We start from the raw sequence: 55985 nt of genomic DNA, 5'->3' as shown, positions 1-55985 counted from the left end.
ATGTCGCCAACGGTGAGGCCACCACCGGCCGTCACCTGCAGTGCGTCACCAGAGCGGCGCACGAAAGCTGCCAGCCGATCGACGCCATCGATGGTGCGCGGAGCGCCACCGCTCGTCAGCACGCGGTGCACGCCGAGATCGAGGAGGCTGTCGAAAACGGCGTCAGGGTCGGCCGAAGCGTCAATCGCGCGGTGGAAAACGAACTCCTTCTCCCCCGCCGCCTCCTGCCAACGCTTGATGACCTCGACGTCAGCGAGTCCGTCGCGGGTGAGCGCGCCGATGACGACGCCCCCGACGCCCTGCTGCACGAGGCGTCGGATGTCATCCCAGACGATCGCGGCCTCTTCGGGGTTGTAGACGAAGCCACCCGGGCGCGGACGCACGAGCACGCAAATGCGCGAGCCATCGCCGTTGCATGCGGCAATCGCGGCGTCGACCATGCCAGCCGACGGCGTGAGGCCCCCGGTCGACAGCGCCTGCACCAGTTCGACACGATCGGCACCGTTTTCGAACGCGGCACGCACACCGGCCGCATCTTGCACTGCAATCTCAACCAAAGTCACACTCGACATTGTACGAATCCCACCCGCCCCGCGGTGGCGTGTGTCGTCACATGCCCCCAGTGCTTCATGCGTGGTGCTCCTGGTTCCGCACCCCCGGTTCCGCACCCCTGGTTCCGCTCCCCTGGTTCCGCTTCCCTGGTTCCGCTTCCCTGGTTCCGCTTCCCGGGTTCCGAGCCCCTCATTCCAACGACCGTTCTGCACGACTCAAAACGGTGCGCACGCAAAATGTGCCACACCAGCCCCACCAGTCACATCTGTCACAGGAGTGCGTGCATAACGGTCGTTGCGCGCCGCCGAAGTGACCGTTCTGCAGGATTCGTGCCCATTTGCAGGAAAAATTCGCCCGGAATCATTGGTTTTGGCCGCAAAATCCGACATAACGGCCACGAGGCGCGCGGAACCATGAGAACAAGAGAGCGGAACCGTGGGCGCGGCGGCGGCGCCCCCGAAAGTCCGCAAAAAAGGCGGGAGGCCCGATGCCTGAGCATCGAGCCTCCCGTGAAACGTCAGATTTAGCGTGCTGCCGAACCCTCAACGTAGTCAGCGTCCTGCTGCTTCCATGCGAACAGTGCGCGCAGGTCGCGGCCGGTGGCCTCGATCGGGTGCTGTGCAGCCTTCTCACGAAGTGCCTGGAACTCGACAGCGCCGTTGTCTTGGTCTTCGATGAAGCGCTTCGCGAATGCACCGGTCTGGATGTCGGTGAGAACAGCCTTCATGTTCTCCTTGACACGAGCGTCGATGACGCGCGGGCCCGAGACGTAGTCGCCGTACTCAGCGGTGTCGGAGATCGACCAGCGCTGCTTGGCGATGCCGCCCTCCCACATCAGGTCAACGATGAGCTTGAGCTCGTGAAGAACCTCGAAGTAGGCGATCTGCGGCTGGTAGCCAGCCTCGGTCAGGGTCTCGAAGCCGTACTGAACGAGCTGCGAAACACCACCGCAGAGAACAGCCTGCTCACCGAACAGGTCGGTTTCGGTCTCTTCGGTGAACGTGGTCTTAATGACGCCGGCGCGGGTGCCACCGATGGCCTTGGCGTATGAGAACGCGAGGTCCCAGGCCTTGCCCGATGCGTCCTTCTCGACAGCAACGATGTCGGGGATACCGCGGCCAGCAACGTACTCGCGGCGAACCGTGTGGCCCGGAGCCTTCGGAGCGATGAGGATCACGTCAACGCCCTCCGGCGCCTCGATGTAGCCGAAGCGGATGTTGAAGCCGTGCGCGAAGGCCAGGGCCTTACCCGCAGTCAGGTTCGGCTTGATCGAGTCGTTGTAGATCGAACGCTGGTGCTGGTCCGGAGCGAGGATCATGATGACATCTGCCCACGCGGTGGCGTCAGCAACGTTCTTGACCTCGAAGCCCTCTTCCTGAGCCTTGGCGATCGACTTTGAGCCATCCTTGAGCGCGATGACAACCTCGACGCCCGAGTCGCGAAGGTTCTGAGCGTGAGCGTGGCCCTGCGAGCCGTAACCCACGATGGCAACCTTCTTGCTCTGGATCAGCGACAGGTCTGCGTCAGCGTCATAGATGAGTTCGGTCACTTCTTTACTCCTTGTTTCTTAGGTTTATTTCTCAGCCGCGCAGTACGCGCTCTGTGATGCTCTTGCCGCCGCGGCCCATGGCCAGCAGTCCGGATTGAGCGAGTTCTTTGATGCCAAAAGGTTCTAGTGCGCGCAGTAGTGCGTCGACTTTACCCTTGTCACCCGTGACCTCGACGACCAACGCGTCAGGCGCGTAGTCGACGATCTGAGCACGGAACAGGTTGACGACTTCCAGCACATTAGATCGGGTCTGGTTGTCAGCACGCACCTTGATCAGCATGTGCTCGCGCTGAACGGAAGCGGCGTTTTCCAGCTCCACAATCTTGATCACATTCACCAGCTTGTTGAGCTGCTTCGTGACCTGTTCCAGCGGCAATTCTTCAACGTCTACGACAACCGTGATTCGGGAAAGACCCGGAACCTCGGTGACGCCCACGGCGAGGGATTCGATGTTGAATCCGCGGCGGGCGAAGAGTCCGGCGACACGCGTCAGCAGACCGGGCTTGTTCTCTACAAGGAGACTCAGCACGTGGCTCGACATGATCAGATCTCCTCGTCAAAGCTCGGCGCGTGGTCACGCGCGTACTGGATAAAGCTGTTGCTGACACCCTGCGGAACCATTGGCCACACCATCGCGTCAGCCGACACAACGAAGTCGATCACGACCGGGCGGTCGTTCGTCTCCAGGGCCAGCTTGATGGCGGCGTCGATGTCTTCTTCCTTTTCGACGCGAATACCGAGGCAGCCGTAGGCGTCTGCAAGCTTCACGAAGTCAGGAATGCGAACGCTACCTGCGCCCGTGTTCAGCTCGGTGTTGGAGTAGCGGCTGCCGTAGAACAGCGTCTGCCACTGCTTCACCATACCGAGCGACGAGTTGTTGATGATCGCGACCTTGATCGGAATGTTGTTGATCGCACAGGTCGCCAACTCCTGGTTGGTCATCTGGAAGCAACCGTCGCCGTCAATCGCCCAAACCACGCGGTCGGGCTCAGCCACCTTCGCCCCCATAGCTGCCGGCACGGAGTAACCCATGGTTCCGGCACCACCCGAGTTGAGCCACGAGTTTGGACGCTCGTATTTGATGAACTGTGCGGTCCACATCTGGTGCTGACCAACGCCAGCGGCGTAGACAGCCTCCGGGCCGGTGAGCTCACCGATGCGCTGGATAACCTTCTGCGGCGACATCAGTCCGTCGCTGGGCTCGGTGTATCCGAGGGGGAACTCGTCGCGCAGACCATCGAGGTAGGACCACCAGTCCGAAATGTCGGGCTTGGTGGTGCCCACGGTGCCGCGGAAAGCGGCGTCGAGATCAACGAGAACCTCGGCGAGGTCGCCCACAATCGGCACATCGGCGGTGCGAATCTTGGAGATCTCGGCGGGGTCGATGTCAACGTGCACGACCTGTGCGTTCGGGGCGAACAGCGACGCCTTACCGGTCACGCGGTCGTCGAAGCGAGCTCCGAGAGCGACGATCAGGTCGGACTCCTGCAGCGCGAGCACTGCCGGAACCGTGCCGTGCATGCCGGGCATACCCAGGTGCTGCTCGTGCGAGTCGGGGAAAGCACCGCGAGCCATCAGCGTCGTGACAACCGGCGCACCAGTTGACTCGGCAAGCGTCAGCAACTCGGTCGAAGCCTTGGCGCGAATAACGCCACCACCGACATAGAGCACCGGCTTCTTGGCGTCAGCGATGAGCTGCGCTGCGGCCTGAATCTGCTTGCCGTGCGCCTTGGTCACCGGACGGTAGCCGGGCAGATCGATCTTCGGAGGCCAAATGAACGGAGCCTCAGCCTGCTGTGCGTCCTTCGTGATGTCGACGAGCACGGGGCCAGGGCGACCGGTCGAAGCGATTTCGAAGGCTGCCGCGATGGCGCCCGGAATTTCTTCGGCGTCTTTCACGAGGAACGAGTGCTTCGTGATCGGCATCGTGATGCCCACGATGTCGGCCTCTTGGAAGGCGTCGGTGCCCATGAGGGTCGAGAACACCTGGCCGGTGATCGCGACCATCGGAACCGAGTCCATGTAAGCGTCAGCGATAGCCGTCACGAGGTTCGTGGCACCGGGGCCGGAGGTCGCGATGCACACGCCCACCTTGTTGGAGGCCGATGCGTAGCCTTCAGCAGCGTGACCAGCACCCTGCTCGTGGCGAACCAGAATGTGACGGATGCCGGAGGAATCCATCAGCGGGTCGTAGACCGGGAGGATAGCGCCGCCCGGGAGACCGAAGACGTCAGTGACGCCGATCAGCTCGAGGGAACGAACGACGGCTTCAGCACCCGTGAGCACGGGCGCAGACGCGGTGCGAGCAGGGGGCCGTGGCACGGCCGATGCGGAGGCGTCGGGCATGAAATGATCCTTGCGTTTCGTATGCGAATGAGGTGTCTTGGTGGCCGTTAGCCCGTGACTGCGCCTTCAGCGGCAGAACGCACGAGCTTTGAGTACTTGGCCAAAACGCCACGGGTGTAGCGCGGGGGAAGTGGCTCCCAGCCTTCACGGCGGGAGCTCAGCTCGGCCTCGTCGACGAGTAGGTCAAGAGAGCGAGCTGCGATATCGACCCGAATAAGATCACCATCGCGCACGAAAGCAATAGGACCTGCGTCCACCGCTTCGGGTGCTATGTGTCCGATGCACAGGCCGGTTGTGCCGCCTGAGAATCGTCCGTCTGTCAAGAGTAGTACATCTTTTCCGAGCCCTGCGCCCTTGATGGCGGCGGTGATGGCGAGCATCTCGCGCATACCCGGGCCACCCTTCGGGCCCTCGTAGCGGATGACAACGACCGAGCCCGCTTCGATCTCGCCGGCGGCGAGGGCGTCCATCGCGGCACGCTCGCGGTCAAACACGCGTGCGGGGCCTTCGAAGACGTCAGCGTCAAAGCCAGCCGACTTCACAACGGCACCCTCGGGAGCCATCGAGCCGTGCAGAATCGTGAGACCACCCGTCGCGTGAATCGGGTTGTCGAGGGTGTGGATGACCTCACCATCGATCGGGTCCGGGTTCAGGTCGGCAAGGTTCTCAGCAAGTGACTTGCCAGTCACGGTGAGCGCGTCACCGTGCAGCAGGCCCTCGTCGAGCATCGCCTTCATGATGACCGGGATGCCGCCGTGGCGGTCGACGTCGTTCATGACGTACTTACCGAACGGCTTCATGTCGGCGATGTGCGGAACCTTGTCGCCGATGCGGTTGAAGTCGTGCAGGCTCAGGTCGACCTCGGCTTCGCGAGCGATCGCGAGGAGGTGAAGAACGACGTTGGTGGAACCACCGAGCGCCATCGCGAGGGCGATTGCGTTTTCGAAGGCTTCCTTCGTCAGGATGTCGCGGGTCGTGATGCCCTGGCGCAGCAGGTTAACGACGGCTTCGCCCGAACGGTGAGCGAAGTAGTCACGACGGCGGTCTGCCGAGGGCGGAGCAGCGGAACCAGGAAGGCTGAGTCCGAGGGCTTCGGCAACCGAGGCCATGGTGTTTGCGGTGTACATACCACCACACGCACCTTCACCGGGTGCGAACGAGCACTCGATGCGCTTGAGGTCTTCCGGGGTCATCTTGCCAGCGAGGCACGCGCCGACGCCTTCGAAGGAGTCAACGATCGTGATCTCCTTTTCGGTGCCGTCGGAGAGCTTGACCCAACCCGGTGCGATCGAACCGGCGTACAAAAAGACGCTGGAGAGGTCGAGGCGGGCCGATGCCATCAGCATGCCGGGGATCGACTTGTCACAGCCGGCGAGAAGAACGGAACCATCGAGGCGCTCGGCCATCATGACGGTTTCGACGGAGTCAGCGATGACTTCGCGGCTCACGAGCGAGAAGTGCATGCCTTCGTGGCCCATGGAGATGCCGTCAGAGACGGAAATCGTGCCGAACTGCAGCGGGTAACCACCGCCCGAGTGCACGCCCTCCTTGGCGCCCTGTGCCAGACGGTCAAGGCTGAGGTTGCACGGCGTGATTTCGTTCCAGCTGGAGGCAATACCAATCTGGGGCTTGTCCCAGTCAGCGTCTCCCATGCCGACACCACGAAGCATGCCGCGCGACGTGGTGGCTTCAATGCCATCCGTAATCACTCGGCTGCGGGGTTTGATGTCGATGAAGTTCTCAGAAGTCGAATCAGAAGCGGGCATATGGCGAGTCTATTCCGCTTGTCAGGGTGGTCAGGACCGCGTGACAGCCGCGTGTTCTCGCGGATCTGTGCTCAACCTCAGGTTTTTGTCAGCAATTGTGTGCATGGCTGCAGGGTTCACCGAGCGGAGTGTTCGCTTTGCCCGCGTGGAATCGATCAAAAGTGTCAGCCATGACGGTAGACAGATCGTTGCCCAATCATGACGACTGATTGCGCGTTCGCAGGTCAGCAAGGCGGGTCAACAGGTCCGCCATCTCCGCGGCATCAGCAACGTGCAGGGTCGCGGCGGTGGATCCCCCGCCGACGCGCACACCGAGATCGGTGGGCTGTAGAGCACGAAGCGCGTCTTCATCCGTCTCATCGTCACCGGCAAACAGCACGGCTGTCGCACCGACCGCCGCACGCAACGCATGAACGGCGCCGTCTTTGCCTTCGGCGCGCTCGGAGTATTCAACGACGTCGTGCCCTCCCCTGCGCCGCCACCCGTGCAGTCGGTCGCGGGCAAATCCGTCAAGGATCGCGTGCGCGTGCGTTGTGCCGTGCTCGGTCGCGAGCCGCGTGTGCACGACGAAGCCGTAGGGCTTGCGCTCGACCCAGACGTTGTCGAGAGCGCTGAGCGCCTCGGCAAGGTCATCGCTGAAGGTCGCGACCTCAGGGCTCGGGTGAGCGAGAGGCGGAGCCTCGTAGCCGCTGGGGAGGTGCAATTGCGCGCCGTGAGAACCGGCAAGCAACAGCCGGGACTCCGGGTCGTATTCGCTCACGAGTTTCAAGTCGGCCAGCATCCGGCCGGACACCAGCGCGACGTGAGTATCGGGCAGTGCTGCAAGCCGATCGATGGCCTGCCGCGCCTGCGCTCCCATGCGCGCTTCGGACGGCACGTCGACCAACGGCGCCAAGGTTCCGTCGAAGTCCAACGCGACCAGCAGCACCGGCGTGTGCGCAAGGTCGTCCAGGTCAACCATGGTGATGCACCTGACGATCATGGGTCTGCAATTCGTGGAGGAAGGCCTCCGCCCATGCCGCGACATCGTCGCGCGCGAGTCGGCGCTGCATGGCGCGCATGCGGCGAGTTTGCTCGGCGTGCGGCATGTCGATCGCGACCATGATGGCGTCTTTCATGCCGTCAATGTCGTGGGGATTGATGAGCAACGCACCCTGGAGCTGGTCGGCGGCGCCAGCGAACTCGCTCAGCACGAGCGCTCCCCCGTTGTTGCCGCGCACCGCGACGTATTCTTTGGCGACGAGGTTCATGCCGTCGCGCAGCGCGGTGACGAGCATGACGTCGGCGGCGAGGTAGAGCGCAACCATTTCATCGCGCGGGTACGAGTGGTGCAAGTAGCGGATGGCGGTGTGCCCCGTCGTGTCGAACACGCCGTTGGTGCGACCGACGGTCAGCTCGATCTCATCACGCAACTGCATGTAGGCGTCGACGCGTTCACGGCTCGGGCTCGCCACCTGCACGAGGGTCGCGTCGGTGACCGACAGGCTGCCATCTTGCAGGAGTTCTCCGAATGCCTTGAGCCGGTGACGGATGCCCTTCGTGTAGTCGAGGCGGTCAACGCCCAACAGAATTGCCCGCGGGTTGCCGAGCTCTTCGCGAATTTCGGTCGCGCGAGCGATGACCTCGGGTCGTGCGGCGATCGCCTGATATTCGGCAACGTCAATGGAGATCGGGAATGGCTTGACCGAGACGGAGCGCTTTGCACCGTCGGCATCGGTTACCGTCACGCGTGACTTGTGCGTTGGGTACGGCAACTGGCGGCGCACCGCACGCAAGAAGTTGCCCGCGTCGGCCACGCGCTGAAACCCGATCACGTCGGCGCCGAGGAGACCCTCGAGCACCTGACGACGCCACGGGAGCTGCGAATACAGACCGTATGCCGGAAACGGAATGTGGTGGAAGTAACCGATCGTGACGTCAGGGCGAAGCTCACGAACGATGCGCGGCACCAACTGTAGCTGATAGTCGTGCACCCAAATGGTTCCGCCCGGCGCCACGGCGGCAGCCGCGGCCTCGGCGAAGCGGCGATTGACGCGTTCGTAGGCCTCCCACCAAATGCGACGGTACCGCGGCGGTGCGATCACGTCGTGGTAGAGCGGCCAAATTGTGTCGTTGCTGAAGCCTTCGTAATAGAGTTCAACATCGCTCGCGCTGAGAGTCATCGGAATGAGCGTCATACCCTCGACCTCAAACGGGTCAAGCTCTACATCGGCCGCACCGGGCCATCCCACCCACGCCCCCTGCGCGGCGCGAATAACCGGTTCGAGAGCGGTGACCAGCCCGCCGGGAGACGTTTGCCAGCGCACCTGCCCATCCGCGTCGACAACACGGTCGACCGGAAGTCGATTCGCGACAATCACGAGGTCTGCAGATGATGAATGTGGCACGCTGCTCCTGCCTTAGGGGTCGGTCTCGCGGGTTGTCTTCACCCTATCGGCTCCGCCTGACGGTAGCGTTAACGCATGCGAAAGTACTTCTCCGGTACCGGCGTCCTTTCTGTCATCACGAGCGCGATCGCTCTTCTGAAAGGAATGCGTGGTCAGAAATTCACGTGGCGCACCGCCATCGCGTGGCTGTCGTGGGCGCTGATGCTAGCCATGTCGATCGGTATTTTCAGCGAGAATCGCCAGGCCGCACGTGGCTTCGTCGTCGACCACCCCGAGCAATCGAAAGAGGAACGCAAGCTCCTCAAGCGCTATAAGTAGCCCTCAAGCACGACAATGCCCGCTTGTATCGCTACGGGCGGGCATTGTGTTTGTGTCAATTAGCGCGTGAGCACGAGGGCATCGCCCTGGCCGCCACCACCGCACAGCGCGACGACGGTGGTTCCGGAACCGCGGCGCACGAGTTCGTGAACGGCGTGCACGACGAGGCGGTTGCCACTGGCACCGATCGGGTGGCCGAGGGCGATACCGCCACCGTGGATGTTCACGACGTCGTCCGACAGACCGAGCGCACGCTGCGAAGCAACAACGACGGCGCCGAAAGCTTCGTTGATCTCAACGAAGTCGAGGTCGGCTACGGTGATGCCCTGCTTCTTCAGCGCAACAGCGATCGAGTCAGCCGGCTGCTCGTGCAGCGAGTTATCCGGGCCGGCGGTCTGGCCGCTGGCACCGACTGTGGCCAGAACGTTCCAGCCTTCCTTCTCGGCGCGTGCTCGCGTCGTCAGCACGACAGCCGATGCACCATCGGAAATCTGCGACGAGTTGCCCGCGGTGATGGTTCCGTCCTTCGCAAACGCCGCACGCAGGCCTGCAAGGGTCTCCATCGTCGTCTCCGGGCGCACACCCTCATCGCGCGTCAGCACGAGCGGGTCCCCCTTGCGCTGCGGAACCTCAACACGAATCATCTCCGCGTCGAAGATGCCGGCCTCGGCTGCAGCAGCCGCACGCTGGTGCGAGCGGGCCGCAACGGCGTCTTGCTCTTCGCGCGTAATGTTGTAGCGCGGGTTGAGGCGCTCGGTCGACGTGCCCATCGACTCACGGTCGTAGGCGTCGGTGAGACCGTCGTATGCCATGTGGTCAAGGACCTCGATGGAACCATACGAGTAGCCGTCGCGGGAGCCCATCAGGAGGTGGGGTGCGCGGGTCATCGACTCCATGCCGGCCGCGACCATGACCTCGGCGTCGCCGAGCTTGATCGTGCGAGCAGCGTCAATGATCGTGGTGAGGCCGGAGAGGCACACCTTGTTGACGGAGCCGGCGGCAACGTCCCACCCGAGGCCCGCGCCAATGGCAGCCTGACGAGCGGGGTTCTGGCCAGCGCCAGCAGCCAGCACCTGACCCACGAGAACGGCGTCAACCGCTGTCGGGTCAATTCCTCCCTGCTCGAGGGCGCCGCGGATCGCGAGGGATCCGAGCTGAGGTGCGGTAAACGAGGCAAGCTGCCCCTTGAGGCGGCCCTGCGGGGTGCGGGCCGCGGCAACGATCACGACATCGGTGGCGTTCATGCTGATTCCTTGAGTTCGGGAGAAATGATGAGCGTCGGCTCCGTCGCGGCGATGACCTCATCGACCGTGACACCAGGAGCGACCTCCACCAGCACGAGTCCGTCGTCGGTGACATCGATCACGGCGAGATCCGTGATGATGCGGTTGACGACGCGCTTGCCGGTGAGGGGCAACGAGCACTCGTTAACGATCTTGGCAGATCCGTCCTTCGCAACGTGCTCCATGAGCACGATCACGACGCCAGCGCCGTGCACGAGGTCCATAGCGCCGCCCGGGCCCTTGACCATCTTGCCGGGGATCATCCAGTTGGCGAGGTCACCGGCGGCGGAGACCTGCATGGCGCCGAGGATGGCGGCGTCAACCTTGCCGGCGCGGATCATGCCGAAGCTCAGACCAGAGTCGAAGAACGCCGAACCCGGAAGGGTCGTGACGGTCTCCTTACCAGCGTTGATGAGGTCGGGGTCAACATTGGCCTCGGTCGGGTACGGACCGACACCGAGGATGCCGTTCTCCGACTGAAGAACAACGGTGACGTCTTCGGGTACGTAGTTCGGAATCAGGGTCGGCAGACCGATACCCAGGTTGACGTACGAGCCGTCGGAAAGTTCCTGAGCTGCGCGAGCAGCCATTTCGTTACGCGTCAAAGCCATGATTTATGCCCCTTCCGAAACGGTGCGGCGCTCAATCCGCTTTTCAATGTCGGTACCAACCTCAATCACGCGGTGCACGTAGACACCGGGGAGGTGGATCTCGTCGGGGTCAAGCTCACCCGGCTCAACGAGGCGCTCGACCTGCGCGATGCAGACACGGCCAGCCATCGCGGCGAGCGGGTTGAAGTTGCGGGCCGCCTTGTTGAAGATCAGGTTGCCGTGGCGGTCACCGACGGCCGCGTGTACGAACGCGAAATCGGTCGTGATCGACTCTTCGAGAACGTACTCGCCGCTCTTGCCACCGACCTCAAACGTGCGAACCTCTTTCTGCGGCGATGCCACAGCAATGGTTCCGTCTGCGGCGTACTTGCGGGGCAATCCGCCCTCAGCAACCTGCGTGCCAACGCCGGTCTGCGTGAAGAATGCTGCAACTCCGGAACCACCGGCGCGCAGCTTCTCAGCGAGCGTGCCCTGCGGGGTGAGCTCGAGCTCAAGCTCGCCAGAGAGGAACTGACGTTCGAACTCTTTGTTCTCACCGACGTAGGAGGACGTCATCTTACGGATGCGCTTGGCACCGAGCAGCACGCCCAGGCCCCAGTCATCAACGCCGCAGTTGTTCGACACGATGCTGAGATCGGTCGTTCCCTGCGCGAGAAGGGCTTCAATCAGGGCAATCGGGTTACCCGACAGTCCGAAGCCACCGACGGCGATGCTCGCGCCGTCTGAAATGTCTGCGACGGCTTCTGCCGCGCTCGACACCTCTTTGTTGATCATGTCCACTCCCTTGTCGAACGGTGTTCTTTCCACCCTGCGCTTCGCGCGCGTACGGCTCAAATGCACGGTCGCGATGTGGACAATGTGGGCGAATTTGTCCACATTGTGGACGGTTGGCGTAGCATGGGGAGCATGGTAGCGACAGTTCCGGGAGCCCAAGCGATTGCGCGCGCTGCCGCGGTTTTGCGCCGAGTGACGGCGGCCGGAACCACGGGAGTCACGACCCAAGACATCGCGCAGCACACAGAGCTCACGCGCCCGACTGCGCACCGCCTGTTGACCGCGCTGCAGGCCGAGGGTCTCGTTGACCGCGAGGACGCCACGGGGCTGTGGCTGCCTGGCCCCGAGCTCTACCTGATGGGCACGGTCGCCGCGTCTCGCTATGACGTGCCGGCGCTCGCGCACAACATCGTGAAGTCTCTCGCGACGCGCACCGAGGAGAGCGCATTTTTGTCGGTGCAGCGCGGTGATGAGACGGTGTGCCTGTTGCGGGAAGACGGCAGTTTTCCGATTCGCTCGTTTGTGCTGAGCGAGGGTGTGCGTTTTCCTCTCGGCGTCGCGTCGGCGGGCCTGGTGATCCTGTCGTTCCTGCCCGATGACGAAATCGACGCCTACCTCGAGCGACAGACGAAGCTCAGCGAGCACTTCGGGCGGCCGCACTCGGTGACCGCGATTCGCAAGCGCATTCAGGAGACGCGTGACCGCGGCTACTCCGTGAACCCTGGACTCATTGTGAACGGCAGCTATGGCCTCGGCGCGGCCGTCTTCAACGCGCAGGGCCGCCCGGAGTGGGCGCTGAGCATTACTGGCGTCGGGTTCCGTTTCGGCCCCGACCGACTCCCCCGCCTCGGCCGCGACCTCCTCTCCCACGCTCACCAGCTCACCGCCGCCCTCGCCGCCAGCGGGCGTTAGGCCTCAGCGGTAGAAGCCGTCCCGGAGGTTGATGCCGTGCTCGAGCCAGGCTTTCATGGCGATGAGCATGCCGGTCCAGCCCTCGCAATTGCCGAACGCTGATTTCGCACCGTCAGGTGTGGCGAGCCACGAAGCCTCGGTGATCGTCAGAAGCGTGCGGGTGTCGTCATCGAGCGATTCAAACGCAAACGTCGTGCGCGTGGTTCCGGCGCTCCCCGCCGCATTCTGGGCGTCCCACTCAATCGTGATGCGCCGCGGCTTCTCGGCCTCGATCACCGTCACCGGAAAGCGGCCCGGGAAGTCAGCGAAGTCCCACGTAACGTCCGCCCCCTGGTTCCAACCGCCCCTGCGCACCACCCGTCGTGAAATACCGCGAGAGGTGCGCGGGGTCGGCAACGGCTTCGTACGTCTCGGCAATCGGTCGCGCAATGCGCCCAGAAACCGAGAATGACAGGTCGGTGAGTTCGGTGTCGGCCATGCCGCAAAACTACGCGGCATAGCTGACAACCGCTAGACGTGCAGCGCGGCGAGCTCGGCCGCGATCACCGGAGCGATCGCCGCAGCGCCGCGCGCAGACATCACCACGGTGTAGTGGTTGAGATCTTCGATGAAGCGGAATCGCACGCTCGGCAGCGCCTCTTCCAGGCGCCCCACCTGCTCCGGCGAGTACAGCCCGGGCGTCTCATCCTGCAGACCACGCGGCACCCACACGAACACGGCGGGCACCGAAATGCCGGTGATTGCCTCGCGCGGCAGCGTGCCGGTGTTGAGGTCGACCGTGTCGTCGACCGTGACCGCGAAGCTCGTCGCGGGACGGAGAGCTCCGGAACCATCGGGCACGAGATCGTAGGCGAGGTAGCGTTCCAGCGCGGGCGTCCACGCATCTGCGAATGCGGGGTGCGCACGCCACAGGTCGAGGTATTCGTCGGCCGATGCGAAACGCATTTCAAGTCGTGCTGCCGTCGGGCCGAGGATGTGCTTGACGAGCGCTTCGGCAGTGAGACCTTCCGGCACCTCAAGCGGCAGACCACCATCGATCAACGCGATGCGTGAAATGCGCTCGGGGTGCAGGTAAGCCGTCACGACAGAGACGAAAGCCCCCATCGAGTGGCCGACGAGCATCGTCTTTTCAATGCCGAGGGCATCCATGAGCGCGATGATGTCGGCCGCGTGCGCTGCCATTCCTGCGGGCCCCTCGATCTCGTTGCTGCGGCCGCGACCGCGCAGGTCGGGTGCCACAATGCGAACACCGGGGAGAGTCGGAACCACTTCGAGCCACGCAAGGTGCGATGCGGTGACGCCGTGGATCGCGATGATCGTGTCAGTGATCTCCCCCACGGGCTCCCAAATACCGACGGCAAGTTCGCCACCGGCGACCGGAACCGCGACGGCCCGGTAGGTGTGTTCCAGACTCATCGAGCGCTCCATCCACCATCCATGACGTACGACGAACCGGTGACCATGCCAGCGTTGTCAGACGCGAGCCAACCGGCGAGCGAGCCAACCTCTGCGGGCTCGATCATGCGCTTGATCGCGGGCTCCGTCAGCATGATCTTCTCGACGACCTCAGCCTCACTTATGCCGTGCACCTTGGCCTGGTCAGCGATCTGCTTCTCGACGAGCGGGGTGCGCACGTAGGCCGGGTTGATGCAGTTGCTGGTGACGCCGTGCGGGCCGCCCTCGAGAGCCGTCACCTTCGACAGGCCCTCGAGACCGTGCTTGGCGGCGACGTAGGCCGACTTGAACGCGCTCGCGCGAATGCCGTGCACCGAAGAAATGTTGATGATGCGTCCCCAGCCACGCTCGTACATTCCGGGCAGCACCGCACGGATCAGCAGGAACGGCGACGTCACCATAAGCGACTGAATGAGTCGGAAGGTGTCGGGGTCGTATTCGTGAATCGGAGCAACGCGCTGAATACCGGCGTTGTTGACCAGAATGTCAGCCTGCAGCTCGAGGTTGTCGAGCGCCTTCGTGTCACTCAGGTCAACGACCCAGACTTCGCCACCGAGAGCATCTGCCGCCTGCTGTGCCGCTTCAGCGTTGAAGTCGGCGATCACGACGTGCGCACCACGGCGCGCAAACTCCTCGGCACACGCGAGACCAATGCCGCTCGCGCCTCCCGTAACAACGGCGCGCTTACCGGCCAGATCTTGTTCAGTCATCGTGGTTCCCCCCCTCGACGCGGCGCCAGCGCGTTGTCGATCATCTGTGTCATCGCGGTGAAGACACGTTCATCAAGCTGTGCGGGCGGTTGCCCGTTTTCGTCGCGTTCCCATAGCAGGAAGCGCATACCAATCAGTTCACCCATGCCCATGAGTGCCCACGCGGTGACCTCGGGGTCGAGTCGGCGGTCAATGTCGCCGGCTTCTTTGGCTGCCGCGAGGCCAGCTTCGTAGCCCTCGACGATGCGGGTGTAGTGCAGTTTCAATACCTCGGGCGAGACAAACTCGGCCTCGCGTACGACGCGGTACAGCGCCGGGTGTGCCGCCGTAAAGCGGAAGAATCCGGCAAAGCCGGCGCGCTCGGCCGCGATGCGGTCGGCGGCTCCGGCCATGGCTTCAGCCATGGAGTGGCGCACCCGCTGGTTGAGGTCGATCACGAGCGCTTCGAAGATCGTCTGCTTGCTGTCGAAGTACAGGTAGAAGGTGCCAAGACCGATGCCCGCGCGCTCCGTGATCTTTACGATCGATGCCTCGTGATAGCCCTGCTCCGCGAAGACGTGCTCTGCGGCCTCGAGAAGCCGCTTGCGCGTGGCCTCACCGCGCTTCGTCAGCGGCTTGCCGGTGGCATTCGAGATCGAAACGCCATCAACGTCGGCGTTCATGACATCCCCACAATCGCTCGGGCACGTTCACGCAACTGCGTGCGAGCCAATTTTTCAATGGACAGTGTCGGCAGCTCGGCCACGAACTCCACGCGAACCGGAACCTTGAATCCAGCAAGCAGGGTGCGTGCGTGAGCGATCACTTCGTCAGCACTCATGGGCGTGCGGGCCACAACAAACGCGAGCCCCCGTTCACCCCAAACCTCATCGGGAATACCGACGACGCCGGCGCGCACAATCTGCGGGTGCTGTTCGAGGGCACGCTCAACCTCGGCGGGTGACACGTTCTCGCCGCCCGAGATGTAGATGTCTTTCAATCGGTCAACGATACGGAGTCGCCCGTCGGCAAGCCGCTCAGCCACATCACCCGTGCGCAGCCACTCGCCACTCATCGTGCGAGCCGAAGCCTCCGGGTCATTGAGGTACCCCGGTGAGACGCTTGGGCCACGCACCCACAGTTCGCCGGTGGCCGACCCCTCGAGCGATCCCCCGGTTTGCAGGTCAGCGAGCATGACGTCAACGTGCGCATAGGGCCGTCCGATGACTCCGATATCGCCGGGCAGTGCACAGGCAACATTCGGCCCCGCTTCGGTCAGCCCATACCCCTGCATCAGTGCAACGCCGCGGTCACGCCACACCGCAGATAGGTCATCCGGCATGGTCGCACCGCCCACGAGCGCCGACCGCACCGACGTGAGGTCGGCATCGCCAAACCCACCGTCGTGCGCGAGCAGACGGTAGTGCGTTGGCACGCCCATAAGCGCCGTCACGCGGTGCTCGGCGATGAGCTGGAGCACACGACCCGGGTGGAACGACCGCTCCAGCACGAGCATGGCGCCACGCCACAGTGCGAGCAACGGCTGGCAATTCCACGCGGCGACGTGAAACTGCGGCAACACCGTCAGCACCACATCGTCACTCGTAATCTGCACGGCACTCGCGAGCGCCATATTCGTCCAGAAGCAATTGGCGTGCGTCAGCACAACGCCCTTCGGCGCCGATTCGCTCCCCGATGTGAAAATCACGAGCAGGGCATCGTCATCGCGCACGTCACGCTCAACCACACCTTCCGCGCGCCGTAACGGAACCTGCGCCTCCAGCCCTGTGGTTCCGAGTATGACCAGCGGGGTGACAGAACCCAGCACCCGCAGCGCCTCAGCAGCAACCGTAGTGTGCTCGTCATCAACAGCCACGAGCACCGGTTCGGAGCGCCTCAGCAGGTCAGACAGTTCAGCGACCGTGAGTCGCCACGACAGCGGAACCAGGGCGATACCGGTGCGAGCGCAAGCGAAGAACAGAACGATCTGGTCAGTCGTGTTGCCCGCGACCGTCGCAATGCGGTCGCCCACACCGTAGCCGCCTGCCCGCAGGCGGGCGGCGAGCGCGTCGATGCGCGATGACAGGTCACGGTAGGTCACCGTGACGCCGCCATCGATCACCGCGATCGCGTCGGGCTGTGTGGCCGCCCGATCGGCGATCCAGCACCCCAGAGTGTGAGCTGACGAAGGCATTAGTCGGCCGTCACCTGCTCGAGAGCAACCTCGCGACGCTGCTCGCGTCGACGTGTCAGCTTGTCAACCGTGCCGGCGATACCGCCGGGCAAGAACATCACCACAAGGATGAACAGTACGCCAAGGATGAACAGCGGTTCAGACAGCGGGATGCGCAAGAAGTCGGGGAGCGCCTGGATAGCTTCGGAACCAGCGAGCACGGTGAGGCGCTGGTCAAGCAGCGTGTAGAGAACGCCGCCGACAATCGCGCCCCAGCGGAACCCGACGCCTCCGAGCACCACCATGACCAGCACGGTGATTGTGAGGTCAGCCGAGACCGCCCGTGGCTGGGTGCCGGACTGCAACAGCATGTAGCCGACCCCCGCGAGCGAGGCGCAGACGGCTGCGATGAGAAACAGACCGAGCTTGGCCCAGTACGGGCTGAGGCCGAGCACACGAACGCGCAGTTCGTTTTCACGCGTGGCGCGGGCGACCGCACCGAGGCGCGAGCTGTCGACCCACAGCGAGACGAGGTAGACGATCACGAGAATCGCGAGGATGACCCAGTACAGGTTGCGCGTGTTGATGACACCGACGAGCGCGTCTGGCACGTGCTCTGTCGGCAGCTGCAGGCCTTCTTCACCACCGGTGATTTCTTGGTTCCGTCGCACCCACACGGAGCCTGCCTGTGCGAAGGCAAGGGTCACCATGGCAAAGGGAATGCCCGAGACGCGCATCGCGATTGCACCAGTCACGAAGGCGATCACGAGACCACCGACGAGGGCGAGGAAAACACCCGGGAAGAGCGGAACACCGAGGTTCTCGAGAACGATGCCGAGGCCGTAGGCGCCAGCACCGAAGTACAGCGCGTGGCCGAACGACAGCATGCCCGAGGTACCGAGCAGCATGTTGTACGACAGCGCGAGCGCCGCGAACACCATGCAGAGGCTGAGCAGAGCGAGCGAGCCCGGCATGTAGGTGGCGTCGGGCAGGATGCCGGGGATGCGAATGTTCAGCATGGGCAACAGCGCTGCCACCAGGACAACCACGACACCGATACCAACGGGAAGCCAGCGGCGTAGCGACGACGTCGACGCGGTCGCCGAGCGCGGAGTTTCAGTCTGCGTAGTCATGTTAGGCAGCCTTCTTTCCCATCAGGCCCCGCGGGCGCACGAGCAGCACAACGGCGAGCAGAATCGCGACGATGAAGTCGCCGGTGCCGTTGAGGTAGGTGTTGGCGACCTGCTGCAGCACCGCGACGAGCACCGAGGCGATAGCGGCGCCGGCGAGCGAGCCGAGGCCACCGATCACGGTCACGATGAACGCGAAGATCAGCAGGGTCTGTCCGAGGTGGGCCGATACGTAGCCGGAGTAGTGTGCGGCCAGCACGCCACCGATACCGGCGGCGGCACCACCGATCGCGAACACGATCGTGAACGACTTACGCACATCAATACCCAGCGCCGTCACCATCGCACGGTTTTCTACACCCGCGCGAATGATGGTTCCGTACCGTGTCTTCTTCAAGAACAGCACCAGCGCGATCAGCACGAGAGCTGCTGCCAGCATCAGAATCCAATACGTGTTGGGGATCTTCGCGCCCAGCACCTCGGTGGTCTGCTTGAGCCAGCTCGGGCCCGCGATGTAGATCGGGTCGGTGCCCCAAATGCCTTCGAACAGCGCGATGGCCGCGAAGCTGAGACCGACGGTGACCAGCACCTGCTCGATGTGGCGTTCATACAGCGGGCGGATCAGCGCGAACTCAGTGATCGTGGCGAACAGGCCGCCGACGAGAGCGCCGACCAGGATCGAGGTGATGAAGCCGCCCCACGATTCGGTGTTCATGCGGCGGGCAACTTCCCACCCGACGAATGCCGACAGAGTGAGGAAAGCGCCGTGTGCGAAGTTCAGTACGTGCATGAGGCCGTAAATGAGGCTCAGGCCGCTCGCGACGAGGAAGTACAGGGCACCGAGGCCGATACCCGTGATGAGGGTCAGAACGAGGATGCTCATGCGATTCCCTCCCCGTGGCCGCCAGCGTGAACGCCCAGGAGGCGCTTGGTCAGGTCATCGTCGCTGAGGATGTCGTTGGCCTTTCCGGTGTAAACCACGCGACCGCTGTCGATCACGATGGCGTCGTCGGCGAGAGCACGCACGACGTCGAGGTTTTGCTCAACGAGGAGAATCGGAACCGTGGCTGCGGCAGCGCGGAGCGCGTCGGCAACTTCGGTGACAATTTTGGGCGCGAGACCCTTCGTGGGCTCGTCAACGAGGAGAATCTGGTTGTCGTTGAGCAGCGCACGCGCAACCGACACCATCTGCTGCTGGCCGCCCGAGAGCGTGCCAGCCTGCTGGTTCCGGCGCTGTACGAGGTCAGGGAAGAGCTCGGCGACCATGTCGCGGCGGGGGTTGTTCTGACGCTCGGCGAGGCCCAGGTTTTCGGCGACGGTGAGTCCGGCGAAAACTTCGCGGTCTTCGGGGACGTAGCCAACGCCGCGCTGCACGATCTTGTGCGTTGCGAGGTGGTCGATGCGCTCGCCGGCGAGCGTCACTTCGCCCTTGCGGTGAATGAGGCCGAGGATGCCGCGCAGTGAGCTGGTTTTGCCCACCCCGTTGCGGCCGAGGACGGCGGTGATACCGGTGGCGGGCACCGAGAAGGAGACGTCTTCGACGACCTGCTGGCCCGCAATGGAGCACCGCAAGTGGGAGACGGTGAGAATCGAGTCGCTCATGCGGCCGTTCCGAGGTAAGCGCTCTGCACGAGCGGGTTGTCCATGATCGCGGCGGGAGTATCTACCGCGATGATCGAACCGAAGTACATGACGGCGACGAGATCAACGAGATCCATCAAGACGTCAATGTGGTGTTCGACCATGAGCACGGTGCAGCCCTTTTCAGCGTGCATCGTGCGGATGTTGTCGACGAGGCCGGGCACATCTCCCGAGCCAACGCCCGCCATTGGCTCATCGAGGAGCACGAGCGAGGAGTCAGTCACGAGGAGTACCGCGATTTCGAGCTTGCGCTTATCGCCGTGGGAGATGTCACCGGCACGGTGCTTGGCCTTGTGCGCAAGACCCACGAGTTCGAGGGTCTCCTTGGCGCGAATCGTGGCCTCGTCGTTGGCGCGTGGGAAGCGCAGCAAGGAGTAGTTGCCACCGAGGCTGACCTGCGCGGCCATGCGTACGTTCTCCAGCACCGTGAGAGCCGGGAACAGGCTCGAGGTCTGGAAGGTACGCCCCAGCCCCGCCCGCGCACGCTGCGGCACAGACATCGAGGTGATGTCGGTTCCGTCTTTCATGATGCGACCGGCCGTGGGGCGGATCACACCAGAAATAGCGTTGAACAACGTTGTCTTGCCGGCGCCATTGGGGCCAATGACGCCGACCAGGGAGCCTGGTGCCACGGTGAGGTTGACGTCTTTCAGGATCGTCGCGCCACCAATTTGCAGGCCGACGCCCTGAACGTCGAGTGCGGGAGGGACTGGAGCGGTCATGCTTTACTTCTTCACTTCTGCCGGCGCGACGGAGTCTGCGTCAGCGGTGTCGATCAGTTCGGGAACGAACGAGCCGTCCTTGGCGACGAGCTTCACCTGGTACATCTCCTGGATCAGCGCGTGGTCGCCAGCGCGAACCGTGGTGGTGCCCTTCGGGCCCTCGAACGTGTACCCCTCGAGTGCGGCAACCATCGCGTCAACGTCGCCCTTGCCCGTCTTGATGGCTTCGACGATCATGAGTGCGGCGTTGAAGCCGTCCGGGGTGAACAGGTCGGGCGTTCCGCCTGCTTCTTCAACGCGGGTGACCATTTCCTTGTTGACCTCGTGCTCGTTGGCGCCCGCGAAATAGTGGTTCAGGAAGCTGATCTTCTCCGTAGCTTCGCCGTAAGCGCCGAACGTTGCAGCGTCGCCGAGACCGGTCGCAACCGGAATCGTCTCAAGCACGCCCTGCTGGCTCATGGCCTGCCACATGGCACCCGAGGTTGCGCCTGCCCAGGCCACGAAGACGAGGTCAGGGTTGCCCTGCAGTACCTGCTGAGCAAACGGCGTGAACTCGGTGACGTCTTCAGCAACGAGAACCGAGTCAACCGTTGCACCCTTGGCACCGAGGATCGCGGTGACGGCTGCGACGTTGCCCTGGCCGAACGCGTTGTTCTGTGCGAACACCGTGATCTTCTTGCCCGAGATGTCGTCGAGGAAGGCACCCGAGGTTGCGACGTCCTGTGCCGACTGGCGGCCCGAGCGGAACGTGTAGCCGTTGATGCCGGTGAGGGCGTCAGCAGCGGCGGGGCCAGAGATGAAGAGAACCTTGTTCTGAGCGGCCTGCTCCGCAACCGCCACGGCGACACCACTCGACGCGGAGCCCGCGATGATGTTGGTTCCGGAACCGATGAGCTCCTTGACAGCAGTGACAGCCTTGTCGGGGTCGCCAGCATCGTCCTTGTAGGTGACGGTGATCTTCGTGCCGTCGATCTCGTTGGTTCCGTCGGTCGCGTAGTCGAGACCCGCCTTGAAACCGTCGAGGTACTGCTTGCCGTAACCCGCGAGCGGGCCGGTTTCGCTCGTTACGATGCCAACCGAGATCTCTGCCGGGCCGTTGGATTCGCCGGAGCCAGCGTCGCCGCTGCCGGTGGGAGCGGGCTCGCCGGGCTGGGGCGCACACGCCGCCAGCAGAACGGCCGCTGTTGCCAGCAGCGTCCCAAAGATCAACTTCTTGGACTTGCGCATGTGATTGCCTTTCGCCATTGGAAGGAAGTAAACCTGAAAGCTGATTCAGGTTTTAGTAACGATAGGAAGTTCTCACGGCCGCGTCAACCATTTGCGTGTTAATTCTTCGCAAGCGGAAGCATGGTGCAGGCACGAAAAAGGGCCCGGTCGTGAAGACCGGTTCTATCGGTGGTCGCAACACCCTGGTTTCAGGAGGTTGCGACCACCGTGTCGTTTTCGAAGGAAGAGTTTGCGGAGTTACGGCGTCGGTCCCTTGAGCGGATGGCGGCGATTGGGTCCGCGACCGCAGTAGCTCGAGAGCTGGGGATCAGTGCAGGCACAGCGGGAACCTGGGCGCGGCAGGCGGGTCTGGGGTCAAAGCGTTTACCGCATCCGAGGAAAGCGGAATATGTCGCGCTCCGTAAGGAAGGCCGTTCCCAGTCTTCTGCGGCGGCGCAGGTTGGCGTGGACGTGCGCACGTGCCGCGATTGGGACTACGGAACCGTCAAGCGGCCCAACGGCCCGCGTTACGCGGACGGACGAGTAGTGGATTACACCACTGGTGAGGTCACGATAGGAGATGCATGCGGGTGAGTACCGAGACGATCTATCAAGCGATCTACGTTCAAGCCCGTGGCGGCTTAAAGCGAGAGATCTCGGACGCACTACGCACAGGCCGAACTCGACGCAAGCCTCACCGAGCCCCTGACGCCCGACAGTCACGCTTCCGCGATCCGATGATCATGATCTCTGACCGCCCCGCGGACATCGAAGATCGTGCTGTTCCCGGGCATTGGGAATCTCAATGAAGATGTCAAGCGGCAATTGGGAGGTGCCTGGCTGGCTCGACGTAAGCGGTGTGGTCGCGGAGCATGGCCCAGATGACGTTCATGCGTCGCCGGGCGAGAGCGATCAGCGCTTGCTTGTGTGACTTGCCCTCTGCGCGTTTGCGATCGTAGAACGCCCGCGACGAGGGGCTGTTTTTGAGACTGGAGAGGGCGGCGAGGTAGCAGGTGCGCAGCAGACGGCGGTTGAAGCGTCGTGGCCGGTGAAGGTTGCCACTGATGCGTCCGGAATCCCGAGGAACAGGTGCGAGGCCAGCGACGCAGGCAAGTCGGTCGACGTTCTCGAAAGCGTCGAGGCTCCCGCCGATCTGCGCGAGGAACGTGGCTGCGAGAACCGGCCCGAATCCGGGCATGCTGAGCAGGTTCGTGGCGCTCTGATGCTGAGCGAAATGCTCGGTGATCTCGGCGTCGATGCTAGCGAGGTCCTCATCGATCGCAGCGATCTTCGCGGCGAGCTTGGTCACCAGCGCCGACCCGACAGATTGGGCAGGGAGAGTCGTGGTCTGCGCGTGAGCGGCATCGATGGCTGCCTTCGCGACGCCGGCGCTATTGCGGCAGCCTCGTGCCTTCAACCATGCGACAAGCCGGGTGGGACCGATCCGGCGGAGACTATCTGGGGTTGCGTAGTGGGACAGCAGAACGAGCGCGGCTTTGCTCTTCGAGTAGTCGAATGCCCGCTCCAATGCAGGGAAGTACTCGAGCATCGTCGCGCGCAAGCGGTTGATCGCGCGCACACGGTCATGGATCACGTCCAACCGGTGAGAGGTTAGAAGACGCAGATCGACGGCGATCTCGGTGGCGATGCGGACGGGCTGAAGATCGGTGCGCATGCGGGCCTGGTCGGCGATGATTCGAGCATCCTTCGCGTCGGTCTTCCCATCACCCCGATATGTCGCCGCGGCGTGATGCACGATCCTGCCGGGGATATAGAGCAGCTTCTGTCCGTGTGCGGCGAGCAGTGCGATGAGCAACGCCGCGCCACCATCGGTGAGATCTGTCGCCCAGCAGACCTCACCGCCGTCGTCGAGCTCGATAACGGTGGCGATCAGGTCGAGCAGTTCAGTCTCGTCGTTGCCGACCTTCGTGGACAGCAAAAGGGTTCCGTCGCGGTCAAGTACGACGCAGTGATGAGTCCGTTTACCGGCGTCGATTCCGGCCCAGAGTGTTGGCATGAAGATGGTCCTCTCGATCAGGTGGGTGGCTGTTTCCCCTTGTCGATGACCACGCCAGCACGTCCTTACCCAGCGAGCGGTGTCGCAATTCTCAATCAGCGGTCGAGCCATCAGCGGGCAGCGGGCGGCCATTCCCAGTGAGCCGTCCATGCGGCAGGGAGACACTGAGCCATACCCGCTGCCCGAGGGTGACCGGAACACTACACAACTCGGATCCGGCCTCACCAACAGCGTAAGGAAGGGGACCTGATCGTGGGAGAGCGAAACAAGACCGCGATTATCACTCTCGTTGAAAGACAGACCAGATATGTGATGCTGGGACACCTGCCGGCCGGACACACTGCGCCCGAAGTCCGAGACGTGCTCACCGCACTTATCACGACGCTACCCGGGCACCTGCAAGGGTCATTGACCTGGGACCAAGGAGCAGAAATGGCCGAGCACAAGAAGTTCTCGATCGAGACCGGCCTGCCGGTCTACTTCTGCGATCCTGCATCTCCCTGGCAGCGCGGATCGAACGAAAACACCAACGGACTATTACGCCAGTACTTCCCCAAGGGCCGCGACCTGTCTATCTTCGGACCAGAAGATCTCGAACTCGTCGCCCAACGACTCAACGGACGACCACGCAAAACGCTGGGCTGGGAAACCCCGGCCCAGCGCCTCGCTAAGCTCGTCCTCGCGGACTAACTATTCAATTGGTGTTGCGACGACCGCTAGCCCCCACTTTCGTGAGGGCCTTTCGCTGGTGCACCCCCCGGGACTCGAACCCGGAACCCACTGATTAAGAGTCAGTTGCTCTGCCGATTGAGCTAGAGGTGCCCGTGCATTTCTGCAACTAGATGAGCCTAACAGCGCCCAACATGAGTCAAGAAAAAGCGCTGGTTGGTAGACGATTTATTGATGCACGTCGCGCGTGTCGCCTCGGCACAACGGCCTCGCGCCACAAATGAAAAAGCTCTGAAAACTGGCGAGAGTTATCAGAGCTAATCCGTGCACCCCCCGGGACTCGAACCCGGAACCCACTGATTAAGAGTCAGTTGCTCTGCCGATTGAGCTAGAGGTGCGTGGCAGGCGCATTTCAGCGCCGAGAGAAGACATTACCAGGATTCGAGCGTGTGCGCGAATCGAGCTCGCGGAGCCAGGTTACCCTTGTCAGGTGACCTCCCCCACCGACGTTTTTGCGCCGTTCACCGATGATCTCGCACTTGCCCTGCGCATAGCCGATGCCGCCGACGCGGTGGCGATGGCTCGGGTTGATTCTGCTGATCTGACGATCGACCAGAAGGCCGACGCAACGTTCGTGACCGACGCGGATATGGCGGTCGAACGCGCGATTCGCGAGATCCTCTCAGCCGAGCGGCCGAACGACGGCATCCTCGGCGAAGAGTTCGGCACCGAAGGCAACGCATCGCGCCAGTGGATCATCGATCCGATCGATGGTACGCACAACTTCATGCGCGGCCTGCCCATGTGGGGGATCCTCATTGCGCTCGCCGTCGACGGCGTTCCGCAGCTCGGCGTCGTGAGCCAGCCGGCCCTCGGGCGTCGCTGGTGGGCAGCAACCGGTGCAGGCGCCTGGACCAACGTGCCCGGCGCCGAACCGCGCCAGATTCACGTCTCTGACATCGCCGACCTTGAGAAGTCGAGCATCAGCTTTCAGAGCATCCAGCAATGGGACGAAGCTGGGCAGCTTGATAACCTCATTCGCCTCACCCGCGCGGTGTGGCGCGACCGCGGCTACGGCGATGTCTGGCCGTACATGCAACTCGCCGAAGGGCGTCTTGAATTCGTCGCAGAATTCGGCGTCGCCCCCTACGACATCGCAGCCGTGGTTCCGATCGTCACCGAGGCCGGCGGCCGCATGACGGCGTTCGACGGCGAAGCCTCGATCACGAAGCAGTCATCGCTCGCCACGAACAGCATTCTGCACGACGCTTACCTGTCGTTCCTTCATGGCGAAGGCAGCGTCTTGTGATGAAGCGTGTCGGCGGCATCGCCGCGCTCCTGCTCGCGGCAGCATCGCTCGCCGCGTGCTCGGCGCCAGCGCCGGCACCCGCCCCCAGCACGGAGCAGCCAGCGCCAACGATTACCGCGCAGCCCGGCACTGGTTCCAACACCGCTCCTCCGGAGGAGACGGCAGAACCAGAGGTTGCGACGTGCGAGAACCTCCTGCCCGAGACACTCATCACGCAGTTTGAGGAAATGGGCTGGAGCTACCAGCAGAGCCAGCTATTTGGCGTGGATGCCCCGCTGCCTGACAGCGTACAGTGCACGTGGGGCGACTATGAGTCGCACTCGAGCGAGGCCGTGCAGATCTACGCGTGGTCGCCGATCGATGAGGCGACAGCGACCGCCATGCAAGACGCCCTCGTCACGCAGGGCTGGACTCGCGAAGTCGACGGCGACGTGGTGTACATCACCGCGGGTGATCGCTCTGCAGTGGTTGATGAAAACGGCTACGGCATGACGTACAAATTCGTCGAGGGTTCCGTCACGTACGCCGACACCAAGCAGGGCCTCGTGCTCGTGCAGTGGCCACGATAGGTCGCTAAACCTCTGTCCTTTGGGCCGCCGATGCGTGAACGTCGGCGGCCCGCTCTAGCGTTGGGGTATTGATTCACGCGCGCGGCCGGGCGCTCCCGAGCGAGAGCCATCATGGGGTCCACGAAAGTCTCTGACGAAAAACTTGACAGCGTTCTGACGCGCATTGCGCCGTGCACACTGCCACCCTCAGCCTGGGGCACACAGCCCGTCACATGGCACAAGGGCGGCCGGCGCGTTCACGCCTGGATTACCTGGCCGCACCAGACAGCAGAACGCGTCAACGCGATTGCGGTGGGTTGGAATGACCGCATCGTTGTGGTTCGCTGGCAGGGCAGTAACGGCACGTGGGAAACGGTCGTTTGGCGATCGGCGGTCACACAACCCGGACACTCGTAACCCTTGTGCGGAATACCCCCAGGGGGTATCGTGTTGCACCAGCTGTTAACGACGAACGATCAGTACGCCAGGAGACGAGAAACTCACATGAGTAGCCACGATCACCACAGTAAGTCGACGCACAACCACCACGACCACCACGCCGACGCCCAGCCGCACGTGAGCTCACACAAGATGACTGCAGAGCACGAAGCGCACGCGGGTCACGCACGGCATGAGGGACACGAGGGGCACGCGATGGCGGAACCGTCGGGTCACGAAGGTCACGCGGGGCACGTGATGACCTCACCCGCTGAGCATGACGCTCACGCGAACCACGACGCACACGCGAATCACGACGCGCATGAGGGTCACGACGCACACGCCGGACACGGCGGGCACGCGGGCCACACCGAGAAGTTCCGCCGCCTGTTCTTCATCATGATCGCGTTCGCGATTCCGACGATCGCACTGTCGCCGATGTTCGCGATGATCATCGGCTATTCGTTGCCAGAATCCCCCATTCTGATGTGGCTGCCCGCCATCCTCGGCACCGTCATGTACGTATGGGGTGGCGCGCCGTTCCTGACCGGTGCGGTTGACGAGATCAAGGCACGCAAGCCCGGCATGATGCTGCTGATCGGTCTCGCCATCACGGTCGCGTTTGTCGCGTCGTGGGGTGCAACGCTCGGCATTCTGAGCCACCAGCTCGAGTTCTGGTGGGAGCTCGCCCTGCTCATCGTCATCATGCTGCTCGGTCACTGGATCGAAATGCGTTCACTCGCCCAGACGACGTCGGCGCTCGATTCACTTGCCGCGCTGCTGCCCGACGAGGCGGAGCGTGTTGACGGCGACGACGTCACGACGGTCTCCCCCAGCGACCTCAAGGCTGGTGACATTGTGATCGTGCGCCCCGGCGCCCGCGTGCCCGCCGATGGCGACATCGTGCAGGGCTCCGCTTCGATGGACGAGTCCATGATCACCGGCGAATCGATCGCCGTGCGCCGTGATGTGGGCGACCGCGTTGTCGCCGGCACTGTCGCAACTGACTCGGGCGTGCGCGTGCAGATCACCGCCGTCGGCGAAGACACCGCACTCGCCGGCATTCGCCGCCTCGTTGCCGACGCACAGGCATCGTCATCGAAGGCGCAGCGCCTCGCTGACCGCGCCGCCGGCTGGTTGTTCTGGTTCGCCCTCACCGCAGCCGTCATCACCGCAATCGTGTGGAGCATCATCGGCTCGCCAGAAGACGCCATCATCCGCACCGTCACGGTGCTGGTCATCGCCTGCCCTCACGCTCTCGGCCTTGCGATTCCGCTCGTGGTTTCGATCGCGACCGAAAAGGCTGCCCGCAGCGGCGTTCTCGTGAAAGACCGCCTCGCACTCGAAAGCATGCGCACGATCGACACGGTCGTCTTCGACAAGACTGGCACTCTCACGAAGGGCACGCCCGCCGTGACCGCGGTTCTCACGACCGGAACCATCGGAGAAGATGATCTGCTGGCTCTCGCCGCAGGCGCTGAGAATGACTCCGAGCACCCCCTCGCCCGCGCGATCGTGCGCGGCGCGACGGAACGCGAGCTGACGGTTCCGTCGTCCTCCGACTTCTCGTCTTCCCCGGCCGTGGGCGTGCGCGCTCACGTCGACGGCAAGACCGTGCAGGTCGGCGGCCCGTACCTGCTTGAGCAGGAGAACCTGCACCCGCTGGGCGACACCGACGCGTGGTCGAGAGAAGGCGCGATCGTGCTTCACGTCATCATCGATGGCGCTGTGGCCGGGGCGTTGCGTCTGGCCGACGAAATTCGCCCCGAGTCGCACGACGCTGTTCGGGCACTGCACGATCGCGGCATCACGGTCGTCATGATCACCGGTGACGCTCAGGCGGTTGCCGAGTCGGTTGCGGCAGATCTCGGCATTGACCGCGTCTTTGCGGGCGTGCGCCCCGAAGACAAGGCCGCCAAGATTCAAAAGCTGCAGCATGAGGGCCAAAAGGTCGCGATGGTGGGTGACGGCGTGAACGACGCCCCGGCACTCGCTCAAGCCGATGTGGGCCTCGCCGTCGGCACCGGAACCGACGTTGCCATTGGTTCCGCCGGCGTGATTCTCGCGAGCGATGACCCGCGCGCCGTGCTGTCAGTCATCGAGCTGTCAAACGCGAGCTACCGCAAGATGAAGCAGAACCTGTGGTGGGCCGCTGGCTACAACCTCGTTTCGGTGCCACTCGCGGCCGGCGTGCTGTCGCCGTGGGGCATCGATATGCCGATGTGGCTGGGCGCCATCCTGATGTCGCTCTCGACCATCGTGGTCGCGGCCAACGCGCAACTGTTGCGTCGCATCGACCTCAATCCCGCTCGCCTCGCTGGCTCTGCAGCCGAGGTTCCGGAGCCTGCGGCGAAGCCCGCCACCACGCATGAACACGCACACTGATACGAAACCGGAGACACGCATGAACTTTCCTCGTCGCATCCTCACCATCACCATTGCCGCATCTGTTCTCGTGCTCGCGGGCTGCACCGGAACCACAGGTTCCGACACGACGTCGGGTCACGACGGCCACGGTGATATGCCGGCCCCCTCTGAGTCGGCGGTCGACGCGAACGCGGCTGACCTGATGTTCGCCGGCATGATGATCGGTCATCACCAGCAGGCGATCGAGATGAGCGACCTTCTGCTCGCGAAAAGCGACGTCGACCCCGGCGTCGCCGAGCTCGCGCAACGCATCAAAGCGGCGCAGGCACCCGAGATCGAGCAGCTCACGGGGTGGGTGACCGCGTGGGGCGGTGATGCTGCCGCGTACGAGGGCATGGACCACGGTGACGGCATGATGTCACCCGACGACCTTGCCGCGCTCGAAGCTGCTCCCGGGCCCGAAGCATCGGTGTTGTTTCTGGAGCAGATGATCGTGCATCATGAGGGCGCCGTCACGATGGCCGAAGATCAGATTTCATCCGGGCAGAACGCTGACGCCGTCGCGCTCGCCGAGAAGATCGTCAGCGACCAGACCTCCGAGATCGCAGAGATGAAGGAGATCCTCGCGGCGCTCAAGTAGCCCGCATCTCGACAAAAGAAACCCCTCGGAACCAGGCAGTGCGTGGTTCCGAGGGGCTTCCTCAACGTGACAGTGGTTGGTGGAGATGGGGGGAATCGAACCCCCGTCCATCGCTGAGTCTCTGGGGCTTCTCCGGGCGCAGTTTGTGAAAGCGTTCTACTCGGCTCCGACCTTTGTCACAAACACCTAAGTCGACAAGCCCAGTCTGTGAATGTCCCGCACGGAGTCCAGACTCCTCCGTGTAGCTAGACCCCTAAATGACGCCAGAGTCCGTAGCGGGGTCGCCTACGGTCTGACGGACTATCGGGCTCGCTTATGCAGCGAGGGCGAAGTCAGTGCGCTTTGCATCTGCACTTAGTTTTTGCCGGGAGCGTTCACAAGATAACCCGGCATCCTTGGCCCGCTTCTCGCAGATTCGCAAGCAATGTCGAAACCGATCATCCCCGTGCGTTCCTTGCGGAATGGCCACTGTCACACTGTTGAGTTACCAAAGCTCGCCACGAAGTGGCTGAGCATTACAGACTACAACACGCGGCGAGAAAAATCTATTCGGCCCCGGTTGCGGAACCACGACTGCGGCCTAGAAGAAGGCACCGGAACCAGGGGGTTGCGATTGCCAGGCTGGAAGTCGGAGGTGCGCGCTATAGTCACACCATTCGATGCCTGAGGAGGCCTCATGACTGACGTTGTCATCAATGTTCGCGGCGAACACCACATGATGGTTGCAGCCGAGCTTGGCGTTGCCCGCGTAGCCGTGCGTTTTGACGGCCCGACTCGCGCTGAGGTTGTTGAGAAGGCACAGCGGCTGGGCGCAGAAATCCAGGATGAGCTGCGCGCTGCCGAAGCGAGCGGCGCCATCACTAAGTGGAGCAATGAGCGTCTGTCGGTCTGGGCAGACCGCCCGTGGAACGACAAGGGCAAGCAACTCCCCCTCGTGCACCATGCGTCGGTTCAGTTGGTGTCGGAGTGGAAAGATTTTTCGGCGCTGAGCGAGTGGATCTCGCGCGCGTCCGAGCGTGATGGCGTGACCATTGGCGGCATTGGTTGGGGGCTCACAAAAGAAGTCGAAAGCGCAACCGAGAAGACGGTCGCTCAGGGTGCCGTGCAGGTCGCAATTGACCGCGCAACCGCCTACGCCGAAGCTCTGGGGCTCAAGAATGTTCAGGCTCAGCAAATCGCTGATGTCGGCATGATGTCTCGCGAAATGATGATGAAGGGGCCAGCGCCCGTCATGATGGCGAGCGCACGCGGCGCGATGGCTGACAGCGCTCCGGCATTTGAACTCGAGCCCGAAGAGATCGAGGTCTCCGCGACGGTCGAGGCCCGCTTCATCGCGAACTAGTCACACAGGGCGACCCCGCAAGCCCATAGGGTAAGTGCATGCCCGAAAACCCGAACATTGTCGTTCGCGCTGGTGCCGCTGAGCGCTTGAGCCGCATGATTCAGCTGCCGACCGTGTCGGCAGAGCTGGAGACCCGCGGTCTCACCGACTTCGACGCTTTCATCGACCTCATTGGCGAGCTGTACCCACTCACGGTGGCAACTCTCGAGCACGAGAAGCTGCACGACCTCGGTCACCTGTACCGTTGGCGCAGCAACAACCCCACAGCGCAACCGGTCATTTTGATGGCGCACTACGACGTGGTTCCGGTCGACGAATCCGACGATTGGACGTACCCACCCTTCGCGGGCCAGATCGCGAACGGCAACGTCTATGGTCGCGGCACGCTCGACGACAAGGGCCCGCTGCTCGTGATTCTTGAGGCCGTTGAGAACCTGCTCGCCGCGGGCTTCACACCGGCACGCGACGTGTACCTGTCATTCGGCGGTAACGAGGAGAGCTTCGGGTCTGCTGCTGTTGAAATCGCCGCCGAACTGCAGCGCCGCAACATCGTGCCATGGCTTGTGATCGATGAGGGCGGCGCCGTCGTTGTTGACCCGCTGCCGATCGTGAAGGGCCAGTCGGCGATGGTCGGCGTCGGCGAAAAGGGCCTCGTCACCGTGAAACTCACGGCACGCGGCGACGGCGGCCACGCGTCATTCCCGCCCGCGCTCACGGCGGTGGGTCGAGTGTCGCGCGCGGTCAACCGCCTCACTCCGTCGACCTTCTCCGCGCGCTCCCCCAAGGCCATCAGCCGCATGCTCAGCACCTTTGCGAATCGAGTCTCGGGCCCGCCCTCGTTCGTGCTGAAGGCTCTCGCAGCGCTACCCCCGGTCACCGCCCGCGTCTTCGCGAAGCTCGGTGGCGAGCCGGCCGCGATGGTGCGCACCACGGTTGCGCCGACCATGCTCTCCGGCGGCACCGCCGACAACGTCCTGCCCTCACAGGCATCGGCCACCGTAAACCTGCGCATCGCACTGGGTGAGACGGTCGCGTCGACCGTCAAGCGGCTACACAAGCGCATCAACGACCCACTCATCTCAATCGAAGTGGTCTCCGGTAGCGAACCGTCGCCCGAGTCATCGGCAGACAACGAGCAGTTCGCAGCGATTGCGGCAGCCGTTGGCGTGAGCCACCCGGATGCGATCGCGGTGCCCTACATCGTGTTCGCGGCGACCGACTCACGCCACTTCCACACGTTCTCCCCCGCTACGTACCGGTTCGCGCCACTGCTGATGTCATCGGCTCAGCGCGCAACGATTCACGGTGTTGATGAGTTTGTTGAAATCGCCGAACTCGAACGCGGCGAACAATTTCACCGCGCGCTGATCGCCGGATTGCCCGCTGGGCGATAAGGTCATCTCACCCGAATTCGAGCGAAGGAGCCCCATGTCTCGCGCCATCTCCCTCGGCGCTCTTGCGAGCGTCGTTGGCTATCTTGCGTTTGTTGAGTTCACCAGTGGTGTGCTGCAGGGGTATTACACCCCGATGCTCACCGACATTGCCCGCGCCCTCAATGTGCACGACGCCGACGTGAACTGGCTCGAAGGAGCACAGCTCATGCTGTCTGCCCTCGTGGTTCCGGCTTTCGCGAAGCTCGGCGATATGGTCGGCCACCGCCGCATGTTGTTGATCTCCACAGCGCTGACCGCCGTGGCTTCGCTCGCGTTACCGTTCGCGACGTCATTCCCGGTGTTCCTCGCGATTTGGGCGCTCCAGGGCTTCTACGTCGTGTGGCTTCCGCTCGAAATCGCTCTGATCTGGTCACGGGCGCGAGCCATGGGCCAGCGCTCCAGCATCACGATGAAGTCGGCCGGAATCCTCGTCGCCGCACTCGAGTTCGGTGCCATCAGTGGCGCCCTCGTCGGCGGCCAGCTCATCGACACGTTGCCGCTCACGACCGTGCTGCTCATTCCCGGCATCATCGTCGCAATCTGCTTCTTCGTCATCCTGTTTGGAGTGAAAGAGTCGCCGAGCCCCACCGGCGGACGCCTCGACACCGTCGGTCTCACTCTCGTCTCCATCGCGCTGATCGCCTTCACGGGCGGCCTCGCGATGTTGCGCAGCCAGGGCGTCGGTAGCCCTCTCGCGTGGGGCGTCGTTCTGCTCGGTCTCGCGCTCATGGTTCCGTTCGTCCTGTGGGAGCTCAAGCACGATGACCCCATCATCGACGTGCGCATGTTCCGCTCGCCGACGCTGGCACCCGTCTTCCTCACCGCCGGCCTCTTCGGCGTCTCGGTGCTCGGTGCGCAGGCACCGCTGTCGACGTTTGCCCGTACGGATCCGGCGGAGGTCGGCTACGGACTCGGAACCACGGGCTTCGCCACGTCGCTCATCATCGGTATTTACCTCATTGCCATGATCACGGGCGCCCTCACATACCCGATCGTTGCACGTCGCGTCACGCCGCGCTTCACGCTCATGCTGGCGTCCATCCTCGTCGGTATTGGGTTCTTGCTGTTTCTGCCGTTCCACGACACGTACGCGCAGGTTGTCACGAACATGGTGATCGCCGGTATCGGCTCGGGTGCGCTCGTTGCGGCACTCCCGTCTGCTGCCGCTGCTGCCGCGCCGCCCACGCAGACGGGGGTTGCGACCGGCCTCACCAACTCGGTGAAGACGGTGGGTGGCGCTGTCGCCTCCTGTGTCTTCGGAATCGCGCTCCTCCAGCAGGTTGCCGGAGGATCCGGCTCGGAGACCGCCGGCAGCCTCGTCGGCTACATGACCGTGTGGACGATCTGCGGTGTCACCGCGCTCATCGCCGCCGTCACCCTGCTGTTCGTGCCGCAGGACGCTTTCAAAGACCCGGCGCACGCGCACGAGACCGACGACGAAACCGACGCCGTCATCGCCTAGACGCACAAATATGGGCCAGACGCATGATCGCGTCTGGCCCATCTTTGTTGAGGGCTACTCCCCCATACGGTTGCGGGTGCGCATCGCGCGTTCCGCTTCGCGAGTGTCTTGGCGCTCTCGCAGCGTCTGGCGCTTGTCGTACTCTTTCTTACCCTTCGCGATGGCGATTTCTACCTTCACGCGGCCGTCAGAGAAGTACAGCTTGAGCGGAACCAGGGTGTAGCCACCAGCCGAAATGGCGTGGCTGATCTTCACAATTTCGTCGCGGTTGAGCAGGAGTTTGCGTACGCGCTTGGAGGCGTGGTTCGTCCAGTGACCCTGCGAGTACTCCGGAATGTGCACGGCGTCGAGCCAGGCCTCATTGCGGTCGATGTAGGCGTAGCCGTCGCTGAGGTTCGCGCGCCCCTGGCGCAACGACTTGACCTCGGTACCGGTCAAAACCAGACCGGCCTCGTAGGTCTTTTCAATGTTGTACTCATGCCGGGCGCGACGGTTGGTCGCGATCAGCTTCTCACCGCGCTCGCGGACCATGTGATCTCTCCTTCAGCTCTGCGCACGCGCACAGAGCCTGTCAGTCTATCAGCGCGCGGAACCATGAAGAAGCGTCTGCGCGCAGGGTGCGCAGGTTAGGTGCGCAGCCAGCGACGGATCGCGAAGCCCGCTGAGAGCGCCGAGAGCACGACACCGATTCCGATGAGCACCGGAACCACGAGGAGTGCATCGTTAACGGTGATCCACTCGCCACCGAGGTTGAGCCGGTTACGCAAGTATCCTTCGACACCGAACTTCACGCCGAGCACCACGGCAACGCCGGCGAGCAGCGTTCCGATGAGTGCCGAGACGACACCCTCCAGCACGAACGGGGTCTGAATGAAGCGGTTCGACGCACCCACCAGGCGCATAATGCCGATCTCTTTTCGCCGCGCATATGCCGACAACTTAATCGTGGTTCCGATCAACAAAACCGCGGCGATCAGCATGAGCGCTGCGACGCCGATCGCGATGTAGGTGGCGACCGTCAGCGTTTGGAACAGCGGGTCGAGGTACTTCAGCTGATCCTTCACCTCATCGATGCCGACGGTGTCGCTGAAGGCCTCGTAAATTACGTCAGTCTTCGTCTGGTCTTTGAGGTTGATCCAGAACGTCGCGTTCATCGATTCTGCGTCGACGAAGCCTTCGTAGTCGGGGTACTGCTCGAGGAACTTCTCAAGCGAAACCTCTTGGCTGTCGAACGTGTAGGTCTGGATAAGCGGGGCCAGGGTCTCCCCCTCAAGCGAGTCCTTTACCCCCTGAATCTGCTCTTCGGTCGCCGTGCCATCAACACACGTTGGCGTGGTCGAACTCGACGCACACATGTAGATCGCGACTTGCGAACGCTGTTCCCAGTAGTCGCGAATGTTCGACACCTGCGACTGCATGAGCACGGCGGCACCCACAAACGTGAGTGAAACAAAGGTCACCAGGATGACCGAAATCACCATGGAAATGTTGCGGCGGAGGCCCTGCAAGACCTCCGAAAGGACGAGAGCTACTCTCATGACGTCGGACCAACCTCATCATCGTCGTCAAAATCACTCAGACCCAGACGGTCAGCAACACCCAGCTCGGCCACGTTGATCTCTGGGAGCACAATGGGGCGCGTGAGCGGACGCGGCGACGTCGCGCTCGGCGCGTCATCCTTGGCGGGCTCGTCATCCTTGGTGGCTTCATCTTCTGCCGACGGCTCGCTACCGGCGTCGTTCGCGTCGTCTTCGGCCTCGTCGGCGGTGTCAGTGTCAGCGGGCGTCGTGAGCGCGGGCGTCTCGTCGAGTTTGGCCGCTTCGATGACATTGTCTGTCGGTTCGACGGCTTCTTCCGATGTCGGAACCACGGCTGCCGGTGCGGCGCTGGTTTCGGCCGCCGCGCTGGCCGCGGCTGCGGCACCCACGGCCACTCCTGCGCCGGAACCGGTTGCCACTTCGCGCTGCACCTTACGCATCGCGCTGAGAGCTTCAGCGGAGGCTTCACCACGCGCCTTGACCGGTGCGAGGCGCGGGATGGCCGACGTGTCGCCGTAGCCACCGTGCTCTTCGTCACGCATCAGTTCACCGAACTTGAGCTCGATCACGCGGCGCTTCATCTGATCCACGAAGCCCGCTTCGTGCGTTGCCATCACCACCGTGGTTCCGGTCGCGTTAATACGCGCCAGCAACCGCATGATTTCGGTCGATGTGGCGGGGTCGAGGTTACCGGTCGGCTCGTCAGCAAGGAGGAGCTTCGGGTCGCCCACGATCGCGCGCGCAATCGCGACGCGCTGCTGCTCACCACCAGAAAGCTCACTCGGCATGCGCTTTTCTTTGCCGGTGAGACCCACGAGTTCGAGCACGCGCTCGACGTTCGTGTGGGTGAGGGCGCGCGAAGCACCCGTCACCTGCAGGGCGAAGGCGACGTTCTGAAAGACGTTCTTCGACGACAGCAGACGGAAGTCTTGGAAGACGGAACCAATCTGGCGGCGGAAGTACGGAACCTTGCGGCTCGACATGCGCTTGAGGTCATGACCCAACACGTGAATCTGACCGTTGGACGCGACGTCTTCACGCATGATGAGACGAAGGCACGAGCTCTTACCCGAGCCGGAGGCACCGACGAGAAAGACGAAGTCGCCGCGTTCAACGTTGAAACTAACTTCGTTGAGTGCAGGTTTCGCCGTACCGCGGTAGCGCTTGGTGACATTTTCAAAGCGGATCATGGCTTGACGAGCCTAAGCCGCGATGTGCGCGTATTGACGCGCGACACTCGCCCGTTACGAATCAGTGCACTCGCGCGCGACGAGTTTAGTCGTCGTCGTCCTTGCGCTTGCGCCAGCGGATTCCGGCCGAGATCAGGCCATCAATGTCACCGTCGAAAACAACGGCGGGGTTGCCGTGCTCAAAGCCGGTGCGGAGGTCTTTCACGAGCTGCTGACCGTACAAGAAGTACGACCGCATCTGGTCTCCCCAGCTGGCAGTGATGGTTCCGGCCAGCTCTTTCTTCTTCGCAGCCTCAGCTTCTTTCTGAAGCAGCAGTAGGCGTGTCTGGAGCACGCGCATGGCGGCCGCACGGTTCTGGATCTGGCTCTTTTCGTTCTGCATCGAGACCACGATTCCGGTGGGAATGTGGGTGATGCGAACGGCGGAGTCGGTCGTGTTGACGGACTGACCACCGGGGCCCGAAGAACGGAACACGTCAACGCGGATGTCGTTCTCAGGGATGTCGACCTCGACGGCCTCCTCCATCACCGGGATGACTTCGACGGCCGCGAAGCTCGTCTGGCGCTTGTCAGCGCTACCGAACGGGCTGATGCGAGCGAGGCGGTGCGTGCCGGCCTCAACCGAGAGCGTGCCGTAGGCGTAGGGGGCGGTCACTTCGAACGTGGCCGACTTGATGCCCGCGCCTTCGGCGTACGACATATCCATGATCTTGGTGCTGTAGCCGTGGCGCTCAGCCCAGCGCAGGTACATGCGCAGCAGCATTTCGGCAAAGTCGGTGGCGTCGTCGCCGCCAGCACCCGAACGGATCGTGACGACGGCGCCGCGGTCGTCGTATTCGCCGTCCATCAGCGTCTGCACTTCGAGCTGGTTGACGACCTGCGTGAGATCGGCGAGCTCTTTGCGCGCCTCCTCGGCCGACTCTTCATCTTCCATCTCGTTGGCGAGCTCAATAAGTACGTCGAGGTCATCGAGGCGCTTCTGCACGCCGTTGACGCGAGCGAACTCCGACTGGCGGTGACTCAGCGCGCTGGTGACCTTTTGCGCTTCTTCGGGGTTGTCCCAGAGGTCGGGGGCGCCAGCAGCTTCGCTGAGGCGCGCAATTTCNGACTGGCGGTGACTCAGCGCGCTGGTGACCTTTTGCGCTTCTTCGGGGTTGTCCCAGAGGTCGGGGGCGCCAGCAGCTTCGCTGAGGCGCGCAATTTCAGCCTGGAGCGCGTCGACGTCGACAACCGCAAGGATGTCGGAGAACGTGGATCGCACCGCGGCGATTTCTGAAGACAAATCAAGTTCGAGCATGACCTGTCAAGCCTACCGCCCGCGGGCGGTCGCGCGTTCGACAATAGTCTGTAGTGGAGTCGACGGAACCATAAGCGCCGGCAGTGAGGATGAGCACGTGAGCGACAGCGCAAGTACCGGAGACATTCTCAAACGGTTTGCGCCGATGATCTACGGCCCCACGATTCTGTTTGCGCTGGGTGAGGGTGCGGTTATTCCACTGTTGCCAGTGTTGGCAACGTCGATGGGCGCCGATTTGGCTGCGTCGTCACTGGTGGTGACGGCCCTGGTTATTGGCCAGCTGTGCGGAAACCTGCCCGCCGGATGGGCCGTCGGGCGGTTTGGCGAGCGGCTGACGATGATCGCGTCGTCGCTCGTGACGCTTCTGGGAACGCTCGTGCTGATTTTCGCGCCGAGTGTCGGCATGCTGATGCTGTCGGCGCTGATCATTGGCTTCTCTGCCTCCGCCTTCGGACTCGCCCGCCACGCTTTTATGACCACGCGCGTTCCGCTGTTCTTCCGCGCCCGCGCCCTGAGTCTGCTCGGTGGTTCGTTCCGCTTCGGAATGTTCATCGGCCCGTTCGTCACCGCGTTGCTCCTGTCGATTTTTGGCACCGAGTATGCATCAATCTGGTTCTTCGTGGCGTGTGCGGTGGCCGTGATTCTGCTGGTGACATTTGGGCCCGATCCGGAGAAGGCTGCCCCCGTGGTTCCGACGGTTGTGCGAGCGCCTGCCGCCGAGGATGCCGACACGGGTGAGTTGATTTCGACCGGCAGCATTCCCACCGTCGCGGCTCATGAGGGCGTTTTCCGCACGATGCTCAACCACCGTGATGTGTTGTTCCGTCTTGGATTGACGGCTGCGGCGCTGTCGGGTCTGCGCTCTGCACGCCAGTCGCTGCTGCCGCTGTGGGGTGTTTCGCTCGGACTCGATGCCCAGTCGATCGCACTCATCGTCGGCATCTCTGGGGCCATCGACTTCGCCCTGTTTTATGCGAGCGGGCAGGTGATGGACCGATTCGGGCGGTTGTGGGCCGCACTGCCCGCGACGGTGCTGATGACCGCGGGGTTCTTGGCTCTGTCACTCACGCACGACCTGCCCGAGGCAACCATGTGGTTCGGCGCGTTCGCCATGATGCTCGGCGTCGGCAACGGGTTGTCGTCGGGCATTCTGCTGACACTCGGTGCGGATACGGCGCCGCAGCATGACCCGGCCCCCTATTTGGGATCCTGGCGCATGATGACCGATGGCGGCGCGACGGTTGCCCCACTCGCGATCACAGCCATTACTGCGGTGGCTTCGCTGCCGGTCGCGGCGGCTGCGATGGGCGTGCTCGGGGTTTTTGGGTCAATCGGGTTCGCGCGGTACATCCCCCGCTTCGTGCCGCGGCCGGACGGGCGCGAGTAGGTTCTTTCGCGCGTAAGCGCATCTCATTCGGGGCCTGAGTAGAGTTCCTCATAGTTCTGACTACTACTCGTGGAGGTCATCGGAATGAAGCTCGTACAAGTTGCCCAACGTGCAACTGACCTTGACCGTGCCCGCGCTTTCTACTCCGCCCTGCTCTACGCTGACCCTACCGGCGTATTCGACCCGCCCGGTCTCGTGTTCTTCGACCTGGACGGCACGCGGCTGCTGTTGGATAAGGCCGCCCCGAGTGCCCTGCTCTACCTGTCGGTCGCCGACATCGACGCCGCGATTGACCGGGCGCGCGACCTCGGGGCCCACGTGGAGAGCGAGCCGCACATCATTTTCACGCACGATGACGACACCCTCGGCCCCGCCGGCAGCCAAGAATGGCAGGCATCCATCCAAGACTCTGAGGGCAATACTGTCGGTCTCGTGGAACACCGCGCTGCCTGAAAGTATCGGGGACGCTTGAGCCTGCGGAGGAAAACATAGTTTCCTCCACAGTTCGACTGTCTCGCTTCTCATCCACCGATTCTCTCGTATCTATTTACTAATGTAGGTGGTTCATGCAAGACTGAGGTATGGCAAATTTGAGCGAGATTGCGGAGCTGATTCCCACCCTGTGTGGGCATGACGCTTCTACTGTCGTGTGCCTTTGTGAGGCGTCTGGCCCGGTGATTGCGGGCGCTGGTGCCGGTGCGACGTCGGAGCAGTATGAGGCACGCATGCTCATGATGAACGACGACGAGATTCTCGCGATCATGCAAGAGAGCGCCGCGGTTGAACGCCAAGCGGCACTGTTTCGTCAGATCGCGATCGGTATCGCGGTTGCGCGCTCCGCCCGCCCCTTCGGGCACGGCGGCCTCGCAGCGAAGAAGGGGCACCGTTCGGTGACCTCACTTGTGCAAGACCTCCTCGGCGTCTCCCAAGCCGAAGCCTCACGACAAGTGAGTGTCAGCGGAGATCTCGTCGACACGACCGGAACCACCGGGCTCCCTGACTCTGTCGCAGGCAGTGGCGAACGCACCCCAGACCCCGGCATCAACAGAGATGCTGGCAACGGTGGGATGTTTGGCGGTGAGGCTGCCGGCGAAGACGGCAACGGCAGCACAGGTAGCGATGACGGCAACGACGGCACCAGCGGCGCGGGCGCTGGTACTGGCACCAATGGTGGCAGCACCCCCAAGGCGTGCCCGCCGCGTCCCTGGTTTGAGCCGCTGCGCGTCGCGTTGCGTGCCCAAGTGATCTCGAGTGAGCAGTCCAACACGATCCGTAAGGGTCTCGGCGAACCCCCAACCATGCCGCGCGATGCCGACGGCGTCCCTCTTCCGATCTTGGTTCCGCAGGCTGTCGACAGCGGTGTCGACGCGGGCACTGACGGCGACCCGGTCATGGTGGAGCACACGCCCACTATCGAAGAAGCTGATGCGTTCGATAGGGGTGCGCGCGAGGCGTGGGCTCTCGCGGCCGAGCAACTCGTCGCGGAGGCGCAGGTGCGGAAAGTTAATGAGCTCGGCGCTCACGCCCGCTACATTCGCGACAAGCTCGACCCCGAAGGCGCCAAGCGCAGGTTCGAGCAACGGTACGAGGCGCGGGCTTTTCACATCACGACCGTTCCCGATACCGGTGCGACGCGCATCATCTGGACGCTCGATGACCAAACCGCGCTCATGATCGCCGCCGCTCACGACGCCGCGTTGCGTCCACGCCGTGGCGGGCCGAGGTTTGTGGATTCTGCCGAGAAGGCGAAAGCGAAAGCTCTCGTGGAGGATCCGCGCACGAATGCTCAGCTTGCGAGTGATCTGATGACGGATATCTTCCGCGCCGGGATTCTCGCTGACGCTAAGTCGGTGTTCGGCACCCGGCAGGCGGGTGTGCGTCTCGTGCAGGTCATTAACGACCACGGCCACCGCTCCGACATCACGCATGCCGAAGATCGCCTTATCGTGTTGCCCGGCAAGATTTCCGATCAACAGCTGTGTGACACCGAAAGCATCCACGTCACCGTCGACACTGACGGTAATCCGCTGAACCTGGGGCGCTCCAAGCGTCTGTTCACGCCGGCGCAGAAGGTTGCGCTCGCGGTTCGTGATGGTGGTTGCCGCTGGACCGGCTGCGAACGCCCCGCGTCCTACACCGAAGCCCACCACATCGATCCGTGGGAGTCAGGCGGGAAGACGGATATTGACCGCGGAATCCTGCTGTGTCAGTACCATCACCTGCATTGTCACGACAACGGCTGGTGGATATCCCGGGAAGGTACGGCTGAGTTCATGCTGAACCACCCCGATCATCCACCCCAGCACCTACCCGCGCGGGCGCCGCTTGAGTACACGTTCAAAGACATCACCCTGCCCGACCCCCGATTCCGGGCACCCCAACCACCGCCGGGTCAACCACCGCACGCCGATGAACCGGGTCGAGCATCCAGCCCAGAGCCCGCGGGAGAAGCCGCTCGAGAACCCCGTCGTGAACCAGGTCGTGTACCCGCGCACGAACCCGCTCGAGCATCCGCGTGCATGCCCGCACGAGAATCGGGCCGCGGGCGCGTTCGAGAACTCGCCTACGTTGCGGCGGTCTGACCCACAGGCAGGACTCTGCCCACCCCAGCCATGTCGGGAACACAACGTGCCCAGCAAACTCGTGGAAGTGAACGCACTCAGCCGTCTCGGGAAGGCACTCCGCCTAAGAAGGAGCGGTGGATGGCGGAGGGAATATTGGTGGGTCTGGCAGGCCGACCCGCAGGGACGGCCCGGAGATACTCCCGCAGCTATCCGCCGTTTCGCCGCCGCAACCCAACCACCGTTCCGCCATCGCAGCCTAGCCACCACTACCCGACTGATTCGATTCCAGTCGATCCGTTTCATCTCGGGCGCTACGCGTCCTCGCTCAACGCACGCAGCAGATCAATCGTCGTCGAGGGCCGTCCGGCTGGTGGCCGTTGCGGTCAGAGTGAACCCAGACGGCAGCAACGCCGACACTAGCGGCGGATGCCATTGGATGCTGACGTCGACGATCGCAGTCACGCCATCCTCGGTGCGCGCACTCACCAGCACCACATCATCGGTAGACGCACCGACAATTGCCGACGCCTGAGTCCAGACATCCTCATCGGACAACGTCGCGACAGCCGAATCACCGGTCACGGTGAGCGTGAATCCATCGGAACCCGCAAGCGCCGCAGCCGCCGCGACGCCATCGATCCGCTTCTGCGTGATGTAAAGGCTGGTCACAGCCGTCGTCACGATGATGAGGGCGATCGCGATCATCGCGTACCCCAGCACCAGCGGCAGGATCGAACCCGACTCATCGCGAGACAACCTGCGAGCGCGATCCGGGAGTGTCACGGCGACACCTCATAATCCGAAACCCGATGCGTACTCGACGCACTCACCGTGACCGATGCTCCCCCATCGACCGTAAGAAAGTCCGGCATCAGCGGAAGCGGAGAATGAGCAGTGACAGTCACCGTGACGAGCCCACCCGGCACCGGACACGGACCAGGTTCAATACACGAAATAGCCACCTGCAGGGCCTCCGGCGACAACCCATACTGCTGTGCAATCACGGCAACGTTGCTGGCTACGAGATCGACCGCGTCCGGACTCTGCGCCAATACCCGCGTCGCATAGCGAGCCGCCGCATCGACCCCAAACGAATGACTCTGAATCTGCGCGAGAGCAATTATCAAGTAGACCAACGGAACCAGCAACAGCATGCCCGCACCGATGAACTCGAGCGAAGCAGAACCCCGTTCCTCACCGATCAAGCGTTTCAGCCGGCGCATGCGCACTGAACTCCATCCCATACGGCACACCCCACAACCCCAGCAACGGCAGCGTTGCCTGCACGGTCATCGTGACGGTTCTGTTGCTCTCACTCCCCCACACCGCCTGCACGAGATCCGCATTGAGCGACCGAGAAACGATCGTCAACACCCGGTCTTCGCCCTCGGCAACCGTCGTATCCGCCAGCGCCGCGTGAAACGCACCGTCAATCGCGGCATCATGCACGACATTGCGGATGTAAAGCCCGAGCGCCAACTGCACGATGGCGAGCGTTAGGAAGGTCAGGAGCATCCCGACCATCACAAACTCGGCGGGCGCAGAGCCGCGCTCAGACTTGAGCAGCATCAACCCACATTGGTCATATTGTCGATCGAGTCGTTGAAGAGCCCTTCGAAGGCGGGCCACGCCAGAAACCACAGCGCGACAACGAGCGCCGCCGTCATCAAAGTAACCAAAACCCATCCGGGAACGTCACCGGACTGATCAAAAAATTTGCGCTGCACGGCGCGAGTGAACTTCGACATGACGAAATTGTGCGACGACCAGCCAGAGACCGCCGAAGTTCTCCACAGGCACCTCATTGGAACCCATTGCCCAACAGCGCGATCCCCGGAAAAACGGCGATAGCGACGCTGAGTGGCAAGATGAGAAAAACGAGCGGAACCAGCATGAGTACTTCGTTTTGGCCCGCCTTCTCGAGCAGCGCGCGTTTGTGATCATCGCGGGCATCCGCCGCCTGATCCTTCAGCACAGCCGCGAGCGGCGCACCACGCTCCAGCGCCGCGACGAGATGATCCACCGCACGCTGCACACCGGGAACATCCACACGAGCCGAGAACGCCGCGAGCGCATCCGCCAACGGCGCACCGGTGCCCACCGACAGCACGACACCGCGCAACTCAGCCGAGAGATCGCCGACGCCGACATTGGCGGTGCGGCGAATTGCGTCAAGCAGACCCTCACCGGCAGACAAGCACAGTGCCAAGAACTCGAGCACCGTCGGCAACTCATCATCGATACGGGCACGCCGACGCGTCACCGCACGCGACAGGGTGAACTCAACAGCCATCCCACCCGCCATTGCAGCGAGCACCGGCAAAATCAGCACGGCTGGCGAAGAATTGCCGGCAACCCGGGCAACAACAGCCAGCAGTGCACCAACGAGCGCCGCCCCCAGAGCCGCGCCCAACTGACGTTCGCGATACTGCGCGGCGGTCAGGCGCCACCCAGCGCGAGCAAGTCGGGCGGTCAACGCATCCGATACACCCCACACCCGCGAAACCACACCGACCACCGCGCCCCACAATCGACGCAGACCGCGCGCGATGAAGGCCGCCGGATCCGTCGGCGCAACCAGCGGCAACGAGGTGCCCTGCTGATCCGTGACGTCACGCACGTACGGCGCCACCCGCCGCACCAATGGTTCCGCACCCCACCGCGGAATCACCGACAGCAGGCTCCAGAGCCCGAGGCCGAGCATGCCGCCCATCAGCACGGCGATCGCGACGTTCAGCACCGGATTCATGAGCCGAACCACCGCCGCGGCTCCGGCAACTGGCCAATGCGACTCATCAGGCGATACGCCACCACCGAAATCACCGCCGTCGCGACCACCAGCACGAATCCGCCTGGCGTCGCATACGCGCGCGCGGCTTCGGGTCGCAGACTCAGCAGACCAAGAATCGCCCACGGCGCGATCACCGCGATAATCGCCGCGGCACGCACCCAGGACTGCTTCGCCGCCACCTCACCACGTGCCGCGACATCAGCACGCACCGCAGCCGAAAGCGACCGCAACACCTGGGGCAGCTCGGTTCCGCCCACCTGACGCGCCATGCGCAGGGTCTCGATGATGCGATCAGCCGTCGCATCCGCCAACTCGTCCTTCAACCGCGCAACACTGCTGTCAAAGTGCCCAGACGCCGCAAAGTCAGAGCGGAACCGTTGAAAACTGGGGCGCAAAAGTTCAGGACCCACATCGGCAAGACTCGCGACAGACTCGGGCAGACTCATGCCCGAACGGGTCGAGGCCACCAACAGGTCGCAGACATCCGGCCACAGCGCACGACGCGACTGCAGTCGCCGCTGGCGGGCACCACGGAGAATCATGACCGGGGCCACCAACCCAGCAACCGCCGCCACCAGCCCAACGACGACAAGCCGCGTCAACACGAACGACAGAGCACCCGCCACCAAGGCACCTGCCACGCTCAACAGCACGATCAGCCCGGTGTTCAACCGCGGCACGCCCGCCTCCACCGCGAGCGCATCCAACCACCCCGCACGTCGTTCCCGCACCCGTGGTTCCGCCGCCGCTGGCCACAGCCACGGCGACGCCGCCAGCACGAGACCGGCCCCGAGGACTAGACCCAAAATCCACGTCATGCCGCACCCCACACGCAGTGCCCCGAACCACTCGCGCGGCGCGTCGAACTGCACACGCCGCGAATCGAGCCATTCAACCCGCGCGTCGAGCGCCACAACCCGAGAACCAAGCCACTCAATCCGCGAACCGAACCACACACCCCGCGCATCACGCTGTGCTCCGGTACAGCGACTTCCCCACGATCGCGTCATCGACGACACCGGTCGGTGAAAGAATCTCGGCAACACGACGTGAACCGTCAGCACGCCGCACGCAGTGAATGACCAGGTCGACACTCGCGGCGAGCATCGGAAGCACAAAACTCCGCTCAACGTTGCGCCCCGCCAGCATCGTGAGCGCCGCGAGCTTGTTCAGCGCTTCATCCGCCGAATTCGCGTGAACAGTGCACGCGCCCGGAACGCCCGTATTGAGCGCGAGAAGAAGATCGAGCGCCTCGGCGTCGCGCACTTCACCGACCACAATGCGGTCAGGCCGCATGCGCAGTGACTCCTTCACGAGGCGTCGCAGCGTCACCTCACCCGTGCCCTCAAGACTCGGCTGGCGACCCTGCATCGCGACGACATCAGGTGCGTCAATGGCGAGTTCGAACGTCTCCTCCACCGTGATGATGCGATGATCCGTCGGACAGGCCGCGATCAGGGCACCCAACATCGTCGTCTTACCCGCATGTGTCGCACCCGACACAATGACCGACGCACCCTCGCGCATCGACCGTGCCAGACGACGCGCGACATCGGCAGGCAACGACCCCGTGTCAACCAGCCCGTCAAGTGAGCGATAGCGGCTCAAGAACTTACGGACATTCACCGACCAGTGTTTGCGCGTGATATCCGGAATCACGACGTGCACACGGGCATCGGGTAGCGACGCATCGACAAACGGCTGCGACAGATCGACGCGGCGCCCGGTCGCCTGCAACATGCGCTCCACGATGTCGCGCACCTCGGTATCTGTCAGCTCCAGATCCAGCCGCGTCGGGGTTCCGTTCTTCGCCACAAAAATGTGCGCCGGAGAGTTGATCCAAATCTCTTCAATTTCAGGATCATCAAAATACGGCTGTAGCGGGCCAAACCCACTCACGACGGCGAGCACTTCACGAACCGCACGCGCTTCATCGTCGAGCACCCGCCACCCACGCGCGAGCGCGACATCGTTGTGCCAGCGCACCTCATCGTGCGCGATGTCGGATGCCCGCTGCGGATCATCGGCCGGGTTCGACTGCTCACTGCGCAAGCGATCGCGTACCCGCTCTGCCACCGTTGCCATCACACTCGTCACGTGAGAATCTTGACGCGCTCACGAGCCACGCCGCACAAACTTTCCACAGCCGAACTGAGAATTCGCACAGCGTCCACGCCCGAAGCCAAACTCGTATATTTCACACCGGGACGACCCCATAGACTGTTGTTCACGCGGGAGTGGTGAAATTGGCAGACACGCAGGATTTAGGTTCCTGTGCCTCACGGCGTGTGGGTTCAAGTCCCACCTTCCGCACACATCGCAATACGGCCCTTGCCCCATAAAAACGACAGGAATCCGGTGCACGAACTTGCGCTCATCCCCTGGTTAGACCCGGCGGAGATCATTACGAACTCGCAGCCCTGGGCCTTGCTCGTGGTGTGCTTCATCGTTTTTGCTGAGACCGGCCTCCTCGTCGGATTCCTCCTCCCCGGCGACACCCTGCTCATCATGGCGGGGTTGCTGTCTCGCCCGAGTGAAGTCGCGCCCGACGGCGTTTTCGGCATCAGCGCGTGGTGGGTTGCCCTGCTTATCGGTCCCTCCGCGTTCATCGGCGGCGAAGTCGGCTACATCATCGGCCACAAGGGCGGCCCAGCGATCTTTGAGCGCAAAGAGACGGGCATCTTCAGTAAGAAGAACGTTGAACGCACGAACGCGTTCTTCGAACGCTACGGCGGACTCACGGTCATCATCGCCCGTTGGGTTCCGGTGGTGCGCACGTTCGCGCCCGTCGCTGCCGGTGTCGGGCACATGCCGTGGCACAAGTACTCGCTGTACAACTTTATCGGCGCGGTCATCTGGGGCTTTGGCCTCACGATGGTCGGCTACGGCATTAGCTTCATCCCCGGCCTCGGCGACTTCGTCACCGAATACATCGACATCATCCTGCTGGGTGCCGTCGCAGCGACGATCGTCGTCACGGCGTGGCACTACTTCCGCGAACGCAGCAAGCTTGTGAAAGAACGCGCCGAAGAGGCTGCGAAGAACGCAGAAGCAGGCGGAACCACGGGTACCGTCGCGTAGACGACCGGAACCTCGGAGCGGCTGAGCACAAAGCTCGCGCTAGCGCGCGCTCAACTCGCCTTCGACTTCTTCGCCTTCTTTGGTTCCGCCGCCTCTTCACGTGCCGCACGCGTACGTTCCACACTCGCGCGCAGCGCCTCCATCAGGTCGATAACCTCACCACCGGCGTGTTCCTGAACGCCGAAGGTCGCATCGGTGTCGACGGCATCGCCCGACTCGAGTTTCGCCTCGATGAGCGTGCGCAACTCCTGCTGGTATTCGTCAACGTGAGTTTCGGGTTCGAAATCAGCCGAGAATCCGTCGACCAGAGACGCAGACAGCTCCAGTTCTTTGTCTGAAATCTTGACCTCATCGCTCAGCGACGGAAACGACACCTCACGCACCTCATCAGCCCACAACAGGGTCTGCAGCATGAGCACATCTCCCCGCACGCGAAGTGCCGCCAACCGCGTCTTCTGCCGCAGCGTGAATCGCACGATCGCGGTGCGGTCGGTGCGCTTGAGCGTCTCCCGCAACAGCACATACGCCTTGGGCGACGCCGAATCGGGTTCCAAATAGTACGGGCGGTCGAACGTCACCGGGTCAACCTGATCGCTCGGCACAAACTCGAGCACGTCAATTTCGCGGGTCTTCTCCGCGGGCAACGACGCCAGGTCGTCTTTCGTCAGAATGACGGTCTGCTCGCCGTCGTCATACGCACGGTCAATGTCAGCGAATGGCACGACCTCACCATCGAGCTCGCAAATGCGCTGGTACCGAATGCGGCCACCATCGGCGGCGTGCACTTGGTGCAGCGAGACGTCGTGATCCTCCGTCGCGGAATACACCTTGACGGGCACGTTGACCAAGCCAAACGTGATGGCGCCCTTCCAAATTGACCTCATGCGATAAGTACACACGGGAAAGCCGCCGAGGGCTACCCTCTTGGTGTGAGCCCCGCCGAGCAGAGCGTCAGAGTTGACGGTCGGCGTGTGCGCCTAACGAACCTCGACAAGGTGCTTTATCCAGAATCCGGAACCACGAAGGGCGAGGTCCTCAACTACTACTCGTTGGTTGCCGATCGCCTCGTGCCGCACGTCACCGGCCGGCCCGTTACGCGTAAACGCTGGGTCAACGGCGTCGGCACCATGGCGGAGCCCGAAGAGCCCTTTTTCACGAAGCAACTCGAGCCGGGCGCCCCATCGTGGATTCGCACGCGCGGCATCGACCATTCCAAGGGCGAGAAGGAATACCCCCTAGTTCAAGATCGGGCGACCCTCATCGCCCTTGCGCAAATGGCGAGCCTGGAGTTTCACGTACCGCAGTGGCGGTTCGCGCCCGACGGCACAAGAGGCAACCCGGACCGCCTCGTGCTCGACCTTGACCCCGGGCCCGGCACCGGGCTCGCCGAATGCGCGATCGTCGCCGGCCTCGCCCGCGAAATCTTAGGCGGGATGGGACTCGAACTGTACCCGGTGACGAGCGGCAGCAATGGGCTGCACCTCTACGCGCCCCTCACCGGCGCACAAACCAGCGACGAAATCTCGGCTCTCGCCCACGCTCTCGCGCAGGCCATCGAAGCCGACAACCGCGACCTCGTGGTGAGCACGATGACAAAGGCCAGCCGCGACGGCAAAGTGTTCCTCGATTGGAGTCAGAACAGCGCCTCGAAGACGACGATCGCGCCGTATTCCCTCCGCGGCACGCTCCTCCCCTACGTTGCCGCACCGCGAACGTGGGACGAAATCACCGCGCCGAACCTCACTCAGCTCACCCTCGATGACGTTCTCGCACGCCTCGCCGAGCCCGATCCACTCGCCGCACTCGACCCGCCACCGCACCGCCTCGCCGCTTATCTCTCCATGCGCAACCGCGGCCAGACGCCCGAGCCCCTGCCCGCTGGTTCCGTCGACGGCCCCGCCGAAGGCATCCGATTCGTCGTCCACGAACACCACGCGACGCGCCTGCACTGGGATCTGCGCCTGGAACGCCACGGCGTGCTCACGAGTTGGGCGGTGCCGAAGGGGCTCCCCCACGACGCGCAGACCAATGTGCTCGCAATTCAGACCGAAGACCACCCCATCGAATATGCCGAGTTCGAAGGCACTATTCCACGCGGGCAATATGGTGCCGGCCGCATGTGGATCTGGGACTCCGGCACGTACGAAACCGAAAAGTGGCGCAGCGACGAAGTGATCGTCACGCTGCACTCCGATCACGACGGGCCGGTCAAGACCTCACGCATCGTGCTGGTGCGCACGAGCGGCGACGGCGAGAAGTCAACGTGGCTATGTCACCGTGCGAAGACCATGGCTGATGGCACGCCGCAACCGCCAACGACGCCGGTGTCGAAGCGTCGTGTCGAGGTTGATCCGGAAACCCCGCCGACCGTGCCGCGTCCCATGCTCGCCGCCGCGGGCACTGAGGGGTTGGCCGCAGCGCTCGTGCGGCGCAGCAAGGCGGAACCCTGGGTTGAGTTTAAGTGGGATGGCGTGCGTGCGCTGGGCGTTTGGCAAAACGACCGCTTGCGGCTGTATGCCCGCAGCGGGACCGACATCACCGACCGCTACCCCGAACTCACCGTCCGTGGTGCGATCGTGTTCGCCTCCCCCAACGCTGTCGTCGATGGGGAGATTGTCGCGCTCGACGAAAACAGCCGGCCGAGCTTTTCGCTGCTGCAAAACCGCATGCACCTGACATCGCCCACCGACATCGCCCGCGAGCAGCGGCGCACGCCGGTGCAGTATCTGCTGTTCGATGCCCTGAACGACGAGGGCGATCTCACGAGCGCTCCCCTGCGCGAGCGTCGCGCGCACCTCGAAACGCTCGCCGTTGGTGCCGGCGACAGCGTGCAGGTTCCCCCGGTCTTCACCGATGTCGCCGCGACGCTCGCAACGGCCCGAGAGATGGCGCTTGAGGGGGTGATGGTGAAGGACCCGCGCTCGGTGTACCGCCCCGGCCAGCGCAGCGAAGACTGGCTCAAACTGAAGCTCACCCTCACACAGGATGTCGTGGTCGGTGGTCTAAGGCCGGGCAAAGGATCACGATCCGGAACCATCGGGTCGCTTCTCGTAGGCGTTCAGACCCCCGAGGGGCTCCACTACGCGGGTCGCGTCGGCACCGGCCTCACCGAGCGACAGCTGAAGCGCCTCATCGATACGCTCGCGCCGCTCGTCACCGACGAGAATCCGTTCCTCGATGTGCCCACCGCCGATATGAGCGATGCGATCTGGCTGCGCCCAGAACGCGTGGCCGAAGTGGAATTCGCGGAGTGGAGCCCCAACGCTCATTTGCGTCACGCCCGCTGGCGCGGACTCCGCGACGACCGCAACCCCGCCGACGTCACCCGCGAAACGTAATCACTCCCGCACGAAGTGTTCGACGCCGTCCAGGGTGGTCTGGGTGAGGTCTGCGATGCGGTGCGTATCGAGTCCGCTGGCGCAGAGGTTGCGCATGAGCGCACCGAAAGGTTCCCACAGCGACTCCGGAAGTGGCCTACCCCGATAATCCGCCGACATCGCCAGTACTGCTTGAATGTCCCGCTCTTGCCCGGGCGTCAGCGGGGCGAAGAGTCCGCGCGGCTCGCCCGTATCGACGAACCCGATGATCCAGTCCGGCTGCTGATCAGTCATGCCGCGAGCCTAATGATGAATCGAGTCGGCGTCTTCGTCGTGGCCCGCCGGCTCCAGCTGGAAAGTGGAGTGCTCCACATCAAAGTGGTCAGCAAGACACGTCTGCAGCCGCACCAGCAGCTCGGCAGATTCGCCACGCTCGATGAGGTCCGCGTCAACGACAACGTGCGCGGTAAAGACGGGCGCGCCGCGAGTGAGCTGCCAAATATGTACGTCGTGCACCGCACGAACGCCGTCGTACGACAACAGGTGGTCGCGAATCTGCGACGCACTCATGCCCTTCGGTGCCCCCTCGAACAGCACCGCAACGACTTCCCGCAGCAGCACGAACGCACGTGGCACGATCATGACGGCAATGAACAGCGACGCAATGGCGTCAGCGGGCATGAAGCCGGTCGTCACGATGATGATGGCCGCGACGATCACGCCGACCGAACCAATCAGATCGCCCATCACCTCAAGGTAGGCACCGCGCACGTTGATCGAGCCGCGTTGCGCCCGTGACAGCAGCCACATCGACACCCCATTCGCGACAGCACCGACCGCCGCGACGATCAGCATGAGCGTGCCTGAGACTTCGGCCTCGCCCGGGTCAATGAGGCGACGAACGCCCTCGACACCCACCCAAATCGCAAGAGCAGACAACAGCACGCCATTGATGAGCGCCCCCATCACCTCGGCGCGCTGATACCCGAATGTGCGGCGATCGTCAGCGGGGCGCTGCGCGACGACACTCGCGATCAGCGCAATGACGAGAGCGCTCGTATCTGCAAACATGTGGGCGGCGTCGGCCAACAACGCGAGCGACCCGGACAGAATCGCACCAACGATCTGCACGACCATGATGGTCGCGGTGATCGACAGCGACAGTGCCAACAGTTTCTTGTTGCTGGCACCGCGGATTCCGGCAGGGGCGTGGTCGTGCATGCCTCCAGCGTGGCATGTTCTGCGAGCGCTCGCGCTAATTCCGCCTAGTCGGGAATGATTGCGATTCTCAATAGCGTCACGACAGACGACGAAACCCGCGCACCGACCGAGCGGCACGCGGGTTTCGTAACGTCAAAGCGTCTAGATGCGTTCGAGAAGCGGAACCAGGTTGACGAACGCGCGGGCGCGGTGCGACTGCGCGTTCTTCTCCTCCGCAGAAATCTCGGCTGCCGACAACGTGCCGGGCTGACCGTCAACGTCCGGCACGAACACCGGGTCGTAGCCGAAGCCATTGTCGCCACGCTCTTCCGTCGCGAGAGCGCCGTGCCAGACGCCTTCAACGGTGAATTCCTCACCCGTCGGCAACACCAGCGCGATCGTCGAGCGGAACTGCGCCCGGCGCTGCTCCGGCTTCACAACGTCAGAGAGCTGGTCCAGCAGCAGGCGACCGTTCGCGATGGCGTCTTTCGCGTGCCCAGCCCAGTACGCCGAGAAGATTCCCGGGGCACCACCGAGCACGTCAACGCTGATGCCAGAGTCATCCGCGAACGCGGCAAGCCCGGTGTGGGCGGCTGCGGCACGCGCTTTGATCAGTGCGTTCTCGGCAAACGTGACACCGTCTTCGACCGGCTCCGGTCCGTCGTACCCGACAACCTCGAGGTCAGGGCGGTGCATGTTCACGATCGCCGCGAACTCGACAACCTTGTGCGGGTTGTGGGTGGCCAGGACGACGCGGCTCATGCCAGCGTCTCGAGCTGCTTTTCACGCAGCGTCGCACAGCCGGCAACACCCAGATCAAGCAGCTGGTCGAGCTCACGCTTGTCGAACGGCGCACCTTCAGCGGTACCCTGAACCTCAACGAACAGGCCGCGGCCGGTCACGACAACGTTCATGTCGGTCTCAGCGCGCACGTCTTCGACATAAGCCAGGTCCAGCATCGGCTCACCGTCGATAATGCCGACAGAAACCGCCGCGACCGAGTCAAACAGCACGGTCGACTTCTTGCCGATGAAACCCTTTTCGCGGCCCCACTCAATCGCGTCAGCCAGCGCAACGTACGCTCCGGTGATCGCCGCAGTCCTGGTTCCGCCATCCGCCTGCAGCACGTCGCAGTCAATGACAATCGTGTTTTCACCGAGCGCCTTGGTGTCGATCACGGCACGAAGGGCACGACCGATGAGGCGCGAGATTTCGTGCGTGCGGCCGCCGATCTTGCCCTTGACCGCCTCGCGGTCGTTGCGGCTGTTCGTGGCGCGCGGCAGCATCGCGTATTCGGCGGTGACCCAGCCCTTGCCCTTGCCGACGAGCCAGCGCGGCACGCCATTCGTGAACGATGCGGTGCAGAGTACCTTGGTGCCGCCGAAGCTAATCAGGGCAGAGCCTTCGGCGTGAGCGCTCCAGCCGCGCTCGATGGTGATTTCACGCAGCTGGTCAGTGGCACGCCCATCGGCGCGGACGATGTCAGACATGAGAAGCTTTCGGGTTGGTGGAAACGGTGGAGATCGCGCCAGTTTGCACGAGCTTGACGTCGTTGACGCCGGGGCCCATGAGTCGCCGCGCGAGGGCGAGGAAGTCTTCTGCCGAGGTTCCGGTGGCTTCATACGAGCGGGACGGAACCAGGTTGGGGTTGGCGAGCAGGTCGCGAGATACGAGTTGGCGATACACGTCGTTCGCGGTCTCAACGTCGCTCGACACGAGTGACACGTTCGGGCCCATGACGTAGCTGATCGCACCCTTGAGGAAGGGATAGTGCGTGCAGCCGAGCACGAGGGTATCAATGTCAGCGTGACGCATTGGGGCGAGGTATTCCTCAGCAACCGCGAGCAGTTCGGGCGAGTGGGTGATGCCCGCCTCGACGAACTCCACGAAGCGCGGGCAGGCTTGCGCGTGAATCGTGAGGTTCGCGTTGACACCCAGCATGTCTTGGTAGACGCCAGAGGAGATGGTTCCGGCCGTTCCGATCACGCCGATCCGGCCATTGCGGGTCGTCGACATCGCGGTGCGCACCGCCGGGCCAATAACTTCAACAACGGGTACGTCGTAGCGTTCACGGGCATCGGCCAGTACAGCGGCTGAGGCCGTGTTGCAGGCAATCACCAGCATCTTCACACCCTGGTCGACCAGAGAATCAAGAATCTCCAGCGAGTATCGACGCACGTCAGCGATGGGCTTCGGACCGTACGGCGTGCGTGCCGTGTCTCCGATGTAGATGAGGGACTCGCCGGGAAGCTGGTCACCGACGGCGCGCGCCACCGTGAGACCGCCCACCCCAGAGTCGAAGATTCCGATCGGCGCGTCATTCATGATGTCTCCAGCCTACGCCGCTTTGCCTGCCTCCCCCGCGGCACCGGCCCGGTTTTCGGTAGAGTTTGCGACATGACCGCATCGACTGCGCTGTATACCGACCGCTACGAATACACGATGCTCGACGGAGCGTTGCAAGACGGAACCGCTCAGCGTTCCTGCGTATTTGAACTGTTCTCGCGTCGCCTGTCGGGTGGCCGTCGCTTCGGCGTCGTCGCCGGCACCGGCCGTCTGCTGTCGCTGTTGCGTAACTTCCGCTTTGCTGACGAAGAGCTGCGTCTCATGAAGGACCACAAGGTCGTCAGCGACTCGACGCTCAAGTACCTCGAGAATTTCCAGTTCACCGGCCGCATCAGCGGCTACCGCGAGGGCGAGCTGTACTTCCCTGGCTCCCCCATCCTCACGATTGAGGGCACCTTTGCCGAGGCTGTCGTGCTCGAGACCCTCGCGTTGAGCGTGCTCAACCACGACTCCGCCGTCGCTACGGCAGCCGCCCGCATGTCGATCGCCGCGGGCGACCGCCCGCTCGCTGAGATGGGCGCCCGCCGCGCGCAGGAAGAATCGGCTGTGGCAGCCGCCCGCGCCGCCTATATCGTGGGCTTCGGTGCTACGAGCAACCTTGAAGCGCAGCGCCGCTGGGGCATTCCGACGATGGGCACCGCCGCTCACGCCTGGACGCTCCTACACGACAGCGAAGAAGACGCGTTCCGCTCGCAAATCGCGAGCAGCGGCGTTGACACCACCCTGCTCGTTGACACCTACGACATCACGAAGGGCGTGGAAACCGCGATCCGCGTGGCTGGCACGGGCCTCGGTGGCGTGCGCCTCGACTCCGGTGACCTGCCCACCGTGGCACAGGCAACGCGTGAACAGCTCGACAGCCTCGGTGCGACAAACACGAAAATCACGGTGACGAGCGACCTCGACGAATACGCCATCGCGGCGCTCGCTGCCTCCCCCGTCGATGCCTACGGTGTCGGCACCTCCGTTGTCACTGGTTCCGGATATCCCACGGCCAGCATGGTCTACAAGCTCGTCGCCCGTCAGGGTGCCGACGGCGGCTGGGTCGGCGTTGCCAAGGCATCGCAAGACAAGTCGTCAAAGGGCGGCCGCAAGGCAGCCTTCCGCACGCTCGAGTTTGGCAAGGCAACGAGCGAACTGATCGTCGTCTCCGACGGCTTCGAAAAGATCGCGACGGCCGCTGATGTTCCCGACGCCCGCCCCCTGCAGGTGACGTTCGCCGAAGGCGGCGACTTCGACTCCCAGTACGAGGGCTCTGCTGGCGTCGAACTCGCACGCGCGCACCACGCTCGCGTGCGCGAAGAGCTGCCGGTACGCGGCCTGGCGCTCAGCAAGAGCGACCCGGCGATCCCGACGGTCTACCGCGACGCTGGCGAGTAAGCGTAGCGACGACAAAAGGGCGGCTTCCCCATTGAACTGCTCCCCGGAAGTTGGACTGAGAAATCAGATACCAATTTTCGGGGAGTTTTTCTATGCGTGCACGTTCCGCACTTTCACCCAAGCAACGCGAACTCGCAGTCGGATGCTTTGAGGAG

Annotated in this window: 54 protein-coding genes, 3 tRNA genes, 1 other RNA gene and 2 pseudogenes (1 of these 60 running past the window's edge); 18 read left to right on the top strand and 42 right to left on the bottom strand. The window is 63.4% G+C overall.

What is annotated here, in order from left to right; genetic code table 11:
• From ACQUSY_RS09250 to ACQUSY_RS09220, 7 genes are all read right to left on the bottom strand, one after another.
• On the bottom strand, positions 1-572 hold the 5' portion of the coding sequence (locus ACQUSY_RS09250) for a copper homeostasis protein CutC (protein ID WP_428904190.1). The gene continues 157 nt to the left of window position 1, outside the view; only the first 572 of its 729 coding nucleotides appear in the window; its start codon is at positions 570-572; its stop codon lies beyond the left edge, outside the window.
• A gap of 503 nt (positions 573-1075) precedes the next feature.
• The gene (ilvC, locus tag ACQUSY_RS09245) at positions 1076-2101 is read right to left on the bottom strand and encodes a ketol-acid reductoisomerase (RefSeq protein WP_428904189.1); all 1026 of its coding nucleotides are present in this window, start codon (positions 2099-2101) and stop codon (positions 1076-1078) included.
• Positions 2102-2132: 31 nt separating this feature from the next.
• Positions 2133-2642 carry an acetolactate synthase small subunit gene (ilvN, locus tag ACQUSY_RS09240; protein ID WP_217337343.1) on the bottom strand — a complete coding sequence of 170 codons (510 nt, stop codon included), beginning with the start codon at positions 2640-2642 and terminating at the stop codon, positions 2133-2135.
• Between the two features lie 2 nt (positions 2643-2644).
• On the bottom strand, positions 2645-4447 hold the full coding sequence (locus tag ACQUSY_RS09235; protein WP_428904188.1) for an acetolactate synthase large subunit: 1803 nt from the start codon (positions 4445-4447) through the stop codon (positions 2645-2647).
• 47 nt (positions 4448-4494) lie between these two features.
• Complete coding sequence (gene ilvD / locus ACQUSY_RS09230; protein WP_428904187.1) at positions 4495-6213, bottom strand: dihydroxy-acid dehydratase; 1719 nt, start codon at positions 6211-6213, stop codon at positions 4495-4497.
• Positions 6214-6409: 196 nt separating this feature from the next.
• Entirely contained in the window at positions 6410-7174 is a 765-nt protein-coding gene (otsB, locus tag ACQUSY_RS09225) for a trehalose-phosphatase (RefSeq protein WP_428904186.1), read from the bottom strand.
• Positions 7167-8600, bottom strand: a complete 1434-nt coding sequence (locus ACQUSY_RS09220) for an alpha,alpha-trehalose-phosphate synthase (UDP-forming) (protein WP_428904185.1) — start codon at positions 8598-8600, stop codon at positions 7167-7169. Before ACQUSY_RS09220 ends, otsB begins: the two co-directional genes overlap by 8 nt.
• Positions 8601-8675: 75 nt before the next feature.
• On the opposite strand from ACQUSY_RS09220, the gene ACQUSY_RS09215 reads away from it, so the two are divergent.
• Complete coding sequence (locus ACQUSY_RS09215; RefSeq protein ID WP_428904184.1) at positions 8676-8918, top strand: hypothetical protein; 243 nt, start codon at positions 8676-8678, stop codon at positions 8916-8918.
• 59 nt (positions 8919-8977) lie between these two features.
• Here the strand turns inward: ACQUSY_RS09215 and ACQUSY_RS09210 are convergent, their stop codons facing one another.
• The 3 genes from ACQUSY_RS09210 to ACQUSY_RS09200 are packed head-to-tail and all read right to left on the bottom strand — an operon-like array spanning position 8978 to position 11586.
• Positions 8978-10162 (bottom strand): acetyl-CoA C-acetyltransferase, encoded by a 1185-nt coding sequence (locus tag ACQUSY_RS09210; protein ID WP_428904183.1) that lies wholly within the window; start codon positions 10160-10162, stop codon positions 8978-8980.
• Complete coding sequence (locus tag ACQUSY_RS09205) at positions 10159-10812, bottom strand: CoA transferase subunit B (RefSeq protein WP_428904182.1); 654 nt, start codon at positions 10810-10812, stop codon at positions 10159-10161. The genes ACQUSY_RS09210 and ACQUSY_RS09205 overlap by 4 nt, the downstream gene beginning before the upstream one ends.
• 3 nt (positions 10813-10815) lie before the next feature.
• Entirely contained in the window at positions 10816-11586 is a 771-nt protein-coding gene (locus ACQUSY_RS09200; RefSeq protein WP_428904181.1) for a CoA transferase subunit A, read from the bottom strand.
• Positions 11587-11709: 123 nt separating this feature from the next.
• Here ACQUSY_RS09200 and ACQUSY_RS09195 point away from each other — a divergent pair, with 123 nt between their 5' ends.
• Positions 11710-12498: an IclR family transcriptional regulator gene (locus ACQUSY_RS09195; RefSeq protein WP_428904180.1), complete on the top strand. Its 789-nt coding sequence runs from the start codon at positions 11710-11712 to the stop codon at positions 12496-12498.
• Between the two features lie 3 nt (positions 12499-12501).
• On the opposite strand, the gene ACQUSY_RS09190 is transcribed toward ACQUSY_RS09195, so the two are convergent.
• From ACQUSY_RS09190 to ACQUSY_RS09140, 11 genes are read right to left on the bottom strand one after another with little or no spacing between them, the layout of a single operon-like run.
• Positions 12502-12780, bottom strand: coding sequence for an SRPBCC domain-containing protein (locus ACQUSY_RS09190; RefSeq protein WP_428904179.1), 279 nt, complete (start codon positions 12778-12780; stop codon positions 12502-12504).
• 19 nt (positions 12781-12799) lie between these two features.
• Positions 12800-12976 (bottom strand): SRPBCC family protein, encoded by a 177-nt coding sequence (locus tag ACQUSY_RS09185; RefSeq protein WP_428904178.1) that lies wholly within the window; start codon positions 12974-12976, stop codon positions 12800-12802.
• Between the two features lie 32 nt (positions 12977-13008).
• The gene (locus ACQUSY_RS09180) at positions 13009-13914 is read right to left on the bottom strand and encodes an alpha/beta fold hydrolase (RefSeq protein ID WP_428904177.1); all 906 of its coding nucleotides are present in this window, start codon (positions 13912-13914) and stop codon (positions 13009-13011) included.
• On the bottom strand, positions 13911-14663 hold the full coding sequence (locus tag ACQUSY_RS09175; RefSeq protein WP_428904176.1) for a 3-hydroxybutyrate dehydrogenase: 753 nt from the start codon (positions 14661-14663) through the stop codon (positions 13911-13913). The genes ACQUSY_RS09180 and ACQUSY_RS09175 overlap by 4 nt, the downstream gene beginning before the upstream one ends.
• Positions 14660-15325, bottom strand: coding sequence for a TetR/AcrR family transcriptional regulator (locus ACQUSY_RS09170; protein ID WP_428904175.1), 666 nt, complete (start codon positions 15323-15325; stop codon positions 14660-14662). The genes ACQUSY_RS09175 and ACQUSY_RS09170 overlap by 4 nt, the downstream gene beginning before the upstream one ends.
• A complete protein-coding gene (locus ACQUSY_RS09165) occupies positions 15322-16836 on the bottom strand; it encodes a class I adenylate-forming enzyme family protein (RefSeq protein ID WP_428904174.1) in 1515 nt (504 codons plus the stop codon). The genes ACQUSY_RS09170 and ACQUSY_RS09165 overlap by 4 nt, the downstream gene beginning before the upstream one ends.
• Positions 16836-17948, bottom strand: a complete 1113-nt coding sequence (locus ACQUSY_RS09160) for a branched-chain amino acid ABC transporter permease (protein ID WP_428904173.1) — start codon at positions 17946-17948, stop codon at positions 16836-16838. The genes ACQUSY_RS09165 and ACQUSY_RS09160 overlap by 1 nt, the downstream gene beginning before the upstream one ends.
• A 1-nt stretch (position 17949) precedes the next feature.
• Complete coding sequence (locus ACQUSY_RS09155) at positions 17950-18828, bottom strand: branched-chain amino acid ABC transporter permease (RefSeq protein WP_428904172.1); 879 nt, start codon at positions 18826-18828, stop codon at positions 17950-17952.
• Positions 18825-19547, bottom strand: coding sequence for an ABC transporter ATP-binding protein (locus ACQUSY_RS09150; RefSeq protein ID WP_428904171.1), 723 nt, complete (start codon positions 19545-19547; stop codon positions 18825-18827). Before ACQUSY_RS09150 ends, ACQUSY_RS09155 begins: the two co-directional genes overlap by 4 nt.
• Positions 19544-20308 carry an ABC transporter ATP-binding protein gene (locus tag ACQUSY_RS09145; protein ID WP_428904170.1) on the bottom strand — a complete coding sequence of 255 codons (765 nt, stop codon included), beginning with the start codon at positions 20306-20308 and terminating at the stop codon, positions 19544-19546. Before ACQUSY_RS09145 ends, ACQUSY_RS09150 begins: the two co-directional genes overlap by 4 nt.
• A 3-nt stretch (positions 20309-20311) precedes the next feature.
• Complete coding sequence (locus tag ACQUSY_RS09140) at positions 20312-21535, bottom strand: substrate-binding domain-containing protein (protein ID WP_428904169.1); 1224 nt, start codon at positions 21533-21535, stop codon at positions 20312-20314.
• A gap of 563 nt (positions 21536-22098) precedes the next feature.
• On the opposite strand from ACQUSY_RS09140, the pseudogene ACQUSY_RS09135 reads away from it, so the two are divergent.
• A pseudogene (locus tag ACQUSY_RS09135) lies at positions 22099-22314 on the top strand (IS30 family transposase); the annotation flags it as partial.
• Positions 22315-22328: 14 nt separating this feature from the next.
• On the opposite strand, the gene ACQUSY_RS09130 reads toward ACQUSY_RS09135, so the two are convergent.
• A complete protein-coding gene (locus ACQUSY_RS09130; protein ID WP_428904168.1) occupies positions 22329-23531 on the bottom strand; it encodes an IS110 family RNA-guided transposase in 1203 nt (400 codons plus the stop codon).
• Positions 23532-23768: 237 nt separating this feature from the next.
• Between ACQUSY_RS09130 and ACQUSY_RS09125 the strand changes: the two are divergent.
• Positions 23769-24221: pseudogene (locus ACQUSY_RS09125) on the top strand (IS30 family transposase); the annotation flags it as partial.
• 56 nt (positions 24222-24277) lie between these two features.
• On the opposite strand, the gene ACQUSY_RS09120 reads toward ACQUSY_RS09125, so the two are convergent.
• Together ACQUSY_RS09120 and ACQUSY_RS09115 are read right to left on the bottom strand one after the other, a co-directional pair.
• Positions 24278-24353 (bottom strand) — tRNA-Lys (locus ACQUSY_RS09120).
• Positions 24354-24525: 172 nt separating this feature from the next.
• Positions 24526-24598, bottom strand: a tRNA-Lys gene (locus ACQUSY_RS09115).
• Between the two features lie 92 nt (positions 24599-24690).
• Between ACQUSY_RS09115 and ACQUSY_RS09110 the strand changes: the two genes are divergently transcribed.
• The 4 genes from ACQUSY_RS09110 to ACQUSY_RS09095 all read left to right on the top strand — a co-directional run bounded on the left by ACQUSY_RS09110 (position 24691) and on the right by ACQUSY_RS09095 (position 29502).
• On the top strand, positions 24691-25509 hold the full coding sequence (locus ACQUSY_RS09110) for an inositol monophosphatase family protein (RefSeq protein WP_428904167.1): 819 nt from the start codon (positions 24691-24693) through the stop codon (positions 25507-25509).
• Complete coding sequence (locus ACQUSY_RS09105) at positions 25509-26078, top strand: hypothetical protein (protein WP_428904166.1); 570 nt, start codon at positions 25509-25511, stop codon at positions 26076-26078. Before ACQUSY_RS09110 ends, ACQUSY_RS09105 begins: the two co-directional genes overlap by 1 nt.
• Before the next feature lie 483 nt (positions 26079-26561).
• Entirely contained in the window at positions 26562-28880 is a 2319-nt protein-coding gene (locus tag ACQUSY_RS09100) for a heavy metal translocating P-type ATPase (RefSeq protein WP_428904165.1), read from the top strand.
• Between the two features lie 19 nt (positions 28881-28899).
• Entirely contained in the window at positions 28900-29502 is a 603-nt protein-coding gene (locus tag ACQUSY_RS09095) for a DUF305 domain-containing protein (RefSeq protein WP_428904164.1), read from the top strand.
• Positions 29503-29579: 77 nt separating this feature from the next.
• On the opposite strand, the gene ssrA is transcribed toward ACQUSY_RS09095, so the two are convergent.
• Positions 29580-29947: a transfer-messenger RNA gene (ssrA, locus tag ACQUSY_RS09090) on the bottom strand.
• 231 nt (positions 29948-30178) lie between these two features.
• Here ssrA and ACQUSY_RS09085 point away from each other — a divergent pair.
• The 3 genes from ACQUSY_RS09085 to ACQUSY_RS09075 are packed head-to-tail and all read left to right on the top strand — an operon-like array spanning position 30179 to position 33739.
• On the top strand, positions 30179-30844 hold the full coding sequence (locus ACQUSY_RS09085) for an SIMPL domain-containing protein (protein WP_428904163.1): 666 nt from the start codon (positions 30179-30181) through the stop codon (positions 30842-30844).
• A 38-nt stretch (positions 30845-30882) separates the two neighbouring features.
• On the top strand, positions 30883-32238 hold the full coding sequence (locus ACQUSY_RS09080; protein ID WP_428904162.1) for a M20/M25/M40 family metallo-hydrolase: 1356 nt from the start codon (positions 30883-30885) through the stop codon (positions 32236-32238).
• A 34-nt stretch (positions 32239-32272) separates the two neighbouring features.
• Entirely contained in the window at positions 32273-33739 is a 1467-nt protein-coding gene (locus ACQUSY_RS09075) for an MFS transporter (protein WP_428904161.1), read from the top strand.
• 54 nt (positions 33740-33793) lie between these two features.
• Here the strand turns inward: ACQUSY_RS09075 and smpB are convergent, their stop codons facing one another.
• The 4 genes from smpB to prfB form a co-directional block, all read right to left on the bottom strand.
• Entirely contained in the window at positions 33794-34270 is a 477-nt protein-coding gene (gene smpB, locus ACQUSY_RS09070; RefSeq protein ID WP_428904160.1) for an SsrA-binding protein SmpB, read from the bottom strand.
• Positions 34271-34365: 95 nt separating this feature from the next.
• A complete protein-coding gene (gene ftsX / locus ACQUSY_RS09065) occupies positions 34366-35277 on the bottom strand; it encodes a permease-like cell division protein FtsX (protein WP_428904159.1) in 912 nt (303 codons plus the stop codon).
• Entirely contained in the window at positions 35274-36467 is a 1194-nt protein-coding gene (ftsE, locus tag ACQUSY_RS09060) for a cell division ATP-binding protein FtsE (RefSeq protein WP_428904158.1), read from the bottom strand. The genes ftsX and ftsE overlap by 4 nt, the downstream gene beginning before the upstream one ends.
• 85 nt (positions 36468-36552) lie before the next feature.
• Positions 36553-37764 carry a peptide chain release factor 2 gene (gene prfB, locus ACQUSY_RS09055; RefSeq protein ID WP_428904157.1) on the bottom strand — a complete coding sequence of 404 codons (1212 nt, stop codon included), beginning with the start codon at positions 37762-37764 and terminating at the stop codon, positions 36553-36555.
• Positions 37765-37909: 145 nt separating this feature from the next.
• Between prfB and ACQUSY_RS09050 the strand changes: the two genes are divergently transcribed.
• The 3 genes from ACQUSY_RS09050 (at position 37910) to ACQUSY_RS09040 (ending at position 41733) form a co-directional block, all read left to right on the top strand.
• The gene (locus ACQUSY_RS09050; RefSeq protein ID WP_428904205.1) at positions 37910-39151 is read left to right on the top strand and encodes an MFS transporter; all 1242 of its coding nucleotides are present in this window, start codon (positions 37910-37912) and stop codon (positions 39149-39151) included.
• Positions 39152-39235: 84 nt separating this feature from the next.
• Entirely contained in the window at positions 39236-39604 is a 369-nt protein-coding gene (locus ACQUSY_RS09045; RefSeq protein WP_428904156.1) for a VOC family protein, read from the top strand.
• A gap of 128 nt (positions 39605-39732) precedes the next feature.
• A complete protein-coding gene (locus ACQUSY_RS09040) occupies positions 39733-41733 on the top strand; it encodes a DUF222 domain-containing protein (protein ID WP_428904155.1) in 2001 nt (666 codons plus the stop codon).
• Between the two features lie 324 nt (positions 41734-42057).
• Here the strand turns inward: ACQUSY_RS09040 and ACQUSY_RS09035 are convergent, their stop codons facing one another.
• The 7 genes from ACQUSY_RS09035 to ACQUSY_RS09005 all read right to left on the bottom strand — a co-directional run bounded on the left by ACQUSY_RS09035 (position 42058) and on the right by ACQUSY_RS09005 (position 46603).
• On the bottom strand, positions 42058-42498 hold the full coding sequence (locus tag ACQUSY_RS09035) for a hypothetical protein (RefSeq protein WP_428904154.1): 441 nt from the start codon (positions 42496-42498) through the stop codon (positions 42058-42060).
• Entirely contained in the window at positions 42495-42938 is a 444-nt protein-coding gene (locus ACQUSY_RS09030) for a TadE/TadG family type IV pilus assembly protein (protein ID WP_428904153.1), read from the bottom strand. The genes ACQUSY_RS09035 and ACQUSY_RS09030 overlap by 4 nt, the downstream gene beginning before the upstream one ends.
• Positions 42910-43284, bottom strand: a complete 375-nt coding sequence (locus ACQUSY_RS09025) for a TadE/TadG family type IV pilus assembly protein (RefSeq protein WP_428904152.1) — start codon at positions 43282-43284, stop codon at positions 42910-42912. Before ACQUSY_RS09025 ends, ACQUSY_RS09030 begins: the two co-directional genes overlap by 29 nt.
• Positions 43284-43463 (bottom strand): hypothetical protein, encoded by a 180-nt coding sequence (locus ACQUSY_RS09020; RefSeq protein WP_428904151.1) that lies wholly within the window; start codon positions 43461-43463, stop codon positions 43284-43286. The genes ACQUSY_RS09025 and ACQUSY_RS09020 overlap by 1 nt, the downstream gene beginning before the upstream one ends.
• Before the next feature lie 53 nt (positions 43464-43516).
• Positions 43517-44464 carry a type II secretion system F family protein gene (locus ACQUSY_RS09015; RefSeq protein ID WP_428904150.1) on the bottom strand — a complete coding sequence of 316 codons (948 nt, stop codon included), beginning with the start codon at positions 44462-44464 and terminating at the stop codon, positions 43517-43519.
• Positions 44461-45324 (bottom strand): type II secretion system F family protein, encoded by an 864-nt coding sequence (locus tag ACQUSY_RS09010; protein WP_428904149.1) that lies wholly within the window; start codon positions 45322-45324, stop codon positions 44461-44463. Before ACQUSY_RS09010 ends, ACQUSY_RS09015 begins: the two co-directional genes overlap by 4 nt.
• A 148-nt stretch (positions 45325-45472) precedes the next feature.
• Positions 45473-46603: a TadA family conjugal transfer-associated ATPase gene (locus tag ACQUSY_RS09005; RefSeq protein ID WP_428904148.1), complete on the bottom strand. Its 1131-nt coding sequence runs from the start codon at positions 46601-46603 to the stop codon at positions 45473-45475.
• A gap of 134 nt (positions 46604-46737) precedes the next feature.
• Between ACQUSY_RS09005 and ACQUSY_RS09000 the strand changes: the two genes are divergently transcribed.
• Positions 46738-46819 (top strand) — tRNA-Leu (locus tag ACQUSY_RS09000).
• A 45-nt stretch (positions 46820-46864) separates the two neighbouring features.
• Positions 46865-47587, top strand: coding sequence for a DedA family protein (locus ACQUSY_RS08995; RefSeq protein ID WP_428904147.1), 723 nt, complete (start codon positions 46865-46867; stop codon positions 47585-47587).
• Positions 47588-47637: 50 nt separating this feature from the next.
• Here ACQUSY_RS08995 and ku read toward each other — a convergent pair whose 3' ends face one another.
• Complete coding sequence (ku, locus tag ACQUSY_RS08990) at positions 47638-48471, bottom strand: non-homologous end joining protein Ku (protein ID WP_428904146.1); 834 nt, start codon at positions 48469-48471, stop codon at positions 47638-47640.
• Between the two features lie 45 nt (positions 48472-48516).
• Here ku and ACQUSY_RS08985 point away from each other — a divergent pair, with 45 nt between their 5' ends.
• On the top strand, positions 48517-50925 hold the full coding sequence (locus tag ACQUSY_RS08985) for an ATP-dependent DNA ligase (RefSeq protein ID WP_428904145.1): 2409 nt from the start codon (positions 48517-48519) through the stop codon (positions 50923-50925).
• Here the strand turns inward: ACQUSY_RS08985 and ACQUSY_RS08980 are convergent, their stop codons facing one another.
• From ACQUSY_RS08980 to murI, 5 genes are all read right to left on the bottom strand, one after another.
• Positions 50926-51198 (bottom strand): hypothetical protein, encoded by a 273-nt coding sequence (locus tag ACQUSY_RS08980; protein ID WP_428904144.1) that lies wholly within the window; start codon positions 51196-51198, stop codon positions 50926-50928.
• 9 nt (positions 51199-51207) lie between these two features.
• A complete protein-coding gene (locus tag ACQUSY_RS08975; RefSeq protein ID WP_428904143.1) occupies positions 51208-52125 on the bottom strand; it encodes a cation diffusion facilitator family transporter in 918 nt (305 codons plus the stop codon).
• 141 nt (positions 52126-52266) lie between these two features.
• Positions 52267-52866 carry an RdgB/HAM1 family non-canonical purine NTP pyrophosphatase gene (gene rdgB / locus ACQUSY_RS08970; RefSeq protein ID WP_428904142.1) on the bottom strand — a complete coding sequence of 200 codons (600 nt, stop codon included), beginning with the start codon at positions 52864-52866 and terminating at the stop codon, positions 52267-52269.
• Positions 52863-53594 carry a ribonuclease PH gene (gene rph / locus ACQUSY_RS08965; protein WP_428904141.1) on the bottom strand — a complete coding sequence of 244 codons (732 nt, stop codon included), beginning with the start codon at positions 53592-53594 and terminating at the stop codon, positions 52863-52865. The genes rdgB and rph overlap by 4 nt, the downstream gene beginning before the upstream one ends.
• A complete protein-coding gene (gene murI, locus ACQUSY_RS08960; protein WP_428904140.1) occupies positions 53587-54429 on the bottom strand; it encodes a glutamate racemase in 843 nt (280 codons plus the stop codon). Before murI ends, rph begins: the two co-directional genes overlap by 8 nt.
• A gap of 72 nt (positions 54430-54501) precedes the next feature.
• On the opposite strand from murI, the gene ACQUSY_RS08955 reads away from it, so the two are divergent.
• On the top strand, positions 54502-55830 hold the full coding sequence (locus tag ACQUSY_RS08955; RefSeq protein ID WP_428904139.1) for a nicotinate phosphoribosyltransferase: 1329 nt from the start codon (positions 54502-54504) through the stop codon (positions 55828-55830).
• Positions 55831-55985: the final 155 nt, after the last annotated feature.

Source organism: Microbacterium daqui, assembly GCF_050408675.1.
Classification (GTDB): domain Bacteria; phylum Actinomycetota; class Actinomycetes; order Actinomycetales; family Microbacteriaceae; genus Microbacterium.
The sequence above is the reverse complement of the archived record's forward strand: the minus strand, read 5'-3'. Positions and strand labels throughout refer to the sequence as shown.

Coding starts and splice junctions, on each gene's coding strand:
- ACQUSY_RS09050 (WP_428904205.1), top strand. CDS start 37,910: ATGATCTACGGCCCCACGATTCTGTTTGCGCTGGGTGAGGGTGCGGTT.
- ACQUSY_RS09045 (WP_428904156.1), top strand. CDS start 39,236: ATGAAGCTCGTACAAGTTGCCCAACGTGCAACTGACCTTGACCGTGCC.
- ACQUSY_RS09185 (WP_428904178.1), bottom strand. CDS start 12,976: ATGGCCGACACCGAACTCACCGACCTGTCATTCTCGGTTTCTGGGCGC.
- ACQUSY_RS09075 (WP_428904161.1), top strand. CDS start 32,273: ATGTCTCGCGCCATCTCCCTCGGCGCTCTTGCGAGCGTCGTTGGCTAT.
- ACQUSY_RS09200 (WP_428904181.1), bottom strand. CDS start 11,586: ATGATCAACAAAGAGGTGTCGAGCGCGGCAGAAGCCGTCGCAGACATT.
- smpB (WP_428904160.1), bottom strand. CDS start 34,270: ATGGTCCGCGAGCGCGGTGAGAAGCTGATCGCGACCAACCGTCGCGCC.
- ACQUSY_RS09155 (WP_428904172.1), bottom strand. CDS start 18,828: ATGAGCATCCTCGTTCTGACCCTCATCACGGGTATCGGCCTCGGTGCC.
- ACQUSY_RS09040 (WP_428904155.1), top strand. CDS start 39,733: ATGGCAAATTTGAGCGAGATTGCGGAGCTGATTCCCACCCTGTGTGGG.
- ACQUSY_RS09030 (WP_428904153.1), bottom strand. CDS start 42,938: ATGCGCCGGCTGAAACGCTTGATCGGTGAGGAACGGGGTTCTGCTTCG.
- ACQUSY_RS08975 (WP_428904143.1), bottom strand. CDS start 52,125: ATGCACGACCACGCCCCTGCCGGAATCCGCGGTGCCAGCAACAAGAAA.
- rdgB (WP_428904142.1), bottom strand. CDS start 52,866: ATGAGCCGCGTCGTCCTGGCCACCCACAACCCGCACAAGGTTGTCGAG.
- ACQUSY_RS09010 (WP_428904149.1), bottom strand. CDS start 45,324: ATGACGTGGATTTTGGGTCTAGTCCTCGGGGCCGGTCTCGTGCTGGCG.
- ACQUSY_RS09195 (WP_428904180.1), top strand. CDS start 11,710: ATGGGGAGCATGGTAGCGACAGTTCCGGGAGCCCAAGCGATTGCGCGC.
- ACQUSY_RS09165 (WP_428904174.1), bottom strand. CDS start 16,836: ATGCCTTCGTCAGCTCACACTCTGGGGTGCTGGATCGCCGATCGGGCG.
- ACQUSY_RS09095 (WP_428904164.1), top strand. CDS start 28,900: ATGAACTTTCCTCGTCGCATCCTCACCATCACCATTGCCGCATCTGTT.
- ilvD (WP_428904187.1), bottom strand. CDS start 6,213: ATGCCCGCTTCTGATTCGACTTCTGAGAACTTCATCGACATCAAACCC.
- ftsE (WP_428904158.1), bottom strand. CDS start 36,467: ATGATCCGCTTTGAAAATGTCACCAAGCGCTACCGCGGTACGGCGAAA.
- ACQUSY_RS09080 (WP_428904162.1), top strand. CDS start 30,883: ATGCCCGAAAACCCGAACATTGTCGTTCGCGCTGGTGCCGCTGAGCGC.
- ACQUSY_RS09210 (WP_428904183.1), bottom strand. CDS start 10,162: ATGAACGCCACCGATGTCGTGATCGTTGCCGCGGCCCGCACCCCGCAG.
- ku (WP_428904146.1), bottom strand. CDS start 48,471: ATGAGGTCAATTTGGAAGGGCGCCATCACGTTTGGCTTGGTCAACGTG.
- ACQUSY_RS09235 (WP_428904188.1), bottom strand. CDS start 4,447: ATGCCCGACGCCTCCGCATCGGCCGTGCCACGGCCCCCTGCTCGCACC.
- rph (WP_428904141.1), bottom strand. CDS start 53,594: ATGTCTGACATCGTCCGCGCCGATGGGCGTGCCACTGACCAGCTGCGT.
- ACQUSY_RS09130 (WP_428904168.1), bottom strand. CDS start 23,531: ATGCCAACACTCTGGGCCGGAATCGACGCCGGTAAACGGACTCATCAC.
- ACQUSY_RS09215 (WP_428904184.1), top strand. CDS start 8,676: ATGCGAAAGTACTTCTCCGGTACCGGCGTCCTTTCTGTCATCACGAGC.
- murI (WP_428904140.1), bottom strand. CDS start 54,429: ATGAATGACGCGCCGATCGGAATCTTCGACTCTGGGGTGGGCGGTCTC.
- ACQUSY_RS09140 (WP_428904169.1), bottom strand. CDS start 21,535: ATGCGCAAGTCCAAGAAGTTGATCTTTGGGACGCTGCTGGCAACAGCG.
- ACQUSY_RS09160 (WP_428904173.1), bottom strand. CDS start 17,948: ATGACTACGCAGACTGAAACTCCGCGCTCGGCGACCGCGTCGACGTCG.
- otsB (WP_428904186.1), bottom strand. CDS start 7,174: ATGGTTGACCTGGACGACCTTGCGCACACGCCGGTGCTGCTGGTCGCG.
- ACQUSY_RS09100 (WP_428904165.1), top strand. CDS start 26,562: ATGAGTAGCCACGATCACCACAGTAAGTCGACGCACAACCACCACGAC.
- ACQUSY_RS09085 (WP_428904163.1), top strand. CDS start 30,179: ATGACTGACGTTGTCATCAATGTTCGCGGCGAACACCACATGATGGTT.
- ACQUSY_RS09105 (WP_428904166.1), top strand. CDS start 25,509: ATGAAGCGTGTCGGCGGCATCGCCGCGCTCCTGCTCGCGGCAGCATCG.
- ACQUSY_RS09205 (WP_428904182.1), bottom strand. CDS start 10,812: ATGGCTTTGACGCGTAACGAAATGGCTGCTCGCGCAGCTCAGGAACTT.
- ACQUSY_RS09175 (WP_428904176.1), bottom strand. CDS start 14,663: ATGACTGAACAAGATCTGGCCGGTAAGCGCGCCGTTGTTACGGGAGGC.
- ACQUSY_RS09180 (WP_428904177.1), bottom strand. CDS start 13,914: ATGAGTCTGGAACACACCTACCGGGCCGTCGCGGTTCCGGTCGCCGGT.
- ftsX (WP_428904159.1), bottom strand. CDS start 35,277: ATGAGAGTAGCTCTCGTCCTTTCGGAGGTCTTGCAGGGCCTCCGCCGC.
- ACQUSY_RS09015 (WP_428904150.1), bottom strand. CDS start 44,464: ATGAATCCGGTGCTGAACGTCGCGATCGCCGTGCTGATGGGCGGCATG.
- ACQUSY_RS09150 (WP_428904171.1), bottom strand. CDS start 19,547: ATGAGCGACTCGATTCTCACCGTCTCCCACTTGCGGTGCTCCATTGCG.
- ACQUSY_RS09020 (WP_428904151.1), bottom strand. CDS start 43,463: ATGTCGAAGTTCACTCGCGCCGTGCAGCGCAAATTTTTTGATCAGTCC.
- ACQUSY_RS09025 (WP_428904152.1), bottom strand. CDS start 43,284: ATGCTGCTCAAGTCTGAGCGCGGCTCTGCGCCCGCCGAGTTTGTGATG.
- ilvN (WP_217337343.1), bottom strand. CDS start 2,642: ATGTCGAGCCACGTGCTGAGTCTCCTTGTAGAGAACAAGCCCGGTCTG.
- ACQUSY_RS08955 (WP_428904139.1), top strand. CDS start 54,502: ATGACCGCATCGACTGCGCTGTATACCGACCGCTACGAATACACGATG.
- ACQUSY_RS09170 (WP_428904175.1), bottom strand. CDS start 15,325: ATGAACGCCGACGTTGATGGCGTTTCGATCTCGAATGCCACCGGCAAG.
- ACQUSY_RS09145 (WP_428904170.1), bottom strand. CDS start 20,308: ATGACCGCTCCAGTCCCTCCCGCACTCGACGTTCAGGGCGTCGGCCTG.
- ACQUSY_RS08980 (WP_428904144.1), bottom strand. CDS start 51,198: ATGACTGATCAGCAGCCGGACTGGATCATCGGGTTCGTCGATACGGGC.